The following is a 47,771-nucleotide window of genomic DNA, read 5'->3' as shown; positions in this document are numbered from 1 at the left end:
TACCGTGCACTTCTTTTTTTGGGTCCCGTAACGCGGATGGGGCGCGCGGCATCATGCCGCGCGCCCCTTCCTCGTAACCCAGCAGTCGTCTAGCCCACCACGGTCTCCGCCGCCGGCTTGGCCTCCGGGAAGTGGCAGGCCGCGCGGTGGTCGGCGGCGTGCGAGGTCATCGCCGGGGTCTCGGTGGTGCAGCGCTCCTGCTCCTTGGCACCGAGCGCCAGGAACACCGGGCAGCGGCCACGGAAGCGGCAGCCCGTCTGCTTGTCGGTCGGGCTGGGCGGGTCGCCGGGCAGCAGGATCCGCTGCCGGGCCCGCTCCCGCTTCGGGTCGGGCACCGGGACGGCCGACAACAGGGCCTTGGTGTAAGGGTGTTGGGGGTTGTCGAAGACGGTGTCGACGTCGCCGGACTCGACGGTGCGGCCCAGGTACATGACGCTGACGCGGTCCGCGATGTGGCGGATCACCGACAGGTCGTGCGAGACGAAGAGGTAGGAGAGGCCCAGCTCCGCCTTGAGCTGCTGGAGCAGGTTGAGCACGCCGGCCTGGATGGACACGTCGAGCGCGGAGACCGGCTCGTCCAGGACGAGGAGCTGCGGATTGACCGACAGCGCGCGGGCGATGCCGATGCGCTGGCGCTGGCCGCCGGAGAACTGGTGCGGGAAGCGCTGCGCGTACTCCGGGTTGAGACCGACCTTCGCGAGGAGGTCGGGGACCACCTCGGCGATCTTCTCCTTCTCCATCTTCAGCGCCCGCATGGGCTCCGCGATGACGTCGGCGATCGGCATGCGCGGGTCGAGGCTCGCCATCGGGTCCTGGAAGACGATCTGCATCGCGGAGCGCAGCTTGTGCAGCTCGGCGCGGCCGAGGGAGCCGGTGTCCTGGCCGAGGAGTTCGATCGACCCCGACTCCGGCTTGGCCATGTTCAGGATCTCGAAGAGCGTCGTGGACTTGCCGGAACCGGACTCGCCGACCAGGCCGAGCGTCTCGCCCTGCCGGATGTCGAGGTCGACGCCGTCCACCGCGTACACGCTGCCGACGCGGCGCTTGAAGGCGGTGCCCTTGAACTGCGGGAAGGTCTTCACCAGATCGGTGACGCGCAGGACGCTCCTGCGTTCGTCGCGCGGCACGGCGGCCGCGGCGAGCGGGGGGATCTCGGGGAGGGGGTAGACGTCGGTCGGGCCGAGGTTCTGCGACACGATCTCGTCGGTGCGGTGGCAGGCGACGCGGTGGTCGTTGCCGGTGAGGACCGGGTCCTCGGTGCGGCAGAGGTCCTGCACCATCGGGCAGCGGCCCGCGAACGCGCAGCCGCCCTTGTGGTCCTGCAGGGCCGGGGGAGAGCCGGGGATCGGGACGAGTGGCCTGCGGGACGCCTGCCCACCGTCCTCGGCGGCCTCGTCGATGCGCGGGACGGCGCCGATCAGGCCCAGTGTGTACGGCATCCGGGGGCGCTCGAAGACCTCGTCGACGGTGCCGGTCTCCACGATGCGGCCCGCGTACATGACCGCGATGCGGTCCGCCGTACCAGCGATGACGCCCAGGTCGTGGCTGACCAGGATCATCGCGGCGCCGGTCTCGCGCTGCGCCGTCTTGAGCACTTCCAGGACCTGCGCCTGGATCGTCACGTCGAGCGCGGTGGTCGGCTCGTCGGCGAGGATCACCGCCGGGTCGTTGGCTATGGCCATGGCGATCATCGCGCGCTGGCGCATACCGCCGGAGAACTCGTGGGGGAAGGACTGGGCGCGGGCCTTGGGATTCGGGATCCCGACCAGGTCGAGCAGCTCCACCGCGCGGGCCGCGGCCTTCTCCTTGCTCAGATCGTTGTGCGTACGTAGGGCTTCGACGATCTGCTCGCCGATCCGGTACACAGGGGTGAAGGCCGAGAGCGGGTCCTGGAAGACCATCGCGACCTTGTTGCCGCGGATGTCGCTGAGGTCGCGGTCGGAAGCGCCGAGCAGCTCCCGGCCGTCGAGCTTCACCGAACCGGTGATGATCGCGGTGTCCGGCAGCAGACCCATCGAGGCCAGTGAGGTCACGGACTTGCCCGACCCCGACTCGCCCACGATGCCGAGGACTTCGCCCCGGTGCAGGTCGAAACCGACCCCTCGGACCGCGGGGACGATTCCCTGCGGGCCCTGGAAGCGGACGTTCAGGTCGCGGACCTGGAGCAGCGGCTCACCCTTCGTGGGGGTGGCGGCTGCTGCGGTGGAGGGGCTGGCGGTGGTGGTCACGCACGGCTCCCGGGGGTCTCGTGGGCGGAAGTGGGGGAGGTGAGGGCAGTGGCCTTGGCGGCCTCGGCACGCAGGGCCTTGGCCTCGCGGGCGACCTTGCGGCGCTGCTTGCCGGAGACGCGGTCCGAGGTCGGGTCGAGGGCGTCACGCAGGCCGTCGCCCATCAGGTTCACGGCGAGGACGAAGATCACCAGGACGAGGGCGGCGGGGTAGAAGAGCCAGGGCGAGGTGAGTGCGGAGTCCTTGCCCACGGAGATCAGGGTGCCGAGCGAGACATCGGGGGACTGCACACCGAAGCCGAAGTAGGACAGGCCGGTCTCCGCCATGACCGCGCCACCGACGGCGATGGTCGCGTCGATGATCAGGAACGAGGCGAGGTTCGGCAGGATGTGCCGCAGGATGATCCGGAAGGGGTGAACTCCCATGAACCGGGCGGCCCGTACGAACTCCTGGTCCTTCAGCGAGAGCGTCATCGAGCGCACCACGCGGGCGGTGATCATCCAGCCGAAGACCGCGAGCAGCGCGACGAACGCGAGCCAGCCGCTCTCCTTGAACACCGGGGACATCACCGAGATGATCAGGAAGGCGGGGAAGACCAGCATCAGGTCGACCAGGAACATCGAGACGCGGTCCACCCAGCCGCCGAAGTAACCGGCGCAGGCGCCGATGGCGGAGGCGAGCACCGTCGAGAACAGGGCGACCAGCAGACCGATCATCAGCGACTTCTGCATGCCGCGCGCCGTGAGCGCGAAGACGTCACGGCCGATCTGGTCGGTGCCGAACCAGTGGGCCGCGGACGGCGGCTGGGTCATCGCGGTGAAGTCGATGTCCGTGTACTCGTACGGAATGACGAACGGCCCCACGAAGGCGAGCAGGAACAGCAGCACCACCACGACGGCGCCGATCAGGGCGTCCTTGCGGGCGGAGAAGCGGCCCCAGACGACCTTGCCGCGGCTCGATGGAGACGCTGGTGCGGTGGGAATTTCGAGGGGGACGACGGTGGCGGTTTCGGTGGCGGTCATCGGCTGGATGCTCCCTGCGGGACGGTCATGGCTCGGTCGATGCGTACGGCGCGGAGGTCACGCACTGCGGACCCGGGGGTCGAGCGCGGCGTGCAGTACGTCGGCGACGAAACCGGCGAGCAGCACCATGACGGCGGCGAACAGGCTGTACGCCACGACGGCGTTGACGTCGTTACGGCTGATGGAGTCGACGAGCCACTCACCCATGCCGTGCCAGCCGAAGATCTTCTCGGTGAAGGTGGCGCCCGTCAGCAGCCCCAGGAATCCGTACGCGAAGAACGTCGACATCGGGATCAGGGCGGTGCGCAGACCGTGCTTGAGGATCGCCTTGTTGCGGCGCAGCCCCTTGGCCCGTGCGGTGCGCAGATAGTCCGAACCGAGCACGTCCAGCATGGTGTTGCGCTGGTAGCGGCTGTACGAGGCGATGGCGATGGCGGCGATGACCAGGGTGGGAAGCATCAAGTGGCCCAGGCGGTCCAGGAGGTGGGTGAGGAAGCCGCCCTCCAGGCCGGGGGTTGTCTCACCGGTGAACTGAACGTCCGAGCCGGTGGATTCGTTGATGGAGACCATGGCGTTCTTGACGAACAGGGCGAGTACCAGGGTGGGTGTCGACATGATCAGGAAGGCGAAGATCGTCATCGCCCGGTCGGAGAACCGGTATTGACGCATTGCCGCCCATGCGCCGGCGAGGATGCCGATCACGGTGCCGAGGATGGTGCCCGCCAGCAGGAGCCGGAGCGAGACGCCTATGCGGTTGCCGAACTCCTCGTTGACGGACGTGCCTTCGATGGTCCTGCCGAAGTCGCCCTGCACGGCGTTCGCTGCCCAGCTGCCGAAGCGGTCCGTGAGCGGCGTCTTGTCATTGATGCCCAGCTCGGTGAGCTGGGCTTCCACCACTGCGGCCGGGGGCTTCGGGTTGCGGCCTTCGAAGGAGGTACGCGGATTGAGCGCCGACGCGGCAAGCGCGTACGACAGCCCGATCGCCACCAGGAGCAGCACGATGTAATAGCCGAGCCGCTTCGTAAGAAAGCCGAGCACGGGACCTCCAACTGACCTGAGGGGGGATGATGCTTCCGTGGTGCGGCCACGGAGTGCGGCAAGCCGGGGTCCGACACCGGTTGCGGTGTCCACATTCTGGGTTGTGATGTCCGATTAAAGGACCTCTGCAAGATCTCGATCAGGCAAAGATTGCCCATGCAACGTTTTATTTACCGAGATGAGCGCCCTAATGTCGCGGATCAACAGCGATCGGGATCCGTCGGGCGAAGACGGCCGACGCGTCTCAGTCTGTGGGATTCAGTAAAACGGGAGTTCTCATGCGTAACACCACCAGGGCGGCTGCTTTTGTCGTCGCCGCCGTCACCGGCTCGATGCTCCTGACGGCATGTGGCGGTTCCACCGACGATTCGGCCGACAAGCCGAAGAAGCAGGTCACGGCGGACCACGCCTCGGAGATCAACCCGCAGCCCGCGGACAAGGTCAAGCAGGGCGGCCAGCTTCGCCTCTCGGTGGCCAACTGGATCACGCAGTTCAACGGCAATCAGGTGCAGGGCGGGCTCGGCGACCGCACCACCATGACCAAGCCGATGCTGCCCAGCGTCTGGGACGTGGACGCGCAGGGTGCCTTCACCCCTGACAAGGACTACATAGAGTCCGCCGTGTCCGGGGACAAGGGCGGCAAGCAGGTCCTCACGTACAAGATCAACCCGAAGGCCAAGTGGTCCGACGGAACCGCGCTGAGCTACCGCGACTTCGAGGCCATGTGGAAGGCGAACGGGCTCGGTGATGAGAAGTACCTGATCGTCGACCCGACCGGCTACGAGGATATCGAGTCGGTCAAGGCCGGGGCGAACGACCAGGAGGTCGTCGTCACGATGAAGAAGCAGACCTCCCAGTGGCAGGCCATGTTCTGGCAGCTGCTCCCCGCCAAGTTCATCGACACGCCCGAGAAGTTCAACAAGGCCTGGGTCGAGAAGGTCCCTGCGACGGCCGGTCCGTACAAGGTCGGCTCGATCGACAAGGCTTCGCAGACCGTGACCCTCGTCCCGGACGAGAAGTGGTGGGGCGAGAAGCCCAAGCTGGACAAGATTATCTTCCGGGCGCTGGACCGTGTCGCGGCCGTCGACGCCTACCTGAACCGCGAACTCGACGCCGTGTCGGCCGGTAACGCCGACTACTACAAGCGGACCAAGAAGACCCCCGGCACCGAGTTCCGTATCGGCGCTCCGTGGGACATGACCCACATCGTCTTCGGCGCCAACGGCAACATGGCCGATGTGAAGGTGCGTCAGGCGATCCAGCTGGCCATCAACACCAAGACGCTGGCCGACATCCCGGCCAACGGCATGCCGGTCGACTACAAGACCCTTGGTAACCACTTCTACATGGGCAACCAGAAGGGCTACCAGGACAACTCGGGCAAGTACGGCAAGGGTGACATCGCCGCGGCCGGCAAGGTGCTGGACGAGGCGGGCTGGAAGGCCAAGAACCCCGGCGAGATCCGCACCAAGGACGGCAAGCCGCTCGTCGTCAACTTCCTTGAGACGGCTGGTGCCAGCGCCACGATCAAGAGCCAGGACGCGGCGTCGCAGGCCATGCTCAAGCAGGCCGGTATCGACATGAAGATCAACAACGTGCCGGAGAACGACTACTTCGACAAGTACATCACTGCGGGCAACTTCGAGATGGTCAGCTACCGCAGTACCAGCTACACGGGTCTGGCCAGCGACTTCTTCGCCAGCTACCGCGACCCGAAGGGCAAGCAGCTCTTCCAGAACAACGGCAAGATCGTGACCCCGGGCGGCGAGGCGAAGTTCCGCGAGGCGCTCACCGCGAAGACCCCGGAAGAGGCGGTCAAGCTCCAGCAGGAGGTCGACAAGCTGGTCTGGGACGCGGGCCACACCCTGCCGACCTACCAGACCCCGGCCGTCTGGGCCGTCCAGAAGAAGGTCGCCAACTACGGTTCGCCGGGCATGGCGTCCGTCGACTGGACCAAGGTCGGCTTCATGAAGTAACCCTCGGGTTGCTCTGCGCCACCACACCCCGTCCCGCCCTCACCGGCGGGGCGGGGTGCGCCCGTTTGCCTCCGGTGACCGTTGACTACCCGCCGGTGACTGGACCCTCGACGTCGTACGCGATGCATGCCGAGCCGACGATTCAGTTCTGCATCTTCTGCTCGATGTACGGTCGGGCAGCGGACGGCCGGTCAGTTCTGGCTGCTGGGCGACCAGTTGGGCCGGGTGTACGCGCCACGATGGCAGGGGAGGCGACCAGGGGCGGCGGCCGCCGGGCCCGTACGTGAGCCGGGCGCCGGCCGGGGTGCCAGGGCCCGTCGTTGCGCGATCAGCGTCTGGTGTGGTCGGTGCCGGACCAGATCAGTCCGTGGGTGGAGCAGGGCTGGTTCTCGATCGGCACGGGCGGCTTCGGCCTCTCCGGCAGTCGCGAGTACGCCCGCCGCCACTTCGGCGCGACGCCGAGTCCGTTACGGTCGCCGCGCTCGCGCCCCTCGCGGCACGCGGCGAGGTCGAGCTGAGGCCGACCTCGGTGCCGTGAACGGCGCCGACGGAGGAGGGGTAGGATCCGCGATTCCGTGAGCAATTCCAGGGGATCATGAGCACTTGTCACGGTCAGAAGTTGCCAGGAGAAGCTGCCCGACAGCTCTCCTCCGCGCTGTTCCGACGGGTCGCGATCAGGGCCAGCACTCCGAGCACGATCAGTGCGGGCGCGCCGGATACGGGATGGAGAATCTGGAGCGGCACACCGATGGCGAGCAGATACCAGCCCAGCTGCGCCGGGAGCCTGCCGGTGTCACGGACGATACGCCCGCTCAGGGTGCCCAGGGCGAGTAGGCCGAACCCAGCGAGGAAGAACCACATCTCGTACCCACGCTGCGGAATTCCGGGGGCAGCGTTCCAGAATCCGTCGCGGGCCATGTCGCCGAAGGTGCTGGAGGCGATCAGGGCGACCGCGAAGTGCAGTGCGGCCAGTCCGATTACCAGTCGGGGAATCAATCGGGTCATTGTCAACTTCCTCGGTTGTCACGGTTCTTGAGTCTTCTGGCCCCGTGCGCCAAACGCAGTGGGGAGTGCAGTGCCCAGGTCCCAGCGGGTGAAATCGATCGGCCGACGGGGCAGGCCGGAGGAGGCCAGACCTGCCGTACCTCGCAGTAGCACGCAGGTGCCGCCCCATACGCCCTGGCGTACCAAGCGATGTGGCACCACCTGCGGAACCAACTCGGCCTGAGCCGCGGCCGCATGGGCTGCCGCCCCGAGTGCAGCCGCTACCGCGGCCGTCAACTCCGGCGTGGGCCGACTGTGTGAGCGAAGCTGGCACGGTCAGCCAGTGGTCAGGGAGAGAAGGCTCAGATCCCGTGTAGCGCCCCGGCCGCGCTGAGGCCGATCACAGCCGTCCCGCCAGCGAGTTTCGTCAGCGTCACGCTGCCCCCCATGCCGTCCGTACACCCCTGTATGGAGTGACCATACAGTACTGTACGGACATGGCGAGAAGGCACCTCACACCCCTGGACTGGTCGACTGCGGCGCTGCGTGCGATGGCACACGGCGGAGTCGCCGCAGTGTCGGTCAACGCACTCGCGGGCGAGCTGGGGACAACCCGGGGCAGCTTTTACTGGCACTTCAAGGATCGCGATGCACTGTTGACGGCCGCGCTGGAGGTGTGGGAAGAGGGCACCACCACTGCCCTGATCTCAGAGTTGGACGACATCACCGATCCCCGGCAGCGACTGACGACCCTGTTCACCACCGCGCTGGGGCAGCAAGAAATCAACGGCCTGGAGCCCGCGATCGTCGCCCACGCCGATCATCCTGCCGTCGCCCCGATCCTGCGCCGGGTGACCGACCGGCGGATCGCCTACCTCACCGACCTCTACACCGACCTGAGCCTGGCCCCCGCAGCAGCCCGGCGTCAGGCAGTCGTCGCGTACGCCGCTTACCTCGGATGGCTCGAACTGCGCCGTTCCGCCAGCGACATCGTGCCCGAAGTCGCCACCACCGGTACCACCGCCACCGCCGCTCTGGAACACCTGCTCACCGAGCTGGCCCGATCCGGCAAGCACCAGGCGTAGCCGGGAGTGAAGGGCACTACCAGCCCCCATCGCCAGGCAGGGGCCGACCGCTTTCACCGACCGTGACCACCGACGATGCCGCGATGGTGCGGGTGTGGGCCGCGTGGTTGCTGCGTGTCCGCCGGTCGGCCGGCCAGGCAGGCGGGCTCAGTCGGCTGAGCCTGACCGGTTGGCCGGGTGGCTCGCCTGTCTGCCCGTTCGGTCAGTCGGCTCGCTTGCCCGCCTGCTCGGTCGGCCCGCCCGACCGCCCGCATGCTCGCCGATTCGGCCCCTCGCCCCTTGTCCCTGGGCCGGGCGCCTCCTCAGCCCTCGGCTCCTCGGTCGGGCGCACCCGGGTGCTTGACGTCGTCCGTTCCCGGCCCTGTCGGCCGGTCGTGCCCGGGGTCGCCGATCGCATCCTGGGGCGTCCGGGGTCGGGCCGTCGCCGGCCCCGCCTCCTCGCGCCTGGTCGGTCGGTCTCCCTAGGTGTCCGGGATCGCTCCGTGCCCGCCGCAGCCGGGCCGATCGCGCCCGGCCTCCCGGCCATCCAGTAACCCCGGCCACCCGGCCACCCAGTAACCCGGGCCGCCCGGCCACCCGGGTGCCCCAGGCTCTCGACCCGGGCCTCCAGCGACTGTGCCGTGCCCCGGTCGGGCCAACGTGCTCCGGCGGGTTCGCGGGGGCGGGGACATGCCCCCGTAAAGCCGTCCCGGCCCGCTTTGGAGCATCGACCAGTGCCATTCCGTCCGGCCTGGAGGATCGGCCCAGGTCACAAATCCGGGCAGGCGTGGGAGAATCAAGTACGTGCGTTTTCCCCCGGGCTGAAATGCCCCGGGGCCAACACCGAACGACTGGATGTTCCGCGCGTGCGTTTCCTCAACGATCTCAAGCCGCCGTACGACCTCACGTACGACGACGTCTTCATGGTGCCGAGCCGCTCCGCGGTCGGTTCCCGCCAGGGCGTGGACCTTTCCGCCCCCGACGGCACCGGCACCACGATCCCGTTGGTCGTCGCCAACATGACCGCCATCGCGGGCCGCCGCATGGCCGAGACGCTGGCCCGCCGCGGCGGTCTCGTCGTCATCCCGCAGGACATCCCGATCGAGGTCGTCACCGAGGTCGTGTCCTGGGTGAAGACCCGGCACCTCGTCCTCGACACGCCGATCGTGCTGGCCCCCACCCAGACCGTCGCCGAAGCGCTCTCCCTGCTGCCCAAGCGGGCGCACAACGCGGGCGTCGTCGTCGACGCGGAGCTGCGTCCCGTCGGTGTCGTGACCGACCAGGACCTGGCCGGGGTCGACCGCTTCACCCAGCTCTCCGAGGTCATGTCCAAGGACCTCGTACTGCTCGACGCGGACATCGACCCCCGTGAGGCGTACAACAAGCTCGACGGCGCCAACCGCCGCTACGCCCCCGCCGTCGACAGCGAGGGCCGCCTCGCGGGCATCCTGACCCGCAAGGGCGCGCTGCGCGCCACCCTCTACACCCCCGCCACCGACGCCAACGGCAAGCTGCGCATCGCCGCCGCCGTCGGCATCAACGGTGACGTCGCGGGCAAGGCCAAGCAGCTCCTCGACGCGGGCGTCGACACGCTCGTCGTCGACACCGCGCACGGCCACCAGGAATCGATGATCGCCGCGGTCAAGGCCGTGCGCGCCCTCGACCCGCAGGTCCCGATCGTGGCGGGCAACATTGTCGCCGCCGAGGGCGTGCGGGACCTGATCGAGGCCGGTGCCGACATCATCAAGGTCGGCGTGGGCCCCGGTGCCATGTGCACCACCCGCATGATGACCGGCGTCGGCCGGCCGCAGTTCTCCGCCGTGATGGAGTGCGCCGCCGAGGCCAAGAAGCACGGCAAGCACGTCTGGGCCGACGGTGGAGTGCGCCACCCGCGCGACGTGGCGATGGCGCTGGCCGCCGGTGCGTCCAACGTCATGATCGGGTCCTGGTTCGCCGGTACGTACGAGAGCCCCGGTGACCTCCAGCAGTCGGCGGACGGCCGCTGGTACAAGGAGTCCTTCGGCATGGCCTCCGCCCGCGCGGTCAAGAACCGCACGAGCGAGGAGTCGTCCTACGACCGCGCACGCAAGGCGATCTTCGAGGAGGGCATCTCCACCTCGCGGATGTTCCTCGACCCGGCCCGTCCGGGCGTCGAGGACCTGATCGACTCGATCGTCGCGGGCGTGCGGTCTTCTTGCACGTACGCGGGTGCGGCTTCTCTTGAGGAGTTCGCGGAGAAGGCGATCGTCGGTGTGCAGAGTGCCGCCGGGTATGCGGAGGGTAAGCCGCTGCACGCCAGCTGGAGTTAAGGGCTGGGCGGTGCCGGGCGGGTTGTTCGTCGCCCGCGGGTTCGTCGTGGCTGGTCGCGCAGTTGCCCGCGCCCCTATGGTGCGCCCCTTGAGGGTCCTGCCCCTCGTCCCCTTGCGGGGATGAGGGGCAGGACCCTTTGCGTTAGCCTGCCGCGGGAGCTTGATCAGCGAGGGGGAGCTGCATGATCCGGGTACTGCTGGCGGACGACGAAGCGATGATCAGGGCCGGGGTGCGGGCCATTCTCTCCTCGGCGGACGACATCGAGATCGTCGCCGAGGCCGGTGACGGGCGCGAGGCCGTCGAGCTCACGCTGAAGCACCGGCCCGATCTCTGTCTTCTCGACATCCGGATGCCGCGGCTCGACGGGCTGCGGGCGGCGGAAGAGCTGCGGCGGGTGCTGCCGGAGACGGCGGTCGTGATGCTGACGACGTTCTCCGAGGACGAGTACATCGCGAGCGCGCTCGGTTCGGGGGCGGCCGGGTTCGTCCTCAAGTCGGGGGACCCGCGCGAACTCATCGCCGGGGTCCGGGCCGTCGCCGAGGGCGGCGCCTACCTCTCACCGAGCGTCGCGCGGCGCGTCATCACGCACCTGGGGACGGGGCAGCTGGGCAAGCGGGCCGGCGCCCGTGCCCGGGTCGAGGAACTCACCGGCCGGGAGCGCGACGTGCTCGCCCTGGTCGGGGCGGGCCTCTCCAACGCGGACATCGCCCGGCGGCTGCATGTCGTCGAGGGGACGGTGAAGGCGTACGTCAGCCAGATCCTGGCCCGGCTCGACTTCAAGAACCGCGTGCAGGCGGCGATCCTCGCGTACGAGGCGGGGCTCGTTCCGGAGGAGTGAGGGGAGTGCTCTCGCCGCGCGAAGGATCGGCCAAGCTGGAGCCATGAACAGCACGCAACTCGGCCTGCGGATCCGGCAGTTCCGGCAGTTCCGGCAGTTCCGGCGGTACGGGCTGACCCGGTGGTACGGGCGGGCCCGGCAGGCTCGGCAGGCCCGGCTGTACGATCTCGGGCTCTGGCTGGTGCTGAGCGCACCGCCCGTCGTGGCCGCGGCCGGCCAGTACGGGCGGGCCGTGCCGGTGGCGGCCGCCGGGTTTGTACTTCTGGCCCTGGCCGTCGGGGCCGGGCGGCGGTGGCCGCTGGCGGCGCTCCTTGTGCCGCTGGCGCTGAATCTCGTACGGGACGTCGAGCTGCTCACGTTTCCGTTCCTGCCCGCACTGGTGGTCATGGCCTACCTCGCCGGGGTCCGGGCCCCGCGAGTCCGGCCCGCGGTGCGGTTCTTCGGGGCGGTGGCCCTGGCCGGGCTGCCGATGTGCGTGCTGGTGCGCGAGCTGTGGGCCTGGCCCTCGCAACTGCTCATGCTGCTGCTGTGCGTGGGGCTGCCGTGGCTGCTGGGCCGCTGGCGCGGGCAGTACGCGGACCTGGTCAGCTCCGGGTGGCGGCTCGCCGAGCGGATGGAACGCGAGCAGCGGGCCGTCGCCGACCGCACCCGGATGCGCGAACGGGCCCGGATAGCGGGCGACATGCACGACTCTCTGGGGCACGACCTGACCCTGCTCGCCGTGCGGGCGGCGGCACTTCAGGTCGACCGCACCCTGGACGCCCGGCAGCAGGCGGCCGTCGGGGAACTGCGGGAGGCGGCCGCCGCGGCGACCGGACGGCTGCGGGAGATCATCGGCGTACTGCGCACCGACGACGAGGACCCGGCGGCCGAAGGGGCGGCCGGGGAGGCCGCCACACCCGAGACCGTCGTCGAGCGGGCGCGGGCCTCCGGCATCGACGTCGAACTGGAGGAGCTGGAGGAGCAGGGGGAGCAGGGGGAGCGGGGCGGGACGGGTGGGCCGGACGGGCTGCCGCCCATGGTGGGGCATGCCGTGCACCGGGTCGTCCAGGAGTCCCTGACGAACGCGGCCAAGCACGCCCCCGGAGCCCGTGTACGGGTCGTAGTCGTCCGGGACGGCGACTCGCTCGACGTCACCGTCGTCAACGGCCCCGCGGTCCACGGGGTCTCCGCCCCCGGCGTGGCCTCCGGCGGCACCGGGCTGGTCGGCCTCGACGAGCGGGTGCGGCTCGCGGGCGGCACCCTGCGCGCACGGCACGCGCCCGGCGGGGGCTTCGAGGTCGCCGCCCGGCTCCCCGCCACCGCGGGAGCGGCGCCCCGGCCCGCCGGCGACCCGTACCCCACGGTGTCCGCACGGGAGTTGGCGCGGGCCAGGGAGCGGGTGCGCGGGAGGCTCCGGCAGACCGTGCTGGCGCCGCTCGCCGTACTGGCCGGGATCCTCCTGGTGATGGCCCCCGTCGCGCTGGTCAGCTCCTCCCTCTCCGTACTGGACCGCCAGGCGTACGGCCGCCTGGCGGTGGGCGGGGAGCGCGGCGCGGTGGAGGCGGCGCTGCCCGTGTTCACCCGGGACGGCGCACCCGACGGGGCACCGGCCGAACCCCCGGGCGAGGAGTGCGTGTACTACAGCACGCGGCTGATGTCGGACGATGCCCACCGGCTGTGCTTCGCGCGCGGGAGGCTGACATCGAAGGACACGGTGGGTGGTTTGCGGTGAGCAGACGTGGGGAGGAGGCGTAAATCCCGGATGTGAAGGTGGTGTTGAATCAAATGGCAGTGCGTGAACACGCATGGCACGCAGGCTTCCGGGTACACGCGCCCTTGCGCTGATACACCGAAGAAGGGGAGGACATCGTGTCCATGGCGACCGCAGTCCCGACTGGAACCAGGTACGAAGCGACCGGCACCGCACCCGCGGAGCAGCAGCTTCCGTATGTGGAGAATCCGGCGGAGGTAGCCCCGAGGGACGCCCGTGAGATGTCGAGGCTTTTCTTCGCACGGCTCGCCGTCCTTGAGGAGGGCACCCACGAGTACCAGTACGCCCGCAACACCCTGATCGAGCTCAACCTGGCGCTCGTGAAGTACGCGGCCACCCGCTTTCGCAACCGGTCCGACCAGATGGAGGACATCGTCCAGGTCGGCACGATCGGCCTGATCAAGGCCATCGACCGGTTCGAGCTGACCCGCGAGGTCGAGTTCGCGACCTTCGCCATGCCGTGCATCGTCGGTGAGATCAAGCGGTTCTTCCGGGACACCAGCTGGTCGGTGCATGTGCCGCGCCGTCTCCAGGAGCTGCGGATCGACCTCGCGAAGGCGTCCGACGTGCTGTTCCAGCAGTTCGACCGCGCGCCCACCACTGCCGAGCTCGCCTCCTACCTGGACATGGCGGAGGACGAGATCGTCGAGGGTCTGGTCGCGTCCAACGGCTACACCGCCGGCTCCATCGACATCCCCCTCGACGACGGTGCGGACGCCGGTTCGCAGACCCTCGCCGACCGCCTCGGCGACACCGACTCCGAACTGGAGATCGTGGAGAACGTCCAGGCGCTGAAGCCGCTCATCGAGGAACTCGACGAGCGCGACAAGCGGATCCTGAGCATGCGGTACGGCGCGGAGATGACGCAGTCGCAGATCGGGGACGAACTGGGCGTGTCCCAGATGCAGGTGTCCCGGCTGCTGACCCGCATCACGAAGAGGCTGCGGGAGGGGCTCCTCACCCAGGAGTGAGCGTGCGGGAGTGAGCCTGCGCGGGTGACGCGTGCGGGAGTGAGCCTGCGGGAGTGGGCGTACGCAGGTGACGTACGTCTGCAGGCCCGGCCGCCCTGATGCGGGGCGGCCGGGCCTGTGTGCGTACCGGCCTCCGTACGGCCGGCCTCCGTGCGTACCGGCCTCTGTACGTACCCCGGCCGGCGTCGGACTCAGCAGATGCCCTCCGCGCAGATGCCCTCCGCCGGGCGCAGCCACGTCGCGCGGACCCGCTTTCCGTCCGGCAGCGGGCGCACCTCCACCTGGCCCGCCAGCCGTTGCACCATGTGCCAGCCGAAGCCCCCGCCGCCCGCGAAGTCGGGCTCCCGGGGCACCGGCGGGTCCGGGCTCGAGTCGTCCATCTCGACCACCAGCCGCCCCTGCCCGGCGCGCAGCCGCAGCCGCCACCACCCCGAGGTGTGCCGTACGGCATTGGCGACGAGCTCACCGACCACCAGCAGCACCGCGTCGAAATCGGCCCAGGGGCAGTGCTGGGCCAGAAACGCCGCGGTGGTCTCCCGGGCGGTCGCGCCGTCGCCCCGCGCTCCCTGCGGTGAATCCAGGACAACCACGGGTGGCTCCTCAGTCATCAACCGCTCGCATACCCCGAGTTGCCCCGCTCATCACCGGCCGGGTACATGTGTCTGAGCAGTTTTTCCAGTGCCGTCGCCACCGCCTCCGCGAGCGCGGCGTGCCCCGCGTCGTTGGGGTGCAGTCCGTCCGCGAGGTGCTCGGGGCCGAGCAGGCCGTGGCCGGGGAGCAGCGCGAGCCGGGTGTCGCCGGCCGACATCTCCTCCCGTACGACGTCCTCCAGCGCCTCGCGCAGCCCGGCCAGCGTCGTCCCGAGGGCGTTCGGGGTGTGCTCGGCACCGGGACGCAGCACCGGGGAGAGCACGAGCAGAGGGGTGTGCGGATGCCCCTGCCGTACGAGTGCGAGGAAGGTGCGCACCGTTTCGCGCAGCAGGGGAGCGGTGAACGGGGTCCGGCCCCAGCAGTTGGTGCCGAAGGCGAGGGTGACGGCGTCCGCGGGGAGGGTGGCGAGCTGCTGCGCGGTGGCCAGTTCGCCGCGGGCGGCGCCCGCGTAACCGAGGTTCACGGTGTCCAGGCCGAGCAGCCGGCCGGCCGTGGCGGGCCAGGCGTGCGCGGGCCGGGTCGACCACCAGCCCTCGGTGATCGAATCGCCGTGCACCAGCCAGCGCGGGCGCGGCCCGGCGGGCTCGATGCGCCCGCCCACCGTGCGTATGCCCAGGAAGTACGGCGACTGCGACTCGGGCGGGTACACCGTGAACGGGCCCTGCAGGGGCGGGAGTTCGAGGCGTATCACGGATTCGGCGGCCGGCTCGGCGAGCACCTCCGCCAGCTGCCGGCCGCCCTCCCAGAGCCCGAAGGCGTGCGGGACCGTGCCCGCCTCCGCGCGGTAGTGCAGCTCGACGGCGCCCGCCCCGTACGAGACGAACTCCAGCCGCACGCCGACCGGCACCTCCGCGCGCTCCGTGATGTCCCACGGCAGCCGGTCCAGGTCGCCAGGGTCGGCCCGCACGGGGAGCCCGTCCGTGTCGCGCCAGGCCACTCCGCGCAGAAAGAGCCCGGGATCCAGCCAGGTCATCGGTGCCTCCCTCTCGGTGGTGCGGCGGCTTTCCGTTTGCAGCGTCTCGGTTGTGCAGCAGTTGTGCAGTTGGTCCCTGACACCCTGCCCACTCCCACCACAGGACATGAGCGGGATCTCCGCACGACCGCCTCTACGTACCGGACAAAAGGGAAATCGAAAACTGGGGCGCAACAATCAGCCATCACCGGCCGTTGCGCGCAATGAACGTCCGCCAATGCGCAAGGTTGCTGCATTACGTGTGGGAACTGCCAGCTCATAGGCTTCAGCGCTGTACGTGGAGTGGCGGGATCGCCTGCTCGGCGGTCTCCCAGGGTTTTTGGCTGTTTCGCCGTGCCCGTGGAAGTCTCCGCCGCGGTCGCCGCCGCCCGATGAGGCAGCCAGAAGGAGCCACCCCCGTGTTGGATCAAGGCGCAGCGCCCCCCGTTGCCCCACCGCCCGCCTCCGGAGTCGGCGTCGGCCTCGGCTCTCGTCTGATGCGCCGCAAGCCGGTGGAGCTGCTGGTCAGCGAGGGGGGCCAGGGCGAGGGAGGATCGCTGCGGCGGTCGCTCTCGATGTGGCAGCTGACGATGATCAGCATCGGTGCCACGCTCGGCACCGGCATCTTTGTCGTCCTCGGCGAAGCCGTTCCCAAGGCAGGCCCCGCCGTCACGATCTCGTTCGTGATCGCCGGTCTCACCGCCCTCTTCTCCGCTCTCTCGTACGCCGAGCTCGCGGGCACCATCCCGGTCTCCGGGTCCTCCTACTCGTATGCGTACGCAACGATGGGTGAACTGGTCGCCTGGATCTGCGGCTGGTGCCTGGTCCTGGAGTACGGCGTCTCGGTGGCGGCGGTGGCCGTCGGCTGGGGCGAGTACCTCAACGAACTCCTCGACGGGACGCTCGGGTTCACCATCCCGGACGCGCTGTCCGCCCCGCCCGGCGACGGCGGGATATTCAACCTCCCCGCGCTCATCGTGGTGCTCCTCGCGATGGTCTTCCTGCTCGGCGGAGCGCGCGAGTCCGCCCGCGCCAACACCATCATGGTCTCGGTGAAGATCGGCGCCCTGCTGCTCTTCTGCGTCATCGGCTTCATCGGTTTCAAGTCCGGCAACTACGCCGACTTCATGCCGCTCGGCATGGCGGGCGTCAGCGCCGCCGGCGCCACCCTCTTCTTCTCGTACATCGGCTTCGACGCCGCCTCCACGGCCGGCGAGGAGGCGAAGAACCCGCAGCGCGACCTGCCGCGCGCGATCATGCTCTCGCTGATCATCGTCACCGCCCTGTACGTCCTGGTCGCGGCCGTCGCCGTCGGCGCGCGCGACTGGAAGGGCTTCGAGGGCTCCGAGGCCGCCCTCGCCGGGATCATGAAGGACGTCACCGGGCAGGCCTTCTGGGGCACCCTGCTCGCGGCGGGCGCGGTGATCGCCATCGCGAGCGTCGTCCTGACCGTGCTGTACGGCCAGACCCGCGTGCTCTTCGCGATGTCCCGCGACGGCCTGGTTCCGAAGGTCTTCGCCAAGGTCAGCCCGAAGACCGGCACGCCGCGCGTCAACACGATCATCGTGTCGCTGTTCTGCGGCATCCTCGCCTCCGCGATCCCGCTCGGCCAGCTCGCCGACGCGACCAGCATCGGCACGCTCTTCGCGTTCGGCCTGGTGAACATCGCGGTGGTCATCCTGCGCTGGACCCGCCCGGAGATGAACCGGACCTTCCGGGTGCCGCTCGGCCCGGTCTTCCCGATCCTGGGCTTCGTCTTCTGCGTCTACAACATGTTCGGCCTCGGCGCCGTCACCTGGGTGGTCTTCGGAATCTGGATGGCCGTCGGTCTCGTGTTCTACTTCGGATACGGCATTCGTCACTCGCGGCTGGCGAAGGGCGCGCCGGAGAAGACCCACGTAGACGCGTAGAAATGTGATCCACCCGCCGTGCGACTCAACGATCTCGACGAGCGAATCGTCCACGCCCTGGCAGCGGACGCCCGCCGCTCCTATGCCGACATCGGCTCCCTGGTCGGCCTGTCCGCCCCGGCGGTGAAGCGCCGGGTCGACCGGCTGCGCGCGGAAGGCGCCATCACCGGGTTCACCGTACGGGTGGACCCGGCGGCGCTGGGCTGGGAGACCGAGGGATTCATCGAGATCTACTGCCGCCGGAACACGTCGCCCGAGGCGATCAACCGGGGCCTTGAGCGCTACCCGGAGATCGCGTCCGCCTCCACCGTCACCGGTGAGGCGGACGCGATCGTGCAGGTCTTCGCGTCCGACATGAGGCACTTCGAGCGGGTCCTGGAGCGGATCGCGGGGGAGCCGTTCGTGGAGCGGACGAAATCGGTGCTGGTGCTGTCGCCGCTGCTGCGGCGGTACTCGTCGGGGTCGCCGGCGTAAATCCGGGGGATCGGTCCCCGTGCCCGGTCCCCCGGAGCAAGCGTGACGGGTTTCCCGGGAGCAAGCGTGACGGGGTTCCCCCGGATCAAGCGTGACGGGTTCTCCCGGAGCAAGCGTGACGGGTTCCCCCGGAGCAAGCGTGACGGGTTCCCCGGGAGCAAGCGTTACGGCAGTTCCAGCGGCAGCACCTCGAAGTCCCCCGTCTTCGCGTCCACCTTCTCGATCGGCACCGAGCCCAGGCACTTGCGCAGCCCGCGCGGCTGCTCCTTGACCGTGCCGTCCAGCAGCCAGCTGTAACCCAGCCGGTCGCCCCCGGGGCGGTCGTCGACGGTGATGCCGACCCGCTTGCCGCGCTGCCCCTTGATGTTGCTGTCCTGCACCGTCCCGCTGACGATCGCGAGCTTGCCGCCCGTCACCAGGCAGTCCACCTTGACGTTCGCCCACTGGGCCTGAGGGGCGTCCGGGAAGCGGTGGCGAACGGTGAAGGTGCCCTTCGCCTCCTCGGGCCCGACGCCGGGCGCCAGGTGCGCGTCGAAACCGAAGGTGATCTCGTGGCCGGGCCGGTCCAGGTTGGCCTTCCCGGTGAGGGCGGCGGCCTCGCGCGGCGCGCCCTGGTGCGCGGCGAAAGTCGCCTGCCCGGTACGGGCGGCGCTCCCGGCCTCCGGCTCCGCCCCGGAAGCGGCCGCGCTGCCCGCCGCCCCGGCCGTGACCAGAAGGGCGGCGGCGAGGGCCGCGAGGCGGGTCCGGCGGGTGACGGCGAGGCGGGTCGTGGTCGTCATGGTGAAGCCCTTCGTGGGAGTCCTTCGAGGTCAGGAGCGGTGCCTCCGGACGACCACCACTCTCGCGCCGCCCCCCCGCACCCCACATCGCCCCTGAGAACCTCCCCGCCTCCGCCGCCCGGCGGAGAGGCCCTCCACCGTGCGCCCGAGGCAACCCGTACGGCCCCGTCCGCACCCCCTTCGCCCCGTACGCAACAAATCGCCGCCGAACCCCCTGTGCGCGCAATGGATCAACGGTCGGTCCGCAACGCTCGTGCCTTGTCCCGGGCGAACGCCGGACCGTACCGTCATTAGGTCTCCCACCCCACCGTTCCCACCCGCCCGAGGTCCGCCATGCCGTCGTCCCCGCCCGCGCAGCCGCTGCGCATCGCCCTGCTCCAGAGCTCCGGGCGTCCCGGCTCCGTGGCCGCGAACCTCAAGGTCCTCGACGAGGCCGCGGGCCGGGCCGCCGCCGCAGGGGCCGGGCTGCTGGTCACGTCGGAGATGTTCCTGACCGGCTACGCGATCGGCGAGGAGCAGGTCCACCGGCTCGCCGAGAGCGCCGACGGGGAAGGCGCCGACGCGGTCGCCGACATCGCCTCCCGGCACGGCCTCGCTCTCGTCTACGGCTACCCCGAGCGCGAGGGCGAGGCGGTCTTCAACTCCGCCCAGCTCATCGACGCCACCGGCAGCCGCCTCGCCAACTACCGCAAGACCCACCTCTTCGGCGGCTTCGAGCAGGACTGCTTCGTCCCCGGCGAGCAGCCCGTCGTCCAGGCCGAGCTGGGCGGACTGCGGGTCGGCCTGCTGATCTGCTACGACGTGGAGTTCCCGGAGAACGTCCGCGCGCACGCCCTGGCCGGCACCGACGTCCTCCTCGTACCGACCGCGCAGATGCACCCCTTCCAGTTCGTCGCGGAGTCCGTCGTCCCGGTGCGCGCCTTCGAGAGCCAGATGTACATCGCGTACGTCAACCGGACCGGCCCCGAGGGCGAGGGTGAGGACGCCTTCGAGTTCGTCGGGCTGAGCTGCCTGGCGAGCCCCGACGGCGCCACCCGGGTCCGCGCCGGACGCGGCGAGGAACTCGTCCTGGGCGAGGTGGACGCCGCACTGCTGCGCGCCTCCCGGGAGACCAACCCGTATCTGCGCGACCGCCGCCCCGGGCTGTACGGCTCGCCGGCCTGACCGGCCCCGCCGCCCCCACTGCCTTCTCTCCCCTGTTCCGTCCCGCAAGGAGTCCGTACCCCATGACGTCCACGGTGCCCACAGCCGTCCAGCACACCGACGCGCAGCCGCCGATCACCATGTTCGGTCCGGACTTCCCGTACGCGTACGACGACTTCCTCGCCCACCCGGCGGGCCTCGGCCAGATACCCGCGGCCGCGCACGGCACCGAGGTCGCCGTCATCGGCGGCGGACTGTCCGGCGTCGTCGCCGCGTACGAACTCATGAAGATGGGCCTCAAGCCCGTCGTCTACGAGGCCGACCAGATCGGCGGCCGGCTGCGCACCGTCGGCTTCGAAGGACCCAGCACCGAGGGCCTGACCGCGGAGATGGGCGCCATGCGCTTCCCGCCGTCCTCGACCGCGCTCCAGCACTACATCGACCTGGTGGGCCTCACCACCCGGCCGTTCCCGAACCCGCTCGCGCCGGAGACCCCCTCCACGGTCGTCGACCTCAAGGGCGAGTCCCACTACGCGGAGACCGTCGAGGACCTCCCGCAGGTCTACCGCGATGTCGCCGCCGCCTGGAACGCCTGCCTCGAAGAGGGCGCCGACTTCTCCGACATGAACCAGGCGATGCGCGAGCGCGACGTACCGCGCATCCGCGAGATCTGGGCGAAGCTCGTCGAGAAGCTCGACAACCAGACCTTCTACGGCTTCCTCTGCGAGTCGGACTCCTTCAAGTCCTTCCGGCACCGCGAGATCTTCGGCCAGGTCGGCTTCGGCACGGGCGGCTGGGACACCGACTTCCCGAACTCGATCCTGGAAATCCTCCGAGTCGTCTACACCGAGGCCGACGACCACCACCGCGGCATCGTCGGCGGCAGCCAGCAGCTCCCGCTGCGGCTGTGGGAGCGCGAGCCGCAGAAGCTCGTGCACTGGCCGCTCGGCACCTCGCTGAAGTCGCTGCACGAGGGCGACCCGAAGCCCGCCGTGACCCGACTGAACCGCACCGCCGGCAACCGGATCACCGTCACGGACTCGTCCGGCGACATTCGTACGTACCCGGCGGCGATCTTCACCGCCCAGTCCTGGCTGCTCCTGTCGAAGATCGCCTGCGACGACTCGCTCTTCCCCATCGACCACTGGACGGCGATGGAGCGCACCCACTACATGGAGTCCTCGAAGCTCTTCGTGCCCGTGGACCGGCCGTTCTGGCTGGACAAGGACGAGGAGACGGGCCGCGACGTCATGTCGATGACGCTCACCGACCGCATGACCCGGGGTACGTACCTCCTCGACGACGGCCCGGACAAGCCCGCCACCATCTGCCTCTCGTACACCTGGTGCGACGACAGCCTCAAGTGGCTGCCGCTGTCCGCGCAGGAGCGGATGGAGGTCATGCTCAAGTCGCTCGGCGAGATCTACCCGAAGGTCGACATCCGGAAGCACATCATCGGCAACCCGGTGACCGTCTCCTGGGAGAACGAGCCGTACTTCATGGGCGCCTTCAAGGCGAACCTGCCCGGCCACTACCGCTACCAGCGCCGCCTGTTCACCCACTTCATGCAGGACCGCCTCCCCGAGGACAAGCGCGGCATCTTCCTCGCGGGTGACGACATCTCGTGGACGGCCGGCTGGGCGGAGGGCGCGATCCAGACCGCGTTGAACGCGGTCTGGGGCGTCATGCACCACTTCGGCGGCAGCACGGACACCACCAACCCGGGTCCGGGCGACGTCTACGGGGACATCGCCCCGGTGGAGCTCCCCGAGGACTGATCCGCTCCGTCGTCCTTGCTCTGCTCACCCCGCTCCGTCAGCGCAGCGGGGTGAGCAGATCATCGCAGCGGAGTGAGCAGACAGCGCCCCACGAGTCCCACCCCCGCGTCCATCTGCTGTGTGAACTCCCCTGCCAGTTCGGGGAGTTCGCGCAGTCCCCAGAGCACCCGGGCCGCCGACCACGCCGCGTCCCTGGCCCGCTCCAGGCTCCACGTCCCCACCAGGTGCGTCAGCGGGTCGGCGATCTCCAGCAGGTCGGGGCCCGGCATCAGCTCCTCCCGGATCCGCTCCTCCAGCGCGACCAGGGTGTCCCCGACCCGGTCGAACTCCGCCTCCACGTCGCCGGGCGTGCACCCCAGCACCTCGCACGTGTCGACCACGGCCAGGGCCAGGTCGTGCCCGATGTGCGCATTGATCCCCGCGAGCGCGAACTGCAGCGGCCGTACGCCCGGATGGCGCCGGTACTGGAACAGCGGGCGCCAGCAGGCGGGAACGCGGCGGCCCGCGGCGGCGGATTCCACGGCCGCCAGATATCGTTCCGCGAACAGCACGTCCAGCGTGGCCGCGGTGTGGGGGTCACGGAAGCGACCGCCTTCGATCTGCCGGCCGATCTCCTCGGTCACCGCCAGATAGACCCGGTTGAAGACCGCGACCCCGTCGGCCGGGTGCCACCCGCAGTGCACCGTACGCATCCGGTGCACGACGCCGTCCACGGCCGACCGCGGAGTGGGCAGCGCGGAGAGCCGTGTACGGTCCCTCTGAACTGCGAAGTGCTCGATCTGTGCCATGGGGGCAGCGTCCCAGTCATAGGCTTTGCACGATGCAGCCGGGCCGGGGCTTCCCCAGAACGAGGGAATGACGAGCCCCCGGTACCGGGGGGAAAGGGGGGAGTGCCACGGTGTCAGGCATACCAGGCCAACGCCGGAAGGCCCGCGTCGAAGGCCGACGCGGCAAGAGCAAGGACAACGGTGCCACGCGCGCTGCGGGCGCCGGGAGCGCCGAGCGTACGGGCGGCTCCGAGGGCACGGACCAGTTGGTCGGTGCCGGTACGGGCTCCAGACGGGCGGCCGGACAGGGCCGCAGACCCGGCAGGGGTGACAAGCGTGTGAACGCTGCCGCCCTCCGCGGTGCCATGGCCGTCCTCGCCTCGGCGGTGGTCGCCGTCGGTACGGTCAGCGGAGTCGTGTCCGCGACGTCGGGCGAGGGGGAGCACACCACGGCGGCTCCCGAAGTGACGAAGGCGCCGGTGATGCCACCGCTCCCCGCGGTGCCCACCCCGTCACCGACCACCGCCCCGCCGTCGCCCACCGCCTCGGCGACGAAGAAGCCGGCGGCCAAGAAGAAGCCGCCGCCGAAGAAGAAGCAGCCGCCCCAGCACCAGAGCGCACCGGTCTCCGGCAGCCTCTATCTGCACCCGGAGTCGCAGGTCCTGGACTGGGTACGGGCCAACCGCGGCGACCCGCGGCAGTCGCTGATCCAATCGAAGATCGCCGCACAGCCGGCCGCCGTCTGGTTCGCCGAATACAACCCGGGCACCATCGCGAGCAAGGTCCGGGCCGTGACGTCCGGAGCCGCGGCGGCGGGCCGGGTACCGGTCGTCGTCCCGTACGCGATTCCGGAGCGGGACTGCGGCGGAGCCTCCCAGGGTGGAGCGCCGGACTTCGACGCGTACGACGAGTGGATACGCAGCTTCGCGTCCGGGCTCGGCAAGGGCGACGCGATCGTCATCCTCGAACCCGACTCGATAGCCCAGACCGACTGCCTCGACGACGGCCAGCGGGCCAACCGCTTCGCCGCGCTCTCCCGGGCGGGCAAGTCCATCCATGCGGCCAACCCGAACGCCCGCGTCTACTTCGACGCGGGGCACTCCGGCTGGCACGCCCCGTCCAAGATGGCGGGCTACCTCCGCCAGGCCGACGCGGCGACCAGCAGCGACGGCATCTTCACCAACGTGTCGAACTTCCACCGCACGGCAGACGAGGTCCCCTACGCCCGCCAGGTCCTCTCGGCCCTCGGCGGCCCGTCGTCCCTCGGCGCGGTCATCGACACCAGCCGCAACGGCAACGGCGCACCGGCGGCGGGCCAATGGTGCGACCCGTCGGGCCGCGCCCTGGGCCGCCCGCCGACTACCCGCACGGGAGAGTCCAGGATCGACGCCTACCTCTGGGTCAAACTCCCGGGCGAATCGGACGGCTGCAAGGGCTCGGCGGGCAGCTTCACACCGGACTACGCGGTGGAGCTGGCAAACGGGTAGGGGGGCGTGCTCCGGCAAGAGGGCCAGCGGGGACAAGGGGCAGGCTTTCAGGGGCGCGGGGAACTGCGCGACCAGCTACGACGCACCCGCACGATGTCCCCGCCCTGCCCCGGGGCCGCCCCGCTGCCCAAGAGGGCCAGGGGGCGGTCCGCCCCGGACTCACCGCTGCTCGCGCTCGTCCTCCTCCGCGTCGTAGGACGACGTCCCCGCGTCCAGCAACGGCTCGCTCTCCTTCATGTGCGCCGGTGCCAAAGCCCGCAGCACGTGATACCCGGTGATCACCACGATCGTCCCCAGCGCGATCCCGCTCAGCTCAAAGCTGTCGGTGAACTTCAGGCTGACCCCGCCGACCCCGATGATGATCCCCGCCGCCGCCGGCACCAGGTTCAGCGGATTGCGCAGATCGACCTTCGCGTTGATCCAGATCTGGGCGCCGAGCAGCCCGATCATGCCGTACAGAATCACCGTGATCCCGCCCAGCACCCCACCCGGAATCGCCGCCACGACCGCCCCGAACTTCGGGCAGAGACCGAACAGCAACGCGAAGAAGGCCGCGGCCCAGTAAGCCGCCGTCGAGTAGACCCGAGTGGCGGCCATGACGCCGATGTTCTCGGAGTACGTCGTGTTCGGCGGCCCGCCCACCGCGGTGGACAGCATCGAGGCCGCGCCGTCCGCCGCGATCGCGGTGCCCAGCTTGTCGTCGAGGTTGTCGCCGGTCATCTCGCCGACGGCCTTCACGTGCCCGGCGTTCTCCGCGATGAGCGCGATCACGACCGGCAGGGCGACCAGGATCGCCGACCACTCGAAGCTCGGCGCGTGGAACGACGGCAGCCCGATCCAGTCCGCCTTGCCGACACCCGACAGGTCCAGCCGCCAGTGGTCGACCGCCGCACCCCCACCGACCGACGAATGGATCTGGCCGAAGACCCGGTCGAAGACCCATGAGATCCCGTACCCGAAGATCAGCCCGAGGAAGATCGCGATGCGCGAGAGGAAACCGCGCAGTGCCACCACGGCCAATCCGGTGAACAGCATCACCAGCAGCGCCGTCCACTGGTCCTGCGGCCAGTACGTCGAGGCGGTGACCGGCGCCAGGTTGAAGCCGATCAGCATGACGACCGCACCGGTCACCACCGGCGGCATCGCCGCGTGGATGATCCGCGCCCCGAACTTCTGCACGGCGAGCCCCGCCAGGAACAGCGCGCCGCCCACCACGAACACCGCGCCGGTGACCGTCGCGCTGTCGCCGCCGGTCGCCCGGATCGCGGCGGCCACACCCACGAAGGACAGCGAACAGCCCAGGTAGGAGGGGACCCTGCCCTTGGTCGCGAGGAGGAAGATGACCGTCGCGACACCCGACATCATGATGGCGAGGTTCGGGTCGAGACCCATCAGCACCGGGGCGACGAAACTCGCGCCGAACATCGCCACCACATGCTGTGCACCCAGCCCCGCCGTCCGCGGCCACGACAGCCGCTCGTCGGGGCGGACGACGGCTCCGGGCGCGGGGGTGCGCCCGTCGCCGTGCAAGGTCCAGCGGACGCCGAGGCCCATGGGTGCTCCTGTTCAGCTCTGTTCTGCTCTGCAAGTGATCCGGCCTGCTCGGCAGGTGATCCGAATCGATCGAATTGATCGAAGCAAATGCTATGGCTGAAAAGGAGTGCCTACTTCCCGGCCGGCGAGGTCTCCTTCGGCGCGGCCTCCCGGCCCGCTCCGCGCAGCACCTGAGCCCCCACCACGAGCCCGAACGCCAGCAGTGTCACCAGCCCGAACGACACCATCAGCGACGTCACGTCCGCGACCGCCCCGATCGCCGAAGGCGCGAGCAGCCCCGAGGTGTAGGTGATCGTGGCGACGCCCGCGATGGCCTGGCTCGGGTTCGGTCCGCTGCGCCCGGCCGCCGCGAAGGCCAGCGGTACGACCACGGCGATTCCCAGACCCATCAGCGCGAACCCGGTCAGCGCCACCGGTACGCCCGGAGCCAGCGCCACCAGCAGCCCGCCGACGGTCGCCAGCACCCCGCCGACGCGTACGGTCAGCACCGGTCCGAACCGGTCCACCACCTTGTCGCCCGCGAGCCGCGCCACCGCCATGGTCAGGGCGAACGCCGTCGTGGACGCCGCCGCGAGACCCGGGTCCGTGTTCAGTACGTCCCGCAGGTAGACCGCCGACCAGTCCAGCCCCGAACCCTCCGCGAAGACGGCGCAGAAGCCGACCGCGCCGATCACCACCGCCGACTTCGGCGGCAGCGTGAAGCGCGGCGGAGCCTGAGCCTCCGGTGCACTCTGCAGATCCAGTACGCCCTGGCAGGCGGCCAGTCCGGCGGCGGTCAGCACCAGTGCGGCGAGCAGGTGGTGCAGTCGCGCGTCGCTGCCCAGGTGGGCAGCGAGCGTGCCGCCGGCCGAACCGATCAGCGCGCCCACGCTCCACATGCCGTGCAGCCCGGACATGATCGACTTTTCGAGCCGGTTCTCGACCTCGACGCCCAGCGCGTTCATCGCCACGTCCGACATGCCCGCGCTCGCGCCGTACAGGGCGAGCGCCGCGCACAGCGTCCAGATGTTCGGCGCCAGCGCGGGCAGGATCAGCGCCAGGGTCCACATGGCGAGGAGGCCGCGCAGGGCGTTGCGGGCGCCGAACCGGTGGCTGATCGCTCCGGCGAGCGGCATGGTCAAGGACGCGCCGATCGCCGGGAAGGCGAGCGCCAGACCGAGCTGGCCCGCACTGATCGAGGTGTGGTCCTGGATCCACGGGATGCGGGTGGCGAAGCTGCCGGTCACCGCCCCGTGGACACAGAAGACGGCTGCGACGGCGTACCTCGCCCGCTTCAACCGCTGCGTACCGAATTCCATGTCTCCCTCTCACGCCTTTGCTTCTGCCGGTCGCCCTTGGTTCCGGCTGCCCGGGCCCCTGGGTCTCCGTATCGCGCCGTAAACTATCAGGAAGCCTGCCTGATAAATAGATCTGGAAGGATCTGGCCCATGCCCGCCTCCCCGAGCACCGCCCGCGCCCTCAACGACCGGCGCGCCCTGCAACTGCTCCAGGAGGAGGGGCCGTTGACCGCAGGACAGCTCAAGACCCTCACCGGCCTCTCCCGTCCCTCCGTAGCCGACCTCGTCGAACGCCTCCAGGGCGAGGGCCTGGTCGCCGTCGTCGGCGAGAGCGGCGCCGAGCGCCGCGGGCCCAATGCGCGGGTGTACGGAATCGTCGCCGAACGCGCGTACCTGGCCGCCCTGGACGTACGGACCGACAGTGTGGCCGCCGGCGTCGCCGACCTCCTTGGCCGCACCCTCGCCGAGGCGACCCTGCCGATGGGGGAGGACGTACCCACCGAGCAGGCGGTGGAAGCGGCCGTCGCCCTGCTGGAGCGCACCGCCCGTGGGGCAGGGGCCACCGCTCTGCACACCGTCGGCATCGGCGCCCCCGGCCTCATCGACCCGGCCACCGGGGAACTGCGCGACTCCTCGGGCCTGCCCGCCTGGCACCGCAGACTCATCGCCGTACTGCAGGAACGGCTGTCCGCCGCCGTCCTCGTGGAGAACGAGACCAACCTCGCGGCCGTCGCCGAACAGCGGTTCGGCGCCGCCCGCGCGCACGAGACCTTCGTCTTCCTGTGGCTGGGCAAGGGCGTGGGGGCCGCCGTGGTACTGGACGGCAAGGTGCGCAGAGGGGCGTCGGGCGGTGCGGGCGAGATCGGGTTCCTGCCGGTTCCCGGGACGGCGGGGTTGCCCTCGGCGACCGGTTGCGACGGGGGTTTCCACTCCCTCGTGGGGGACGCGGCGGTCCGCGCGCTCGCGCGGTCGCACGGTCTGCCCGGAGCCCGGGACGGGGCCGCGGCCATCGCCGGCGCACTGGAGGCGGGCGGGCGGGCGGAACCCTTCCTCGACGCCCTCGCGGAGCGCCTGGCGCTGGGGGCGGCCTCCGTCGTGGCGGTCCTCGACCCGGGCTGCGTGGTGCTCGGCGGCGAGATGGGCCTGGCCGGCGGCAAGGTCCTGGCCGACCGGGTCGAGGCACGGCTCGCCCAGCTCTCCCCGCTGCGCACCGAGGTGCGGGCCGGGGTGCTCGGCGGCGGCGCGGTGCTCGGCGGCGCGCTGCTCATCGCCAGGGAAGCGGCGCAGGACGAACTCTTCGCCCCGGCGCTCTGACAGCTCTTCGCCCCGGCGGGGCGACAGCTCTTCGCCCCGGCGCTATGACAGCCGGGGCGAAGAGGTGGGCGGGGGACGTCAGCGGGTCAGCAGGTACCGAGGTCCTGCCAGGCGCCCCATTCGCCGGTGGTGCCGGGCTCCGCGCCCTGAGTCCACCACTTGGCCTTCCACTGGTGCCCCTTGTGGGACACGGTCGCCCCGCTGCCGTACGCCTTGTCCGCGACGTACGCGGGCGCGGTGCACGCACCCGGGGTCGGCGTCGGCGTCGGCGTCGGATCGGGGCCGGGGCCCGTTCCCGTGCCGGGCTCGACGGTCTCGGTGCCGCGCGCCAGGTCACCGGAGAGCGCGTACGCCGTGCCGCCGATGTTCACCGTCCAGTTCCACGGAGTGGAGACCGGCAGGTAGTAGTTGAACGACAGCTCCACCGAAGCGCCGGGGGCCAGCGCCTGCCACGCGGGAAGCTTCAGTGAGGCCCGGTGGAAGTCGCCCTTCAGACCGCCGACGTTGCTGCCGGTGTGTTCGCTGCTGATCACCTTGGTGCCGAAGCCCGACTGGTCGGACGCGTTGGCCGGGGCCGCCGTCGAGTAGTCGAACTGGAACTCCGTGCCGCCCGGCAGGGACGTCTTCGTGTTGTTGGTGATCTTCAGCTTCGGGGTGATCGGGTAGTTGGAGTCGCCCAGCTTGAAGTCGCCGAACTCCACACCGATGTTCACGGCCTTCTTCGGCAGCGCCTTGTTCGAGACGGACGCGCCGTACGGCTTCGCCGCCTTGAACTTGTCGTACATCAGGGAGGTCAGCGTGGAACCGGTCTCGTACTGGCCCTTGGCCGCGTTCCAGCCGTAGTCACCGGCCAGCTCCCAGATCATCGTGCCGCCGATGCCCCGGTCCACCACGTAGTCGGCCTTGGCGCCGACCGACTGCTCGTCCTCCGTCGACAGGAAGACCTTCGTGTCCGCGTTCCAGAGCCACGGCGCGACCAGCGAGGAGTCGTACTTGCGGACGTACGCGCCGGTCAGCTTGGTGCCCGCGGGGAAGCCGTACTTCGAGACGTAGTCGCCGACGATCCCCTTCTCCAGGTTCTTCGCGTGCCACATCGGGTTGGAGCCCGCCGGGGACTCCTTGCCGTTGTCGTCCTTGTCGTGCCAGAGGTTGTCGATGCCGACGGCGCCGTCACCGCACTTCGTCAGGCCCGATCCGGCCGGGCAGCTGGTGGCCGCCGCCTTGCCCCACAGCCCGTCTGTGCCGCCCTGCACGTTCTTGTGGCCGCGCGTGTAGTACGGCAGGCCCACGTTGATGCGTCCCGAGGGCATCGAGCCGCGGAAGTAGTGGTACGCCCAGTCGGTGTTGAGGTAGCCGATGCCGCCGTACTGCGCGCTGCCGTAGACGTTGGCGCCGGCCAGTTCGCCGTCCTTGCCGTTGTCGAAGAGCGAGGCGTTCGGGCCGACGTGCTCGTTCCAGGCGCCGTGCAGGTCGTAGGACATGATGTTGACGTAGTCCAGGTACTTCTGGACCTGGAAGGTCTCCATGCCGCGCAGCAGGTAGCCGGACGAAGGGGCCGCGACGGTCAGCAGGTAGTGCTTGCCGTCGGCGGCGCCCGCCGTGTCGAGCTTCTCGCGCAGGCTCTTCATCAGCGCCGCGTAGCCCTTGACCAGGCCGCCGCGCCGGGCGTTGGAGATCCCGAAGTCCGCCGGGTGGCCCGCGTCCTTCATCGACGTCGGGTACTCGTAGTCGATGTCGACGCCGTTGAAGCCGTACTTCTTGATGAAGGAGACGGCCGAGTCGGCGAAGGTGTTGATGCCGGCCTGGTTCACCGAGCCGTCGGCGTGGGTGGCCATCGTGTAGAAGCCGCCGGAGCCGACGCGCTTGCCGTCCTCGCCGAAGTAGCCGCCGGTTTCGGCCCAGCCGCCCACGGACACGAGGGTCTTGACGTTCGGGTGCTGCTTCTTGAATTTGTTCAGCAGGTTGAAATGGCCCTTGTAGGGGAGTGCGGGGTCCATCTCGGCGCCCGCGACGCCGGGCCAGGTCATTCCGGTGGCGGCGTTCTTCTCGCCGTCCGCGCCGACGGACAGCTTGTTGGCGCCGTCGATGTGCCCGAACGCGTAGTTGAGGTGGGTGACCTTGTCCCAGGGGATGTCGGACGCCAGGTAGGAGGGCAGGCCGTCCTTGCCGGTGCGCCAGCCGGTGAAGTAGCCGATGACCCGGCGCTGGTGGTCGGCGCCCATCTTCTCGCGGCCCTCGGCGTCGTAGACCGAGCAGTAAGGGACATCGACGCCCGGTGTCTTGTAGAGCCCGTCAGGTCGACAGGACTCGTTGTCCACGGCGGAGGCGGGGGCCGCGGCCGGGGCGGCGTGGGCGGAGAGCGTGCCGGCGAGGAGTGCGGCGAGAGCGGTGGCCGCGGTGCCCGCGGCGAGCAGGGAGGCCCGCGCACCGGGGGTGCGGGATCGGGCGGATCTGGTGGGGGACAGCACGTCAGGTCCTCCTGGGGAGGCTCAGCGTCACACGACGGTACGGGGATGGGTCCGTGTTGCGTGCCCGGGGCGTGCGCACACCCGGCGGGCTGTCTCCTGGGAGTGACGCAGACGTTAAGAGGACTAGACCAGCACGTCAATAGGTCTGGACCATTGGATGTGACTCGCCCCACATGTCCCCCGGGTGCGTCCCACGCCCAGGGAACGTGCCCCGCACCCCCGAGAATGTGACCCGCCTCATATCCGCCTGTGAGTCACCCCACAAGACCGTCGGGGCACGGGGCCGATCAGTCGTGGCACACTGGCCGTGTACCAGCAGCAGCGCACTCCGGGGTCGGTGTAATTCCGAACCGGCGGTTATAGTCCGCGACCCGGTCACCTCCAGTGACCGGTTGACCAGGTGTAATTCCTGGACCGACGGTGAAAGTCCGGATGGGAGGCAGTGCGCGGCGGGCCCTCACAGGTCTTTTTCGGTACGCCGCCGTCGGCGGGCGCCCCCTACCCGGGGAGGCCCCTCTTTCCCGGCCCGGCGTCGCCGTTGACGTACCCGTGATTCGCCCGCTTCATCTGTCGTCATCGACAGGCCCCGGAGTCCGTGCCCGAAGAGGCAGGAGGACCCGGTGGCAATCGCCGCAGCCGATGAGAACGCCATGCGTCGAGCGATCACGCTCGCCGCACGCGCCCTCGGCGCCACCAGCCCCAATCCGGTCGTCGGATGCGTCATCACCGACGCCTCGGGCGCCCCCGCAGGCGAGGGCCACCACCAGCGCGCGGGCGGCCCGCACGCCGAGGTCCACGCCTTGCACGATGCCGGGGACCGGGCCAGGGGCGGCACCGCGTACGTCACCCTGGAGCCCTGCAACCACACCGGTCGCACCGGCCCCTGCGCCCAGGCCCTCATCGACGTCGGCATCACCCGCGTCGTCTACGCCGTCGCCGACCCGAACCCGCAGGCCACCGGCGGCGCCGACACCCTCCGCGCCGCCGGCGTCCAGGTCGAGCACGGCCTCCTCAAAGAGGAGGCGGCGGCCGGGAACGCCGCCTGGCTCACCTCCGTACGACTGCACCGCCCGTACGTCCTGTGGAAGTACGCGGCCACCCTCGACGGCCGCATCGCCGCGGCCGACGGCACCAGCCGCTGGATCTCCTCGGCCGAGTCGCGCGCCGACGTGCACCGGCTGCGCGCCGAGGCCGACGCGGTCGTGGTCGGCTCGGGAACGCTCCACGCGGACGACCCGCACCTCGCCGTCCGGGGCATCGAGGGCGCCGTACAGCCGCTGCGCGTCGTCCTCGACACCCACGCCACGATCACGCCCGGGGCCCGGGTCCTGGACGACGCGGCGCCGACGCTCATCGCTGTCGCCGAGGACGCGCAGACCGACCTCCCCGACGTCCTGCGACTGCCCCGCACCGGCTCGGGGCTCGACGTGGACGCCCTGCTCACCGAGCTGTACGCACGCGGAGTCCGCTCCGTGCTGCTCGAAGGCGGACCCACCCTCGCGGGCGCGTTCGTCGCGGCCGGCGCCGTCGACAAGGTCGTCGGCTACCTCGCTCCCGTACTGCTCGGCGCGGGCGCCGCCGCCCTCGCCGACGCAGGAATCACCACGATCGCGGACGCGTTGCGCCTCGATGTGACCGAGACGGTCCGCATCGGCCCCGACCTCCGCATCAGTGCTGTCCCCACTGCCGCTGTTCCCACCGCTGCTGTCCCCACCGCCTCTGTCCCCACCGCTGCCGTCCCCACTGCTTCCAAGGAGCGCTGAGCGTGTTCACCGGAATCGTCGAAGAACTGGGTGAGATCACCGCCGTCGAGAACCTCGGCGACTCCTCACGCTTCCGCCTGCGCGGCCCCCTCGTCACCGAGGGCGCCAAGCACGGCGACTCGATCGCCGTCAACGGCGTCTGCCTCACCGTCGTGGACACCGCCGACGGCGAATTCACCGCCGACGTGATGGCCGAGACCCTCATCCGCTCCAGCCTCGGCGCCCTTGCCGTGGGCTCCCGCGTCAACCTGGAGCGCCCGATGGCGCTCGGCGGGCGCCTCGGCGGCCACCTCGTCCAGGGCCACGTCGACGGCACCGGCACCATCGTCGGCCGCGAGCCCTCCGAGCACTGGGAGATCGTCAAGGTCGCCCTGCCGGACGGCCTCTCGCGGTACGTCGTCGAGAAGGGCTCCATCACCGTCGACGGAGTCAGCCTCACCGTGGTCGACGCGGGCGACGACTACTTCACCATCAGCCTCATCCCCACCACGCTCGCGCTGACCACCCTCGGCATCAAGCAGGCCGGGGACCCGGTCAACCTCGAAGTGGACGTCCTGGCCAAGTACGTCGAGCGGCTGCTCGGCGCGCAGCGGAACGACAAGGAGACCGTGAAGTGAGCTCCCTCGACTGGCTCAACTCCGAAGCCTTCACGGCCTTCGGCCAGCACATCCTGTGGTCCGACATGGTCGGCAACAGCATCGGCCTGCTGGCGCTCGCGCTGGGCTGGCGGCGCTCCATATGGTCCTGGCCCGCCCAGCTCCTCTCCGGTGTCATCCTCGTCGCCGCGTACGCGTCCGTGCACCTCAGCGGCGGTGTCGGCAAGCAGCTCCTGGTCATCGGCGTCGCCGTGTGGGGCTGGCGGCAGTGGCAGCGCGGCAAGCAGCAGGCGCAGGACGGGACGATCGCCGTCCGCTTCGCCACCTGGCGCGAGCGCGGGCTGCTGCTCGGCGGCGCGGCCGTCGGCACCCTGGCCGTCGGCGGCCTCTTCAGCCTCTACCCGTCGCTCTCCTGGAGCCCGTGGGCCGACGCGTACATCTTCGTCGGCACCCTCGCCGCGATGGTGGCGCAGGCCCGCGGTCTGGTCGAGTTCTGGTTCGCCTGGCTGCTGGTCGACCTCGTCGGCGTCCCGCTCGCCTTCTCCAGCGGACTCGCCTTCTCCGGTTTCGTCTACGTCATCTACCTCGCCCTCGTCCTGTGGGGGATGCGGGACTGGTGGCTGCGCTCCCGCGCCGCTGCCGCCCCGCCCGTCCTCGAAGGAGCCACGGCATGACCGCCACCCTGATCCCCACCCCGTACGACAGCCGGGAGGCACCGGTGACCCACGACCGCCAGGACGACCCGGCCCTGGTACTCGACCCCGTCGAGCAGGCGATCCGCGACATCGCGGCCGGCCGCCCGATCGTCGTCGTCGACGACGAGGACCGGGAGAACGAGGGCGACCTGATCGTCGCCGCCGAGCTGATCACCCCCGAGATCGTCGCGTTCATGATGAGCGAGTGCCGCGGCCTGATCTGCGCCCCCATGGAGGGCCCGGAACTGGAACGTCTGGCCCTGCCGCAGATGGTCGAGCACAACACCGAGTCCATGCGGACGGCGTTCACCGTCTCCGTCGACGCGTCCGGCGCGCACGGCGTCACCACCGGAATCTCCGCCTCCGACCGCGCCGCCACGCTGCGGCTGCTGGCCTCCGGCGACAGCACCCCGGTCGACTTCGTACGTCCGGGCCACATCTTCCCGCTGCGCGCCCGCCCCGGCGGCGTCCTGGTCCGCGACGGCCACACCGAGGCCGCCGTCGACCTGGCCCGCCTCGCGGGGCTGCGCCCGGCCGGTGCCATCGTGGAGATCGCCGACGAGAACGGCGTGATGCTGCGGCTGCCCGAGCTGGTCCCCTTCGCCCGCAAGCACGGCCTGACGATCATCTCCATCGAGGACCTGATCGCGTACCGCCGAGCCACCGAGGCCCCCGAGGCCCCCGAGGCGGTGGAGGACCCCGAAACAGCCGTCCGGCGCGAGGCGGAGGTCCACCTCCCCACCTCCCTCGGCGACTTCACCGCGTACGGCTACCGCGCGACCGACGGGGTCGAGCACGTCGCCCTCGTCCACGGCGAGATCGGCGACGGCGAGGACGTCCTGGTCCGGCTGCACTCCGAGTGCCTCACGGGCGACATCTTCCACTCGCTGCGCTGCGACTGCGGCCCCCAGCTCGACGCCTCCATGCGCCGCGTCACCGAGGCCGGCCGCGGCGTCGTGGTCTACCTGCGCGGCCACGAGGGCCGCGGCATCGGCCTGCTGTCCAAGCTGCGCGCGTACGAACTCCAGGAGCGGGGCGTCGACACCCTCGACGCCAACCTCGAACTGGGCCTGCCCGCCGACGCCCGCGACTACGCGGCCGGCGCACAGATGCTCGCCGACCTTGGCGTGCACAGCGTGCGTTTGATGACGAACAATCCGGACAAAATCACCGCGCTGGTACGGCACGGACTCACCGTCAGCGGACGCGAGGTCATGCCCGTACAGGCGAGTGAGCACAATCTGCGGTACCTGCGCACCAAGCGGGACCGGATGGGCCACGACCTGCCCTGGCTGGACGGCGCCGCCGCCCCCACCTGCGGCAACCAGTAACCACACCAGAGAATCAAAGAGGAGAGAACAAGCGTGAGCGGCAAGGGCGCACCCGAACTGAGCGTGAAGAACTGCAGCGACCTTCGGGTGGCGGTGATCGCGGCCCAGTGGCACGAAAAGATCATGGACGGACTCGTCGACGGTGCCCTGCGCGCCCTGCACGAGCTGGGCATCGACGAGCCCACCCTGCTCAGGGTCCCCGGCAGCTTCGAGCTCCCCGTCGTCGCCAAGGTCCTCGCGGGCCGCGGCTACGACGCGATCGTCGCCCTCGGAGTCGTCATCCGTGGCGGCACCCCCCACTTCGAGTACGTGTGCCAGGGCGTCACGCTCGGCCTCACCCAGGTCTCCGTCGACACCGGCGTCCCCATCGGCTTCGGCGTGCTGACCTGCGACACGGAGGAGCAGGCCCTCGACCGCGCCGGGCTCGTCGGCTCCGTCGAGGACAAGGGGCACGAGGCCGTCACCGCCGCCGTCGCCACCGCGACCACGCTGCGCACGGTCGCCGAACCCTGGCGCTGAGTGCCCTGCGAGCACCCCGTACTCTAAGGACCATCATGGCCAACAAGACTTTTGAAGAGCTCTTCACCGAGCTCCAGCAGAAGGCCGCCGACGGCGACCCCACCACCTCCCGCACCGCCGAGCTGGTGGACAAGGGCGTCCATGCCATCGGCAAGAAGGTCGTCGAGGAGGCCGCCGAAGTCTGGATGGCCGCCGAGTACGAGGGCAAGGAAGCCGCCGCCGAGGAGATCTCGCAGCTGCTGTACCACGTCCAGGTGATGATGGTCGCCCGCGGGATCTCGCTCGACGACGTCTACGCCCACCTCTGAGCACGCCCCTCGTTCCCCCCGCTTTTCCCTTCGCAACAAAGGAAGCTGACCTCATGCTGCGCATCGCCATCCCGAACAAGGGCTCCCTCTCCGGACCTGCGTCGGCGATGCTCCATGAGGCCGGCTACCAGCAGCGCAAGGAGTCCAAGGAGCTGGTCCTGGTGGACCCGGCGAACGAGGTGGAGTTCTTCTACCTCCGCCCCAAGGACATCGCGATCTACGTCTCGGCCGGCCGCCTCGACATCGGCATCACCGGCGAGGACCTCCTGATCGACTCCGGGGCCGGCGCCGAGCCGATCCTCCCGCTCGGCTTCGCCCGCTCCACCTTCCGCTTCGCCGCCAAGCCGGGCACCGCCACTTCCCTGGACGACCTGGCGGGCAAGACGATCGCCACCTCGTACGAGGGCATCGTCGCGAAGTTCCTCGCCGAGCGCGGCATCGAGGCGGCCGTGGTCCACCTGGACGGCGCCGTCGAGACCGCCATCGAGCTGGGCGTCGCCCAGGTCATCGCGGACGTCGTGGAGACCGGCACCTCGCTGCGCAACGCCGGCCTGGAGGTCTTCGGCGAGCCGATCATGACCTCCGAGGCCGTCGTCATCCGCCGCACCGGCGCCGACGCGGAGGACCCCAAGGTCCAGCAGTTCCTGCGCCGCCTCCAGGGCGTCCTGGTGGCCCGCTCGTACGTGATGATGGACTACGACTGCCGGGTCGAGCACCTGGAGAAGGCAGTCGCCCTCACGCCCGGCCTGGAGTCCCCGACGATCTCCCCCCTCCACCACGAGGGCTGGGTCGCGGTCCGCTCCATGGTCGCCGCCAAGGAGGCCCAGCGGATCATGGACGACCTGTACGAACTGGGCGCGCGCGCCATCCTCACGACGGCCATCCACGCCTGCCGTCTCTGACTCCTCATCTCCTCCTGTACGTACGAAGGATGCCGCCCGCCGTGTCGCAGCCCCAGCTCCCCGCCCTCCCGGTCACCTTCCGGCCGAACCGCACCCGGGCGGTCCTGCTGACCGTGGGGGTGGCGCTGTTCGCCGTCGTCTCGGCGATCGGTCTGATACTGGAGATGCTCAGCCCGGGGGAGCGGGTGAGCTTCATCTTCACCGGCGCGCTCCTGTTCGCCGTCCTGCTGCTGCTCAGCCGCCCCAAGGTCGTCGCAGAGGAATCCGGCGTCACCGTCGTGAACCTCACGACGAAGCGGCGCCTGGAATGGGCCGAGATCCTGAAGGTCAACCTGCGCCCCGGCGACGCCTGGGTGTTCCTCGACCTCAGCGACGGCACCAGCCTGCCCGCCCTCGGTATCCAGCCCGGCATCGCCAAGGAGCACGCCATCCGCGACGCCCGCACCCTGCGGGCCCTCGTCGAGGCGCGGGCGCTGCACAGCGACTGACCGGATCGGCAGCGGCCCAGGCGTGTACGGATACTCACCGGCTGGGCCCCTGCCGCCGCACGGGCAGTCCTGTTTACTCTGTGGGGTGGGGCGCCAAGTGCGTCCCGCCCCGCGCAGTACGGCCCTCGTGGCCCGCGGGGTCGCACCTTCGACCCAAGGAGTGACTCCCTCCAGCAATGGACGGATCGTCCGGTAGTACCTGCGCCGCCCCCTCTCCTCTTGAGGCGTCGGCATGACCATCCCGCTTCTGCTGCTCGCCGCAGCGTTCCTCCTGATCCTCGCCAACGGCTTCTTCGTGGCGGCCGAATTCGGCCTCGTCACGGTGGAGCGGCCCGAAGCCGAACGCGCCGCCGCAGCGGGCGACAAACGAGCCCGTACGGTCGTGCGGTCCCTGCGAGAACTGTCCTTCCAGCTCTCCGGCACCCAACTCGGCATCACCCTCACCTCCCTCGTCGTCGGCATGCTGGCCGAGCCCGCGCTCGCCGCTCTGCTCGACGGGCCGCTGACCGCCACCGGGATACCGGCGGGCGCCGTCTCCGGCATCAGCGTCGTCATCGGCATGCTGACGGCCTCCGCCGTGCAGATGGTGATCGGCGAACTCGTGCCCAAGAACTGGGCGGTCTCCAAGCCGCTCCAGGTGGCCCGCTTCGTGGCCGGCCCGCAGTACCGCTTCTCGACCGTGTTCCGGCCGGTGATCTCCCTCCTCAACACCGTCGCCAACCGTCTCGTACGGGCCCTGGGCGTCGAACCGACGGACGAGCTGGCTTCGGCCCGCACACCCGGTGAACTCGTCTCCCTGGCCCGGCACTCGGCGCGGGCCGGGACGCTGGAGCAGGACACCGCCGACCTGTTCGTGCGGACCCTGTCCCTCGGACACCTCACCGCGCAGCACGTGATGACGCCGCGCGTGAAGGTCAGCTCCCTCCAGTCGTCCGCGACCGCCGCCGACGTCCTCAACCTCACCCGGGCCACCGGACTCTCGCGCTTCCCCGTCTACCGGGAGCGCATCGACGAGATCGTCGGCATGGTGCACCTCAAGGACGCGCTCGCCGTCGCCGCGCACGAGCGCATGCGCGTGTCCGTCGGCCGGATCGCCGTACCGCCACTGCTCGTACCGGAGACGCTGCCCGTGCAGCAGCTCCTGGAGCGGCTGCGCAGCGAGCAGCCGATAGCGGTCGTCGTCGACGAGTACGGCGGCACCGCCGGAGTCGTCACCCTGGAGGACATCGTCGAGGAACTCGTCGGCGAGGTCCGCGACGAGCATGATGCCGAGGGCGCCGACCGGCCCGAACTGGCCGCTCTCGCCCCCGCCGACGACGGCAGCCCGTCCTGGGAGGCCGACGGCAGCTGCCGGGTGCTCACCCTGCGCCGGATAGGACTCGACGTCCCCGACGGCCCGTACGAGACGGTGGCGGGCCTGGTGGCCGACCTGCTCGGCCGCATCCCGGCCCCCGGCGACCGGGCCGAACTGCCCGGCTGGAAGCTCTCCGTACGGCAGGTGGACCGCTACCGGGCCGAGCGCGTGCGCCTGGTCCGCACGGCGGCGGCCCCCGCGGCCTGTGCGACCCCGGTGGCCCCCCGGCCCAAGCAGCTCACGGAGGCCGCACGATGAGCGCCCTCCCACTCCTCCTCGCACTGCTCCTGGTCCTGGCCAACGGCTTCTTCGTCGGCGCCGAGTTCGCGCTCGTCTCCGTGCGCCGCAGCCAGATCGAACCTCTCGCGGCGAGCGGCTCCGCCCGCGCCAAGCAGGTGATGTACGGGCTGGAACACCTGCCGCAGATGATGGCGGCGGCCCAATTCGGCATCACCGTCTGCTCGTTGACGCTCGGCGCGGTCGCCGAACCCACCGTCGCGCACCTCCTGGAGCCGCTCTTCCACGCGGCCCACGTGCCCGCAGGGCTGATCCACCCCCTCGGGTACGCGATCGCCCTCGCGGTCGTCGTCTCCCTCCACCTCGTCATCGGCGAGATGGTGCCGAAGAACCTGGCGATGGCGGCCCCCGAGAAGACCGCGCTGTGGTTCAGCCCCGGCCTGGTCGGCTTCGCCCGGCTGTGCAGGCCGGTCACGGCGGCGCTCGGCTGGTGCGCCCGCATGGTCCTGAAGCTGTTCCGGGTGGAACCCAGGGAAGAAGTCGAGTCCGTCTTCACCAGCGAACAGCTCAACCGGCTGGTCGAGGACTCCGGACAGGCGGGCCTGCTGGAACCCGGCGAGCAGGAGCGCCTCGAAGACGCCCTGGAGCTGGGCAGCCGCCCGCTCACGGACGTACTGCTGCGCAGGGCGACCCTGGTGACGGTCGACCCGTCGGTGACCCCGCGCCGGATCGAGGAGCTGACGGTCCGCACGGGCTACTCCCGCTTCCCGGTCTGCGCGACCGGGCCCGCGGGCGCCTTCATGGGCTACATCCACGTCAAGGACGTCCTGGACCTGGACGAGGTGGACCGGGCCGTTCCGCAGCAGGTGTGGCGCCCGATGACCACGCTGCGGGCCGAACTCCCGCTGGACGACGCGCTGTCGGTCATGCGCCGCGCGGCCACCCACCTCGCGCAGGTGGCGGATGCGTCGGGGCGGGTGCTGGGGCTCGTCGCCCTGGAGGACGTACTGGAAATGCTGGTGGGCGAGGTGCGGGACCCGGCACACCGGGTCGCTGCGCCCACCCCGGCGACAGCTCGTCTCGCTCAGCCGAGGGCGGAGGCACAGGCGGGGGTGCTGGCGGGGTAGCGGGTGGGGGCTGGTCCTCGGGGCGCGGGGGACGGGGGAAGGGCGGTCAGGGGGAGCTATACCCCCGGTACCTCCCCCTGCCCCCTCCCCACCGGCCCCCGCCCCGACAGCACCTCCCCGTACGCCTGCATCAGGTCCGGCAGCCGCAACGTCGACAAATCGTCCCGCGTCGGCGTGGACGCGTACCCCGACAGCCGCAGGTCCCGGTAGGCGCAGCTCTTCTCGTACAGCGTCCGCAGGAACCGCCCGTTGCCCAGCTCGTCGATCCACCCCTGCTCGATGACGTGCCCGCTGATGCTCCGCAGTTCCTCCAGGGACTCCTCGTCCCATGCGTCCCCGTTGTCCCCGGCCAGCACCTCCCCGATGCTGGTCAGCTCCAGCGGCCGGTAGCTCGGGAAGTCGACCCGGGTCGTGAACCTCGACGACAGTCCGGGATTGGCGGCCAGCAGCCGGTCCATCCCCTCCGGGTACCCGGCGAGGATCACCACCAGGTGGTCCCGGTTGTCCTCGGCCCGCTTCAACAGCACCTGAAGCGCCTCGTCGCCGTACGCGTCGCCCTTGCTGTAGCCGGAGTTGGCCAGGCTGTACGCCTCGTCGACGAAGAGCACCCCGCCCATCGCCGAGTCGATCAGCTCGTTCGCCTTCACGGCCGTCTGGCCCAGGAACTCGCCCACCAGATCGGCCCGTTGGGCCTCCACCAGGTGGTCTCCGCCGAGTAGCCCCAGCGCGTAGAAGACCCGGCCCAGAATCCTGGCGACCGTCGTCTTGCCCGTCCCCGAGGGGCCGGAGAAGACAAAGTGACGTTTCGGCGGCTGGACCGGAAGTCCCTGCCCGGCCCGCAGCCTGGCCATGTTCAACTGGGCGGACAGCGCCCGTACTTGGCGCTTCACCGGCTCCATGCCGACCATCCGGTCCAGCTCGCCGAGCGCCTGCTCCAGGAGCGCCGGATCGGACGGTCCGGCCGGGAAAGGCGGCAGCCCGGCCGGCAGCGGCGGCCCCGCCTTCTCCCGTACGCCCGTGGGCGGGCCGGGCGGTACCACGCCGCCGAACGGCAGCTGGCCCTCGCCGCCCACCCGCAGCTCCCCGCCGCCCTCCAGTGGGTCGAACTCGCCCTGGGACTCCACCGCTTCCTGGCTGGTCATCGACACCGTCGCCAGCCCGGCCGCCGACTCGTCGTACCCGTCCAGGCCGTCGCCCTCGGAGATCGCCGCGAGCCGGGCCGCGGTGTCCATGAAGGCCGGGTCGACCCGGTGCACGGCCCGGTAGAGGGGGAGTGCGGCGGCGGAGCGCCCGGTGCCCTCGTGGGCGCGGGCCAGCCAGTAGCGCAGTTCCTTGCGCTGCGGCTGTTCGCTGCGGCAGCGCATCAAAGAGGCGGAGAGCAGCGGCTCCGCCTGCCCGAACATCTCCAGCCTGACCCGCGCCATCCCGCCGAACAGGCCCGCCTCGATGCCGAGCAGCGGATCGTCGACGAGGGAGTCCGTGTGCCGGACCAACTGGTCCCAGTCCTTGACCAGATACGCCCGGCACGCGTGCAGGAACCGCACCTGCTGGTCCGTGTCCACGGGCGGCAGACCCGCCAGCGCCCGGTCCAGCTCCGGCACATGGCGTCCGTCCAGCCAGTGCGAGGCGTGCGCAAGGAGCAGGTCCCGCGGGCTCTCCAGTACCGGCTGCACCCACCAGCCCAGCCAGTACCAGGAGTTGAGCCTCCTGCGGTGCCTGGCGCGCTGCTCGCCGAACCGCTCCCGGTGGCGGTACATGCGTAAGAGCGCCGTCGTCGTGTCGATGCGCAGGGCGTGGAGGCCGAGCCAGCCGTCCGCCATCCCCGGATCGAGTCGTACCGCCGTCCGGAATTCCTCCTCCGCCTGCGGATACGCCCCCATGGTGTAGGCGTCCACGCCGCGCAGCCAGGCGAGGTCGGCCGGGGCGTGCGTGCCCTGCGTGCCGAAGTCCATCACGTCCCCCACAGACCGTGCCCCCCGTGATGTGCCGTCGGGCGTGCACCAGTGGCCGTATGCCGTTGGCACTTGCCCGAACCGCTGTGTCCCGGACGGGAATTGACCGCACCGAAGGGCATCGTACCTGGGCAGGGGGCACGGAAATAAGGGTGCCGCGAGGCCTGCGCGAATGGTGACCCTGGGTGAGCGAATGGGGTCTCTGTGCGCCCCGGAATGACCGGTGAGGGCAGAACGAAGCCCCCGATCACGGGGGAACAACCGGGGGCTTCGTGTCTGCGGGCGGCTCCGGAAAGCCGCACATTGAGAACGTAAGACCTGTACGCCCCCCGGGTCAAGCGGAGTTGGGGCACTCGCGGGGGCGGTTTTCCGGCCGTTCCACAGGGTCGGGGCAGGTGGTCACGCTCGGTGATGGATCTGTTCGCTCACGCGGTCGCGGGGGTTCTCTGGTGCCACTCGTAGCCCTCGCGCAACTGCCGTACCAGAGTGTCGGCGAACGGACGGGACGGGTCCGCCGAGAAATGCTCCGTCTCGGCCTTCGTCCAGCCGTCCCAGAATGCGGACTGCTCGGCTCCGTCCCGCTCCCGGCCGCGTCGCCAGGACCGCTCGGCGTCCAGATCCATCCAGAGGAGGTGGGCCAGGAGCGGCCGCAGTGCGCGGCGGCCGGCCCCCACGCCCTCCATGAGGACGACGGGAGCGGGCGGCAGCTCGCGCACCGCGGGTCCGAAGCGGCGGAGCGTCCAGTCGTACGGCGCGTACCGCGCGCGCTCGCCCCGTGACAGCGGCCCGGTCACCCGGGTGCGCAGCCGGTCCGTCCAGCCGAACAGCTCCGCGTGGCTCGCCAGATCGTCCAGGTGCAGTACGGGCGCCCCGCCCAGCGCGTCCGCCAGGTGCCCGGAGAAGGTGCTCTTGCCGGAGCCCGCGTGGCCGTCCACGGCGATCAGCCGCACCTGGCCGCAGGAGGGCGGCAGGGCGCGGAGCCGTGCGGCGAGAGGGGCGAGAGACGTCGGTGGGGCGGTGCTGTTCATTCGGACCAGCCTAAGAGGGGTGCGGTCCGCGCGCCGCCGCAGGTCGCGGGGGCGGTCGGTCGCAGTATGGGGCGGGTCCGGGCTCCGGCGGGTGCCGGGCGCTCCGGCGGGGTAGCCATTGCGCCTGCCGGGAGCGCGCCCGCCCGCGTCCGATCTGCTCGGTGTCCGACTGCTCGTCCGTATCCGTATCCGCATCCGACTGCGACTCTTCGATGGGGGCCTCGACCGTGACCAGACCCGATACGCCCAGATCTGATACGCCCAGACCTGATACGACCAGCCCCGAGCTGCCGTCCGCCGCGCGCAGGACCGTACTGGCCGCCGCGCTCGCCGCCGCTGCCGTGCCCGTGCTTCCGGCCGCCGCGGCCGCGTCCGCACCGGCTTCGGAGGAGCCCTGTCTCGTCGACAACCACTTCTGGACGACGTACACCGACTGGCGCTCCGGCACGGGGCCCGGCACCCGTGTCGTCCGCGGCCGCCGCCCCGGCCTGGCCATCGGCGCCCCCGACGGCCTGACGACCTACCGCGACCCGCACACCGGGCGCACCGGCACCTACGAGTACGCCCGGTGGACCTCGCCGCTGCACCGCAGCCGGGTGCCCGCCACCGAGATCGTCGCCTCCTGGAACGCCGACACCCCGCCCGGCACCTGGATCGCCGTCGAGCTGTGCGCCGTGTACACCGACGGATCGCGCACCCCCTGGTACGTGATGGGCCGCTGGGCGGCCGGTGACGCCGACATCCGGCGCACCTCCGTCGACGGCCAGCGCGACGGCCGCAGCAATGTCTCCACCGACACCGTCGGGGTCGACGACCCGGCCGCCGGCACCCGGCTCACCGGCTACCAGCTGCGGCTCGTCCTGCACCGGCTGCCGGGCAGCACCGCGACGCCCACCGTGTGGCGGCTCGGGGCGATGGCCTCCGACGTACCGGACCGGTTCACCGTCCCGGCGTCCGAGCCCTGCCGCGCCCGCGAGCTGCGGGTGCCGCGCCACTCGCAGGAGATCCACGTGGGGCAGTACCCGGAGTACGACAACGGCGGAGAGGCGTGGTGCAGCCCCACCTCCGCCACGATGATCCTGGAGTACTGGCGGCGCGGGCCCACGGCCGATGACCTGGCCTGGGTGAACCCCGCGTACGCCGACCCCCAGGTGTGCCACGCGGCCCGCCAGACGTACGACTACCAGTACGACGGCTGCGGCAACTGGCCCTTCAACGCCGCGTACGCGGCGACGTACCGGGACATGAACGCGGTCGTCACCCGGCTGGGATCGCTGGACGACCTGGCGCTCCTCCTCCGTGCGGGCATCCCCGCCATCACGTCGCAGTCGTTCCTCAAAGGGGAGCTGACGGGCGCGGGCTACGGCACCTCCGGCCATCTGATGACCGTCATCGGGTTCACCGGCGCGGGCGACGTGATCGCGAACGATCCGGCGTCCCCCACCAACGAAGCCGTCCGTCGCGTTTACAGGAGGCGTGAGTTCGAGAACATCTGGCTCCGTACCAAGCGCTACGACGCCGCCGGAAAGGTGAAGAGCGGCACGGGCGGGGTGTGCTACCTCTTCTGGCCCCTCGACACCACGTCCGAACAGCGGCACGCACTAAGGAAGTTGGACCTTATCTGAGGGCTCCGGCCATGACAGGACCGAGGTCCGCCGACTCGTAGGGCGGGACCGGCACGAGGCCCCCGCAGCGGTGCGAGTCTCCGCTCGGGGGTCTTGCCATGCCCCGTGTGTTTACGTAAACATAAGAATGATGGCAAGGGTTTCCCGCTGATGCGCCGTCATCCACGTCGCATCTCCTTGAGTACCAGGAGCAACCTCGCATGCCCCTTCTTCAGATCGACGACGGCGGATTCGGACTCGACGGCGAACCCTTCCGGATCCTGTCCGGCGGGCTGCACTACTTCCGCGTGCACCCCGAGCAGTGGGCCGACCGGCTCCGCAAGGCCCGCCTGATGGGCCTCAACACCGTGGAGACGTACGTCCCCTGGAACCTCCACCAGCCCCGCCCCGACCACTTCTCGATGGACGGCGCACTCGATCTGCCCGCCTTCCTCGACCTGGCCGCCGCGGAGGGCCTGCACGTCCTGCTCCGTCCCGGCCCCTACATCTGTGCCGAATGGGAGGGCGGCGGACTCCCCTCCTGGCTGCTGAACGAACCGGACATCGAGCTCCGTTCCCGCGACCCCCGCTTCCTTGCCGCGGTCGACGACTACTTCGGCCGGCTCCTCGCCCCGCTGGTGCCGCGACTGGCCACGCACGGCGGCCCGGTGATCGCCGTACAGGTGGAGAACGAGTACGGGGCCTACGGAGACGACACCGCCTACCTGGAGCACCTCGCGGACTCGCTGCGCAGGTGCGGGGTGGATGTCCCGCTCTTCACCTGCGACCAGCCGGCCGACCTGGAGCGGGGCGCTCTGCCGGGACACCTCGCGACCGCCAACTTCGGCAGCCGCTCCGCCCACCACCTCGCCGCCCTGCGCGCGCACCAGCCCTCGGGACCGCTGCTGTCCACGGAGTTCTGGATCGGCTGGTTCGACCGCTGGGGAGGCCACCATGTGGTCCGGGACCCGCAACAGGCCGCCCAGGAACTGGACGAAGTGCTGGCCACCGGGGCCTCGGTGAACTTCTACATGTTCCACGGCGGGACCAACTTCGGCTTCACCAGCGGCGCCAACGACAAACACACCTACCGGCCCACCGTCACCTCCTACGACTACGACGCACCCCTGGACGAGGCGGGCGACCCGACGGAGAAGTACACCGCCTTCCGCGAGGTCATCGGCAAGTACGTGCCGCTCCCCGCCGAGCCGGTCCCGGCCCCCGCGGACAAGCTGGCCCTGGAACCGGTGGCGTTGGAGCAGAGCGCAGGACTGCTGGACAGCGCGGCCGTGCTCGGCGAGCCGGTCCGCTCCCGGGAACCGCTGACCATGGAGCAGCTCGGCCAGGACTTCGGATTCGTCCTGTACGAGAAAGCCCTGCCGGTCGCGGGACCCGCGCTCCTCGAACTGGAGCAGGTGCGCGACCGGGCCCAGGTCTTCCTCGACGGCCGGCCCGCCGGGGTCCTGGAGCGCGAGAACCACGAGCACGCCCTGGCCTTCGAGGTGCCCCGCGCGGGCGCCGTGCTCACCCTGCTCGTGGAGAACCAGGGACGGGTCAACTACGGGCCCGGGATCCACGACCGCAAGGGACTGCTGGGCAAGGTCCTGCTGGACGGCGCACCCCTCGTCGGCTGGACCAGCCGCCCGCTGCCGATGACATGCCTGGAGAAGCTCGCCTTCACCGCCACGGCGAAGCCCCCGACGGGTCCGGCCTTCCACCGCGGCACCTTCGAACTGACCGGCACGGCGGACACCTTCCTCCACCTCGACGGCTGGACCAAGGGCAACGCCTGGATCAACGGCTTCGCCCTCGGCCGGTACTGGTCCCGGGGGCCGCAGCGCTCCCTGTACGTACCGGCCCCCGTCCTGCGCGAAGGCAGCAACGAGCTCGTCGTGCTCGAACTCCACGCCGCGCACCGCGCCCGCACCGTCGCCTTCCGTGCGACGCCGGACCTCGGCCCCACCGAGGAGTAACGGTCCTCCCCGGCGGGGCCGCCGGGGAGGCTAGGAGGTGCTCCGGAAGGTCCACGACTGGTTGGCGCCCGTCGTGGGCCGGTAGACCCCGACGGGGGAGCCGTCGCTCGTCGCTTCGCCCGTCACGTCCAGGAGCTTGCCGGTGGCGCGGTTGACCAGCGTGGTGCGTCCGTCGCCGCCGGTCGAGCGGATCCACTGCTGCTGGGGCGAGTTCCCCGGCTCGGCGAAGGTGAGCGCGTCACCGGAGACCGACAGTGCCCGGCCGGACTTCGCCTGGGTGATCCGGTAGGCGGCGGTGCTGCCCCAGTCGGCCGGGGCGAGCTTGGTGAACGTCCACTGCTGGGCGGGATCGGCAGGGTCCCAGGTGCGCTGCACGGGCGTCTGCGCACCGTTCGAGGAGGCTGCCGCCAGCGCCAGCCCGCTGTGGTCGCTGACCAGTTGACGAGGTGCGCCGGTGGGGGCGGTGGCGGCAGCCGGGTTCACTCCGGCGGTTTCCGGCAGGACGAAGGTGGTGACCGAACCCGCCCCCACCGTCACCTTCAGGGACTTGCCCGAGGTGGCCACATCGCTCTCGCGCTGCAGATTCCTGGTGGCGTCGGTCGTGTACCGCTCGACGGGACCGCTGCCGACACTGCCGAATCCGCCCAGGTCCAGGATGAGTTCCTGCTCCTCGCCGGTGGGATTGGTGTGGACGACGACCGTGCCCCGCCCTTGCGGACGCAGCGCGGCCAGGGTGTGCGGGTCGTCGGTGTTGATGACGCGGGCGCCGGGGCGGACGAAGCGGCTGTAGTTGGCCATCGCCCAGTACTTCTTGTTCTTGCGCAGGGGCTCGGTCGCCGCGTCCGCCGGGGTGAAGTCGGTCTGGATGAGGCCCCAGTTGGAGTTCTCGTGCGCCGGCGTCATGTTCTCGTAGTCCTCGACCGCCTGCCACAGCACCCAGGCGGCGGGCTCCAGTTCCCGGATGTCGTCGTTGATACGACGGGTCAGGTCGAAAGCCGGGCCCATGTCGGTGAAGCTCTGCGGCACGCTGCCGCCGACGTCGACCTCGGACATCCACAGCGGGACTCTCTCGCCCTTGGCGATGTCACGGACACCGGTGCGGCCGTTCGTCCCGTACGTATGGGTGTTGAGCCGCCCGACCAACCCGCGTACGACA

At 70.5% G+C, this 47,771-nt stretch carries 38 protein-coding genes, 1 pseudogene and 1 riboswitch (1 of these 40 only partly in view); of the genes and pseudogenes, 25 read left to right on the top strand and 14 right to left on the bottom strand.

From position 1 onward, the window contains the following. Positions 1-89: 89 nt before the first annotated feature. Genes AB0D18_RS34145 through AB0D18_RS34135 form a run of 3 tightly spaced genes read right to left on the bottom strand, consistent with a single transcriptional unit; the run spans position 90 to position 4,288 of the window. Positions 90-2,228, bottom strand: a complete 2,139-nt coding sequence (locus AB0D18_RS34145) for an ABC transporter ATP-binding protein (protein WP_362427643.1) — start codon at positions 2,226-2,228, stop codon at positions 90-92. Next, a complete protein-coding gene (locus AB0D18_RS34140) occupies positions 2,225-3,250 on the bottom strand; it encodes an ABC transporter permease (protein ID WP_362427640.1) in 1,026 nt (341 codons plus the stop codon). The genes AB0D18_RS34145 and AB0D18_RS34140 overlap by 4 nt, the downstream gene beginning before the upstream one ends. Positions 3,251-3,307: 57 nt before the next feature. Next, a complete protein-coding gene (locus AB0D18_RS34135; RefSeq protein WP_362427637.1) occupies positions 3,308-4,288 on the bottom strand; it encodes an ABC transporter permease in 981 nt (326 codons plus the stop codon). 278 nt (positions 4,289-4,566) lie between these two features. Here AB0D18_RS34135 and AB0D18_RS34130 point away from each other — a divergent pair, with 278 nt between their 5' ends. Beyond that, positions 4,567-6,264, top strand: coding sequence for an ABC transporter family substrate-binding protein (locus AB0D18_RS34130; protein WP_362427634.1), 1,698 nt, complete (start codon positions 4,567-4,569; stop codon positions 6,262-6,264). Between the two features lie 277 nt (positions 6,265-6,541). Then, positions 6,542-6,802: pseudogene (locus AB0D18_RS34125) on the top strand (pyruvate dehydrogenase); the annotation flags it as partial. Positions 6,803-6,876: 74 nt separating this feature from the next. Here AB0D18_RS34125 and AB0D18_RS34120 read toward each other — a convergent pair. Further along, complete coding sequence (locus tag AB0D18_RS34120) at positions 6,877-7,269, bottom strand: DUF6463 family protein (protein WP_362427631.1); 393 nt, start codon at positions 7,267-7,269, stop codon at positions 6,877-6,879. Positions 7,270-7,745: 476 nt separating this feature from the next. On the opposite strand from AB0D18_RS34120, the gene AB0D18_RS34115 reads away from it, so the two are divergent. The 5 genes from AB0D18_RS34115 to AB0D18_RS34095 all read left to right on the top strand — a co-directional run bounded on the left by AB0D18_RS34115 (position 7,746) and on the right by AB0D18_RS34095 (position 14,184). Beyond that, positions 7,746-8,333: a TetR family transcriptional regulator gene (locus AB0D18_RS34115; RefSeq protein ID WP_362427628.1), complete on the top strand. Its 588-nt coding sequence runs from the start codon at positions 7,746-7,748 to the stop codon at positions 8,331-8,333. A gap of 845 nt (positions 8,334-9,178) precedes the next feature. Further along, complete coding sequence (locus AB0D18_RS34110; protein ID WP_362427625.1) at positions 9,179-10,621, top strand: GuaB1 family IMP dehydrogenase-related protein; 1,443 nt, start codon at positions 9,179-9,181, stop codon at positions 10,619-10,621. Between the two features lie 182 nt (positions 10,622-10,803). Beyond that, on the top strand, positions 10,804-11,460 hold the full coding sequence (locus AB0D18_RS34105; protein ID WP_362427622.1) for a response regulator transcription factor: 657 nt from the start codon (positions 10,804-10,806) through the stop codon (positions 11,458-11,460). A gap of 43 nt (positions 11,461-11,503) precedes the next feature. Continuing rightward, positions 11,504-13,174 (top strand): histidine kinase, encoded by a 1,671-nt coding sequence (locus AB0D18_RS34100; protein ID WP_362427619.1) that lies wholly within the window; start codon positions 11,504-11,506, stop codon positions 13,172-13,174. Between the two features lie 143 nt (positions 13,175-13,317). Next, positions 13,318-14,184 carry an RNA polymerase sigma factor SigF gene (locus AB0D18_RS34095; protein ID WP_362427616.1) on the top strand — a complete coding sequence of 289 codons (867 nt, stop codon included), beginning with the start codon at positions 13,318-13,320 and terminating at the stop codon, positions 14,182-14,184. A gap of 191 nt (positions 14,185-14,375) precedes the next feature. Here AB0D18_RS34095 and AB0D18_RS34090 read toward each other — a convergent pair whose 3' ends face one another. Beyond that, the gene (locus AB0D18_RS34090) at positions 14,376-14,774 is read right to left on the bottom strand and encodes an ATP-binding protein (RefSeq protein WP_362427613.1); all 399 of its coding nucleotides are present in this window, start codon (positions 14,772-14,774) and stop codon (positions 14,376-14,378) included. Between the two features lie 17 nt (positions 14,775-14,791). Further along, entirely contained in the window at positions 14,792-15,808 is a 1,017-nt protein-coding gene (locus AB0D18_RS34085; protein ID WP_362427610.1) for a GDSL-type esterase/lipase family protein, read from the bottom strand. 398 nt (positions 15,809-16,206) lie between these two features. On the opposite strand from AB0D18_RS34085, the gene AB0D18_RS34080 reads away from it, so the two are divergent. Both AB0D18_RS34080 and AB0D18_RS34075 read left to right on the top strand, forming a co-directional pair. Next, positions 16,207-17,697, top strand: a complete 1,491-nt coding sequence (locus AB0D18_RS34080; protein WP_362427607.1) for an amino acid permease — start codon at positions 16,207-16,209, stop codon at positions 17,695-17,697. An 18-nt stretch (positions 17,698-17,715) separates the two neighbouring features. Beyond that, positions 17,716-18,171: an Lrp/AsnC family transcriptional regulator gene (locus AB0D18_RS34075; RefSeq protein ID WP_189827842.1), complete on the top strand. Its 456-nt coding sequence runs from the start codon at positions 17,716-17,718 to the stop codon at positions 18,169-18,171. 164 nt (positions 18,172-18,335) lie between these two features. On the opposite strand, the gene AB0D18_RS34070 is transcribed toward AB0D18_RS34075, so the two are convergent. Continuing rightward, positions 18,336-18,950 (bottom strand): Repetin, encoded by a 615-nt coding sequence (locus tag AB0D18_RS34070; protein ID WP_362427604.1) that lies wholly within the window; start codon positions 18,948-18,950, stop codon positions 18,336-18,338. Between the two features lie 333 nt (positions 18,951-19,283). Here AB0D18_RS34070 and AB0D18_RS34065 point away from each other — a divergent pair, with 333 nt between their 5' ends. Beyond that, complete coding sequence (locus AB0D18_RS34065; RefSeq protein ID WP_362427601.1) at positions 19,284-20,114, top strand: carbon-nitrogen hydrolase family protein; 831 nt, start codon at positions 19,284-19,286, stop codon at positions 20,112-20,114. A gap of 62 nt (positions 20,115-20,176) precedes the next feature. Beyond that, the gene (locus AB0D18_RS34060) at positions 20,177-21,871 is read left to right on the top strand and encodes an NAD(P)/FAD-dependent oxidoreductase (protein ID WP_362427599.1); all 1,695 of its coding nucleotides are present in this window, start codon (positions 20,177-20,179) and stop codon (positions 21,869-21,871) included. Between the two features lie 59 nt (positions 21,872-21,930). Here AB0D18_RS34060 and AB0D18_RS34055 read toward each other — a convergent pair whose 3' ends face one another. After that, entirely contained in the window at positions 21,931-22,659 is a 729-nt protein-coding gene (locus AB0D18_RS34055; protein WP_362427596.1) for a DUF5995 family protein, read from the bottom strand. A 344-nt stretch (positions 22,660-23,003) separates the two neighbouring features. Between AB0D18_RS34055 and AB0D18_RS34050 the strand changes: the two genes are divergently transcribed. After that, positions 23,004-24,125, top strand: coding sequence for a glycoside hydrolase family 6 protein (locus tag AB0D18_RS34050; protein ID WP_362427662.1), 1,122 nt, complete (start codon positions 23,004-23,006; stop codon positions 24,123-24,125). A 159-nt stretch (positions 24,126-24,284) separates the two neighbouring features. Here AB0D18_RS34050 and AB0D18_RS34045 read toward each other — a convergent pair whose 3' ends face one another. Both AB0D18_RS34045 and AB0D18_RS34040 read right to left on the bottom strand, forming a co-directional pair. Next, positions 24,285-25,679 (bottom strand): solute carrier family 23 protein, encoded by a 1,395-nt coding sequence (locus AB0D18_RS34045; protein ID WP_362427593.1) that lies wholly within the window; start codon positions 25,677-25,679, stop codon positions 24,285-24,287. 110 nt (positions 25,680-25,789) lie between these two features. Further along, positions 25,790-26,977, bottom strand: coding sequence for an MFS transporter (locus tag AB0D18_RS34040; RefSeq protein ID WP_362427590.1), 1,188 nt, complete (start codon positions 26,975-26,977; stop codon positions 25,790-25,792). Positions 26,978-27,106: 129 nt separating this feature from the next. Here AB0D18_RS34040 and AB0D18_RS34035 point away from each other — a divergent pair, with 129 nt between their 5' ends. Beyond that, positions 27,107-28,270 carry an ROK family protein gene (locus tag AB0D18_RS34035; protein WP_362427587.1) on the top strand — a complete coding sequence of 388 codons (1,164 nt, stop codon included), beginning with the start codon at positions 27,107-27,109 and terminating at the stop codon, positions 28,268-28,270. A gap of 86 nt (positions 28,271-28,356) precedes the next feature. Here the strand turns inward: AB0D18_RS34035 and AB0D18_RS34030 are convergent, their stop codons facing one another. Next, complete coding sequence (locus AB0D18_RS34030) at positions 28,357-30,738, bottom strand: chitinase C-terminal domain-containing protein (RefSeq protein WP_362427584.1); 2,382 nt, start codon at positions 30,736-30,738, stop codon at positions 28,357-28,359. 319 nt (positions 30,739-31,057) lie between these two features. Further along, positions 31,058-31,188: riboswitch (FMN riboswitch) on the top strand. Positions 31,189-31,388: 200 nt separating this feature from the next. Between AB0D18_RS34030 and ribD the strand changes: the two genes are divergently transcribed. The 10 genes from ribD to AB0D18_RS33980 all read left to right on the top strand — a co-directional run bounded on the left by ribD (position 31,389) and on the right by AB0D18_RS33980 (position 40,058). Then, entirely contained in the window at positions 31,389-32,501 is a 1,113-nt protein-coding gene (ribD, locus tag AB0D18_RS34025; protein WP_362427659.1) for a bifunctional diaminohydroxyphosphoribosylaminopyrimidine deaminase/5-amino-6-(5-phosphoribosylamino)uracil reductase RibD, read from the top strand. A 2-nt stretch (positions 32,502-32,503) separates the two neighbouring features. Further along, the gene (locus tag AB0D18_RS34020) at positions 32,504-33,118 is read left to right on the top strand and encodes a riboflavin synthase (RefSeq protein WP_362427581.1); all 615 of its coding nucleotides are present in this window, start codon (positions 32,504-32,506) and stop codon (positions 33,116-33,118) included. After that, the gene (locus tag AB0D18_RS34015) at positions 33,115-33,771 is read left to right on the top strand and encodes a nicotinamide mononucleotide transporter family protein (RefSeq protein ID WP_362427579.1); all 657 of its coding nucleotides are present in this window, start codon (positions 33,115-33,117) and stop codon (positions 33,769-33,771) included. The genes AB0D18_RS34020 and AB0D18_RS34015 overlap by 4 nt, the downstream gene beginning before the upstream one ends. Beyond that, complete coding sequence (locus AB0D18_RS34010) at positions 33,768-35,123, top strand: bifunctional 3,4-dihydroxy-2-butanone-4-phosphate synthase/GTP cyclohydrolase II (RefSeq protein WP_362427576.1); 1,356 nt, start codon at positions 33,768-33,770, stop codon at positions 35,121-35,123. The genes AB0D18_RS34015 and AB0D18_RS34010 overlap by 4 nt, the downstream gene beginning before the upstream one ends. A 33-nt stretch (positions 35,124-35,156) precedes the next feature. Beyond that, positions 35,157-35,642, top strand: a complete 486-nt coding sequence (gene ribH, locus AB0D18_RS34005; RefSeq protein WP_362427573.1) for a 6,7-dimethyl-8-ribityllumazine synthase — start codon at positions 35,157-35,159, stop codon at positions 35,640-35,642. 35 nt (positions 35,643-35,677) lie between these two features. Further along, positions 35,678-35,950: a phosphoribosyl-ATP diphosphatase gene (locus tag AB0D18_RS34000; protein WP_362427570.1), complete on the top strand. Its 273-nt coding sequence runs from the start codon at positions 35,678-35,680 to the stop codon at positions 35,948-35,950. 53 nt (positions 35,951-36,003) lie between these two features. After that, a complete protein-coding gene (hisG, locus tag AB0D18_RS33995; RefSeq protein WP_362427567.1) occupies positions 36,004-36,852 on the top strand; it encodes an ATP phosphoribosyltransferase in 849 nt (282 codons plus the stop codon). 29 nt (positions 36,853-36,881) lie between these two features. Continuing rightward, on the top strand, positions 36,882-37,340 hold the full coding sequence (locus AB0D18_RS33990) for a PH domain-containing protein (protein WP_362427564.1): 459 nt from the start codon (positions 36,882-36,884) through the stop codon (positions 37,338-37,340). Between the two features lie 232 nt (positions 37,341-37,572). After that, a complete protein-coding gene (locus AB0D18_RS33985) occupies positions 37,573-38,952 on the top strand; it encodes a hemolysin family protein (RefSeq protein WP_362427562.1) in 1,380 nt (459 codons plus the stop codon). Continuing rightward, a complete protein-coding gene (locus tag AB0D18_RS33980) occupies positions 38,949-40,058 on the top strand; it encodes a hemolysin family protein (protein WP_362427559.1) in 1,110 nt (369 codons plus the stop codon). The genes AB0D18_RS33985 and AB0D18_RS33980 overlap by 4 nt, the downstream gene beginning before the upstream one ends. Before the next feature lie 56 nt (positions 40,059-40,114). On the opposite strand, the gene AB0D18_RS33975 is transcribed toward AB0D18_RS33980, so the two are convergent. Together AB0D18_RS33975 and AB0D18_RS33970 are read right to left on the bottom strand one after the other, a co-directional pair. Next, positions 40,115-42,010, bottom strand: a complete 1,896-nt coding sequence (locus tag AB0D18_RS33975) for an AAA family ATPase (protein ID WP_362427556.1) — start codon at positions 42,008-42,010, stop codon at positions 40,115-40,117. A gap of 425 nt (positions 42,011-42,435) precedes the next feature. Further along, entirely contained in the window at positions 42,436-43,038 is a 603-nt protein-coding gene (locus tag AB0D18_RS33970) for a hypothetical protein (protein ID WP_362427553.1), read from the bottom strand. 287 nt (positions 43,039-43,325) lie between these two features. Here AB0D18_RS33970 and AB0D18_RS33965 point away from each other — a divergent pair, with 287 nt between their 5' ends. After that, positions 43,326-44,663, top strand: a complete 1,338-nt coding sequence (locus AB0D18_RS33965) for a peptidase C39 family protein (RefSeq protein WP_362427656.1) — start codon at positions 43,326-43,328, stop codon at positions 44,661-44,663. Positions 44,664-44,863: 200 nt separating this feature from the next. After that, on the top strand, positions 44,864-46,615 hold the full coding sequence (locus tag AB0D18_RS33960) for a beta-galactosidase family protein (protein WP_362427550.1): 1,752 nt from the start codon (positions 44,864-44,866) through the stop codon (positions 46,613-46,615). Between the two features lie 30 nt (positions 46,616-46,645). Here AB0D18_RS33960 and AB0D18_RS33955 read toward each other — a convergent pair whose 3' ends face one another. Next, a protein-coding gene (locus tag AB0D18_RS33955; RefSeq protein ID WP_362427547.1) for a glycoside hydrolase crosses the window boundary here: on the bottom strand, positions 46,646-47,771 show its 3' portion. Its footprint extends 929 nt past the window's final position; 1,126 of the gene's 2,055 nt are visible here — the last part of the coding sequence; its start codon lies beyond the right edge, outside the window; its stop codon occupies positions 46,646-46,648.

Source organism: Streptomyces sp. NPDC048442 (genome assembly GCF_040651475.1).
Taxonomy (GTDB): Bacteria; Actinomycetota; Actinomycetes; order Streptomycetales; family Streptomycetaceae; genus Streptomyces.
The sequence above is the reverse complement of the archived record's forward strand: the minus strand, read 5'-3'. Positions and strand labels throughout refer to the sequence as shown.

Coding starts and splice junctions, on each gene's coding strand:
- AB0D18_RS34070 (WP_362427604.1), bottom strand. CDS start 18,950: ATGACGACCACGACCCGCCTCGCCGTCACCCGCCGGACCCGCCTCGCG.
- AB0D18_RS34010 (WP_362427576.1), top strand. CDS start 33,768: ATGACCGCCACCCTGATCCCCACCCCGTACGACAGCCGGGAGGCACCG.
- AB0D18_RS34050 (WP_362427662.1), top strand. CDS start 23,004: ATGGCCGTCCTCGCCTCGGCGGTGGTCGCCGTCGGTACGGTCAGCGGA.
- AB0D18_RS34105 (WP_362427622.1), top strand. CDS start 10,804: ATGATCCGGGTACTGCTGGCGGACGACGAAGCGATGATCAGGGCCGGG.
- AB0D18_RS33960 (WP_362427550.1), top strand. CDS start 44,864: ATGCCCCTTCTTCAGATCGACGACGGCGGATTCGGACTCGACGGCGAA.
- AB0D18_RS34040 (WP_362427590.1), bottom strand. CDS start 26,977: ATGGAATTCGGTACGCAGCGGTTGAAGCGGGCGAGGTACGCCGTCGCA.
- AB0D18_RS34120 (WP_362427631.1), bottom strand. CDS start 7,269: ATGACCCGATTGATTCCCCGACTGGTAATCGGACTGGCCGCACTGCAC.
- AB0D18_RS34055 (WP_362427596.1), bottom strand. CDS start 22,659: ATGGCACAGATCGAGCACTTCGCAGTTCAGAGGGACCGTACACGGCTC.
- AB0D18_RS33970 (WP_362427553.1), bottom strand. CDS start 43,038: ATGAACAGCACCGCCCCACCGACGTCTCTCGCCCCTCTCGCCGCACGG.
- AB0D18_RS34130 (WP_362427634.1), top strand. CDS start 4,567: ATGCGTAACACCACCAGGGCGGCTGCTTTTGTCGTCGCCGCCGTCACC.
- AB0D18_RS33980 (WP_362427559.1), top strand. CDS start 38,949: ATGAGCGCCCTCCCACTCCTCCTCGCACTGCTCCTGGTCCTGGCCAAC.
- hisG (WP_362427567.1), top strand. CDS start 36,004: ATGCTGCGCATCGCCATCCCGAACAAGGGCTCCCTCTCCGGACCTGCG.
- AB0D18_RS34100 (WP_362427619.1), top strand. CDS start 11,504: ATGAACAGCACGCAACTCGGCCTGCGGATCCGGCAGTTCCGGCAGTTC.
- AB0D18_RS34060 (WP_362427599.1), top strand. CDS start 20,177: ATGACGTCCACGGTGCCCACAGCCGTCCAGCACACCGACGCGCAGCCG.
- AB0D18_RS33975 (WP_362427556.1), bottom strand. CDS start 42,010: ATGGACTTCGGCACGCAGGGCACGCACGCCCCGGCCGACCTCGCCTGG.
- AB0D18_RS34045 (WP_362427593.1), bottom strand. CDS start 25,679: ATGGGCCTCGGCGTCCGCTGGACCTTGCACGGCGACGGGCGCACCCCC.
- ribD (WP_362427659.1), top strand. CDS start 31,389: ATGCGTCGAGCGATCACGCTCGCCGCACGCGCCCTCGGCGCCACCAGC.
- AB0D18_RS34085 (WP_362427610.1), bottom strand. CDS start 15,808: ATGACCTGGCTGGATCCCGGGCTCTTTCTGCGCGGAGTGGCCTGGCGC.
- AB0D18_RS34065 (WP_362427601.1), top strand. CDS start 19,284: ATGCCGTCGTCCCCGCCCGCGCAGCCGCTGCGCATCGCCCTGCTCCAG.
- AB0D18_RS34000 (WP_362427570.1), top strand. CDS start 35,678: ATGGCCAACAAGACTTTTGAAGAGCTCTTCACCGAGCTCCAGCAGAAG.
- AB0D18_RS34115 (WP_362427628.1), top strand. CDS start 7,746: ATGGCGAGAAGGCACCTCACACCCCTGGACTGGTCGACTGCGGCGCTG.
- AB0D18_RS34140 (WP_362427640.1), bottom strand. CDS start 3,250: ATGACCGCCACCGAAACCGCCACCGTCGTCCCCCTCGAAATTCCCACC.
- AB0D18_RS33990 (WP_362427564.1), top strand. CDS start 36,882: ATGCCGCCCGCCGTGTCGCAGCCCCAGCTCCCCGCCCTCCCGGTCACC.
- AB0D18_RS34035 (WP_362427587.1), top strand. CDS start 27,107: ATGCCCGCCTCCCCGAGCACCGCCCGCGCCCTCAACGACCGGCGCGCC.
- AB0D18_RS33985 (WP_362427562.1), top strand. CDS start 37,573: ATGACCATCCCGCTTCTGCTGCTCGCCGCAGCGTTCCTCCTGATCCTC.
- AB0D18_RS34095 (WP_362427616.1), top strand. CDS start 13,318: ATGGCGACCGCAGTCCCGACTGGAACCAGGTACGAAGCGACCGGCACC.